Genomic DNA, 57,671 nt, shown 5'->3' with positions numbered 1-57,671 from the left:
GCAAACTAAGCAAGCTGTTGAAAAATATCAAACAGATAATGGGCTAACAGTTAGCGGAACGGCTGATAAAGCAACCGTTGAAAGTATTGAAGCCAAAGTTGCTCAAAAAGTCACCGAATCAGACAATGCCTACCAAAAAGCTGTCGAAAAATTAAGTGAATAAATTTTTTAACGGGACGTCTCAAAACAGACGCCCGTTTTTTATCTTTACAAGAATTATGTTACAATATGGGTGTATTTTTCAGAAAGGGACGTAGAGATCATCATGAAAGTACATGTAGATAAACAAAAACTCAAAAAATGGAGTGGTCCCTTCGTATTGGCGCTCGTAATAGCGCTCTTCATTCGCTTTTTTTTAGTCACCCCTTTGGAGGTCAATGGCAATTCGATGTTACCGGCACTTCATGATCATGATGAAGTCTTGGTGCGACATTACGGTACGATCAAGCGTTTTGATATCGTCACTTTCAAGCTCGCTAATGGTGAAACTTATATCAAACGGGTGATCGGGTTACCTGGTGATGAGATCAAATATGAAAATAATCAGCTTTATGTAAATCAAAAGAAGGTCCCAGAAAAATTTCTAACGGATCCAAATTTGGGTGAAACTTCAGATTTTACATTGGATGATTTTTTTACGACTACTAAAGTCCCAGCGCGTAAATATTTTGTATTGGGAGATAATCGCCGGATCAGTCAAGATTCGCGTACTTTAGGGATGGTCGATGAAACGTGTATCTCAGGACGAGCCTGGATCATTTACTGGCCTATCTGGCATTTTAAAGTACTATAAGGCATGGTATAATAGCAAAAGCTGATTTAATTTTATGAAAGGATGCAAAAACATGGCAATTATTCAATGGTTCCCTGGTCACATGGCCAAAGCCTTACGTCAAGTCAAAGAAAACCTCAAACTGGTGGATGTCGTTTTGGAATTAGTCGATGCTAGACTACCTGAATCATCACGTAATCCCCAGTTAAAGGATCTATTACAAGACAAGCCAAGTATTATCGTGCTGACGAAAATGGACTTAGCTGATCCTAAGGAAACCCGTAAATGGATCGAGTATTACGAAAAAATGGGACAACCTGCTGTAGCGATCAACAGTGTTCAAGGTTCATTAAAAGTGATCGATAAGAAGATCAAAGAAGTCTTAGCTGAAAAATTAGCAAATAAAAAAGCACGCGGGATCTTATCGCAACGCATCAAAGTCATGTGTATCGGCATCCCTAACGTAGGAAAATCTACGTTATTGAATCATTTGGTCAAAAAAAATGTTGCTCAAGTTGGCAATCGCCCTGGGGTCACCAAGTCGCAGCAATGGTTGAAAGCTGGTAAAGATCTCCAATTATTAGATACACCGGGGATCTTATGGCCGAAGTTCGAAGATCCGATCGTGGGTAAAAAGCTAGCTTTGACGGGTGCGATCAAGGATACTTTATATGCAGAAGATGATGTTGCGTTATATGAGATCGAAGAATTCAGTGCAAAAAATCCACAAGCTTTGATCGAACGCTATAAGATCGACGAAGAACTTTTGGAATTGCCGACAGTTGAAGTTTTACAGGAACTGACGCGTAAATTGGGCTTTAAAGATGACTATGCGCGCGCAAGTGAACGTTTGATCTTTGATTGTCGCAAGGGCAAGTTAGGACGTTATACTTTGGATGACGTTCCTAAAGATCCAGCTAAAGTTTAGATCATATTCGAGAGGGACTTGCAGTAGCATGCCCCTCTTAATTTATTAATTGGGGGAATTATTTTGGCATACACGATCGCACAGATCAAAGCGCTATTAAAGGCTGAGCCTAGCGCTGAAATGTTAGCAGAATTGAAAAACGACCCACGTAAAGGTGTTCAGACTGCCTTAGCAACGTATTATAAACAAAAAGAAAAACAGGCACAAAAGCTAGTCAAATTTAAAGAACGCTTGCGTTTAGAAAAACAACTATGGAATAATGACGTTGAATACGTTGCCGGGATCGACGAAGTCGGTCGCGGCCCTTTGGCTGGTCCAGTCGTTACAGCAGCAGTGATCTTACCGCATGATTTTCAATTAGTTGAAGTCAATGATTCAAAGCAGTTATCTGAAAAAAAACGTGAAGAACTTTATAGTAAAATTTTAGAACAAGCGGTCGCGGTAGCCGTTGGAGTAGCCGAAAATGATCTGATCGATGAAGTCAATATCTATCAGGCAACTCGGATCGCAATGAAAGAAGCTTTGGAAGCTTTAACGATCAAACCGGGGCATATTTTGATCGATGCGATGCAGATTGATACTGACATCCCGCAAACAAAATTGATCAAGGGCGACGCTAAATCAGCTTCGATTTCAGCCGCTAGTATCGTTGCTAAAGTCAATCGTGACCACTTGATGAAATTTTACGATACGGTATATCCAGGCTATGATCTAGGTAATAATGCTGGCTACGGGACGCCTAAACATTTGGCTGGTCTAGCTCAAAAAGGAGTCACTCCGATCCATCGTAAGACATTTGAACCAGTTGTTAAATATTTAAGCAAATAAACTCACACCCTTTGCGTATTTATATAGCGAGAGGTGTTTTTCATGAACGAATTAGAATTTTTCTTGCTGAAGCTACATTTATGTAACCTAGATCTTAAAAATGAATTACGGGTCGTTCGTTATATGCTTTCATTTGAGCGTTGCCCTAGTAAAGATGAACTTTTTCTACTTCTAAAATTAGGTCAAACGCAAAAAAATGATCTATGGGATGCTCTACAAAGTAAGCAATTGGCGCAAAAGGTCCGCCAAAATCTAAAGGTCAGTCATTTTTTGACGATTTTAGATAAGCGTTACCCGTCACAATTACAGGAAATATACTCACCACCGGTCGTTTTGTTTTATCAAGGCGATATCGAACTGTTGGATTCTAAAAAACTCTTAGGTGTAGTCGGAGCACGGCAATGTAGTTCATATGCACTGCAAGCCTTGACTCAATTATTACCTAACGTGATCCAACAACAACTTGTCCTTGTCAGTGGGTTGGCCAAGGGAGTTGATGGTCTTACTCATCAGTTGGCTTTGAAACACCACGGAAAAACGATCGCTGTGATCGGTAATGGCCTAGATATCAGTTACCCAAGCTGTAATCGTGCTTTACAAACACAGATCGCACATGCTGGACTGTTGCTCAGTGAATATCCTTTGGAAAGTCGGCCGTTGAAATACCATTTTCCTTTGCGTAATCGGATCATTGCAGGATTATGCCAAACAGTGTTAGTCGTTGAGGCAAGACATCACAGTGGCAGTTTGATCACCGCTAATCTTGCACTACAAGAAAATCGCAATGTTTTAGCTTTACCTGGGCGCATAAATGATATCAATTCGATGGGATGTAATGAGTTGATCGCAGCTGGAGCCAAACCAGTCCTGAACAGTAATGATATCTTAGAAGAATTTATTTAGGTAAGGTAAACAATAGCTGAGAAATGTTCAAACTGCTTGACAAAGTTAGTTTAAATAGCATAACATGAGTATCGAATTTCGTGACTGGTCGATCGATCGTGTCAGCAGATATTTTTAAATCAAGACTATATTATGAGGGAGTTGTTGGTATGCCGAGGTCTACAACTGGGACTGCTACCAAAAAGAAAACAAAACGCAAAGTAAAAAAAAATTTAGTGATCGTGGAATCACCTTCTAAGGCTAAAACGATCGAAAAATATTTAGGCTCACGCTATAAAGTTATGGCTAGTTTAGGGCATATTCGTGACTTACCTAAGAGTAAGATGGGGGTCGATGTTGAAAATAACTACGAACCACATTACATTTCGATCCGCGGTAAAGGTGATGTGATAAAAGAACTGAGAAAAGAAGCCAAAAAGGCTGCTCACGTTTATCTTGCAGCCGATCCGGACCGTGAAGGAGAAGCGATCGCATGGCATTTATCCTATCTTTTAGGACTTGATCCAAAAGATAAAAACCGGGTCGTGTTCAATGAGATCACTAAAGATGCGGTTAAAAATGCTTTTAAAAACCCACGGGCGATCGATATGAATTTAGTTGATGCTCAACAAGCTAGGCGGGTTCTTGATCGTTTAGTAGGTTACTCGATCTCACCACTATTATGGGCTAAGATCAAAAAAGGGCTATCAGCTGGACGCGTGCAATCGATCGCTTTAAACTTGATCATTCAACGTGAACAAGAGATCAAAGCTTTTAAACCTGAAGAATATTGGACTTTAGATGCTCAATTCAAAAAGGATAAAGCTAAATTCGATGCTAGTTTCTATGGCTTAGACGGCAAGAAAGCTGAGCTAAAGAACAACGAAGCAGTGCAAAATGTTTTAGCTAAGTTAGACACTAAGAAGCCATTTACTGTTTCAAGTGTTACTAAGAAAGAACGTAAACGGATGCCACAGCCACCATTTACGACTTCGACGTTGCAACAGACTGCAAACAACACATTGAAATTCAAGACACAAAAGACGATGATGGTGGCCCAACAACTCTATGAAGGGATCAGTTTAGGCCGTGGCGGTGCTGTTGGGTTGATCACGTATATGCGGACCGACTCAACACGGATCTCTAGTGTAGCAAAGCATGAAGCTTCGACCTTTATTCATGAAGAATATGGTGAAGAGTATGCAGCTTTAAAGCCACGTAAGGCTAAACTATCTGAAGGAGCACAAGACGCCCATGAAGCGATCCGACCTTCTTCAGTTATGCGGACCCCTAAATCGATCGAGAAATATTTGACTAAAGATCAAATGAAACTCTATTCTTTGATCTGGTCACGGTTTGTGGCAAGTCAGATGACACCGGCGATCGTCGATACGATGCGCGTCGATCTAATGCAAAATGGTGTGACTTATCGTGCAAATGGATCAAAACTAAAATTTGATGGTTTTACTAAGGTCTATGCTGAATCCAATCGTAAAGATAATGTCTTACCAGACCTAAAAGAAGCTGATGAAGTTTTAATGGTCAAAAATCAACCTAATCAACACTTCACCTTACCACCAGCTCGTTATACTGAAGCTAGTTTGATCAAGACGCTCGAAGAAAATGGGGTTGGACGTCCTTCAACGTATGCGCCAACGCTAAATGTCATCCAAAAGCGTTACTATGTAAAATTAGCTGCCCGTAAATTCGAACCAACGGAATTAGGTGAGATCGTTGATAAGATGATCCAGGAATGCTTCCCTGATATCTTAAATGTTGATTTTACGGCTAATTTGGAAGGACAGCTAGATGAGATCGAAGAAGGTAAACAAGAATGGGTCTCCATTATCGACGAATTTTATCAACCATTCTCTGATGAGGTCAAAGAAGCTTCTGAAAAATTAGCTAAGGTCACGATCAAAGATGAACCAGCTGGTTTTAATTGTGAGATCTGTGGTGCCCCAATGGTCGTCAAAATGGGACGCTATGGTAAGTTTTACGCTTGTAGCCGGTTCCCAGATTGCCGAAACACCCAAGCGATCATCAAACAGATCGGGGTAAAATGCCCAGTTTGTGGTAAAGGACAAGTTGTTGAACGTAAATCCAAGAAGAATCGCGTTTTCTATGGCTGTTCGCGGTATCCAGACTGCGAGTTTATTTCTTGGGACAAGCCGGTCGGTAGAAATTGCCCTAAATGTGACCACTATCTAGTCTATAAAAAGACGAAAAAGGGACAACAAGTTAAGTGTCCAAATGGTGACTATGAAGAAGCCATTCAAAAATAACTAAGGAGTAAAATAATGACAACTACTAGCATTAATGTTATTGGTGCCGGTTTAGCCGGCAGTGAAGCCGCTTGGCAGATCGCCAAACGTGGCCTCAAGGTTCGACTTTATGAAATGAGGCCTGAGAAAAAGACCCCAGCCCACCATACACAAAATTTTGCTGAATTGGTCTGCACTAACTCGTTGCGTGCAAATCGATTAACAAATGGTGCGGGGTTGTTAAAAGAAGAGATGCGGCGCTTAGATTCGATCATCATGGAGGCAGCCGATACACATAACGTTCCCGCTGGTGGAGCGTTAGCCGTTGACCGCGAAACGTTCTCGAGTGCGATCACAGAAAAATTGACAAATCATCCTAATGTGGAAGTTATCCGAGAAGAATTGACTGAGATCCCAGAAGGATTAACGGTCATTGCGACTGGACCATTGACTTCTGATCCATTGGCGCAAGCGATCAAGCGTTTAACCGACGATGAAGGCCTATATTTCTATGATGCCGCTGCTCCGATCGTTGAAAAATCATCCCTTGATATGGATAAGATCTATTTGAAATCACGTTACGATAAAGGTGAAGCAGCTTATCTCAACTGTCCAATGACAGAAGAAGAATTCTACAATTTTTATCATGAGTTGATCAATGCTGAGATGGCTGAATTACATGACTTTGAAGATCAAAAATTCTTTGAGGGATGTATGCCGATCGAACAAATGGCTTCGCGTGGTGAAAAGACGATGCTTTTTGGTCCTTTAAAACCAGTTGGCCTAGAAGACCCTAAAACAGGTAAAGAACCTTTTGCCGTCGTTCAATTACGGCAAGACAATGCTGCGGGTAACTTATATAACCTTGTTGGGTTCCAGACGCATCTCAAGTGGGGCGAACAAAAACGGGTCTTTTCAATGATCCCAGGGCTAGAAAATGCTCAATTTGTCCGTTATGGTGTGATGCATCGCAATACTTACTTGCGTTCACCAGAATTTTTAAATGCAACATATCAAACTAAAAAGCGTGCTGATCTATTATTTGCAGGTCAAATGACAGGTGTCGAAGGCTATGTTGAAAGTGCAGCTAGCGGACTTTATGCAGGGATCAATGCAGCCTTGATCGCTCAAGGTAAAGAACCAGTCGTTTTCCCAGAAGAAACGATGATGGGGGCAATGGCTCACTATATCACCCATGCTAGTCCTAAGCATTTCCAACCGATCAATGCAAACTTTGGGATCATCCCACGTTTGGAAAAACGTATCCGTGAAAAACGCGAACGCAATTTAGCTTTATCACAGCGTGCGTTAGCTGTTTTAGAAGAATTTAAAACAACAGCTGATATTTAAAGAAAGAATAAAAACTCGTATTTCTCGTGTGAGATGTACGAGTTTTTTAGTGTGCTTATCACTTTACACGAACATACTTTCGTTTTAGAATATACATGTTCATAGACGAAGAGATATCTCAAACGTCTAACCTTAAGAAAGTTTAAAAGTTTTAGACATATACGTATTTAGGAGCTTGACTAACATTGACCAATATTAGAAAATAGCTTTAGATAGGTGAAGGAGCAAGCAAATGGAAAAAAAGTGGATCACAGAATTTAAAGAATATCTTCGCGTCGAACGCCAATATTCGCCTAAGACGATCACTGCTTATTTAGAAGATGTTACTGAATTTGAGCAATTTTTAGCTGACAGTGGTCATCCTAAATCATTTGCAGCGATCACGACTTTTGATGTTCATGTCTTTATGAGTGAGCTTTACGATAAAGATCTCAAAATGAGTAGCATTTCGCGTAAAGTCTCAAGTCTACGGGCGTTTTATCGTTTTTTGTTGCGCAATGGATATGTGACTAAAGATCCTTTTGCATATGTGCAGATCAAACAAAATCCACGGCGCTTGCCACGGTTCTTTTATGAAAAAGAACTCAAGCTTTTATTTGAGGAAACAAGGCGCCCGGATAAGCTTTCGTTACGCGATAACGCCCTGCTTGAAACACTTTATTCGACAGGGATGCGGCTCAGTGAGTGTACTGGGCTCAAGCTTGAAGATATCGACTTTGAACTAAAAACGATGCTTCTTCACGGAAAGGGACGCAAGGATCGGTATGTGCCATTTGGGTCATACTGTTATACTTCACTTAAACGTTATTTGGCGAAGTCACGTAAGCCACTGATGGCTAAATACAAACGTGAACATGATCATGTTTTTGTGAACCATCATGGTGATCCCTTGACAGCTGCTGGTGTCTCTTATGTTTTAGACCAGATCGTTAAGCGCAGTTCGCTTTCGAGCACGATCCATCCCCATGAATTGCGGCATACCTTTGCCACACATTTGTTGAGTAATGGGGCAGATCTACGAGCGGTCCAAGAACTTTTAGGCCATAGTAGTTTATCGACCACACAAATATATACACACATTACGCCGGAACACTTACAACGAGATTATCGGAAGTTCTTTCCACGAGCGTAAATTTAGGAGGAATTTACATGTCTGTTTCATTTCACGCAACTACGATCTGTGCTGTGCGCCACAATGGGCATACTGCGATGGCCGGGGATGGTCAAGTTACCATGGGCGAAAAAGTCATCATGAAAGGTTCTGCTCGTAAGGTTAGGCGGATCTACGATAATAAAGTCGTAGTTGGTTTTGCTGGGAGTGTTGCTGATGCTTTTAATTTGGAAGATAGATTTGAAAAAAAGCTCAATCAATATAGCGGAAACTTACAACGGGCAGCTGTTGAATTGGCCCAAGAATGGCGTAGCGATCAAGCTTTGCAAAAACTTGAAGCCTTATTGATAGTGATGGATAAAGAAAACTTACTATTGGTCTCAGGATCAGGTGAAGTCATCGAACCTGATGATAATGTTTTAGCGATCGGTTCTGGTGGAAATTACGCCTTTGCAGCAGCTAAAGCGATGACAGCTTATGCTAAAGATCTAAGTGCAGCTCAGATCGCTCAAAATGCGATCTCGATCGCTGGTGATATTGATATTTTCACCAATCACAATATCATCGTAGAAGAACTTTAATCAAGGAGTGACAGATTTCTATGGAACATAGTGAAAAAACACCTAAACAAATCGTAGCTGAATTAGATAATTATGTTATTGGCCAAGATCAGGCTAAAAAAGCGATCTCGATCGCTTTACGTAACCGTTACCGTCGAATGCAATTGCCCGAAGACATGCAAGAAGAGATCACCCCTAAAAACCTCATGATGATCGGGCCTACTGGGGTGGGTAAGACTGAGATCGCACGTCGTTTGGCTAAAATCGTTGATGCACCATTCATCAAAGTCGAAGCAACAAAATTTACTGAAGTTGGTTACGTTGGTCGCGATGTTGAATCAATGGTGCGTGATCTAGTCGAAGTTGCTTACAAGATGGAACAAGATGAACTCTTTAAAAAGGTCAGAAGTCAAGCTGTCCAAAAAGCAGATAAACGCTTAGTAAAATTATTAGTTCCAGCTCAAAAACAACAAACCCGTCAAAATGAACAAGAAAACTTCATGCAGTTCATGCGTGACCTCCAAAGTGGTAAAATGCCAAACATGCCAGGGATGCAAGGTGCTGAAGAAAACGAAACCGTAACCGAGGGCGTTAAACGTGAACGCTCCAGTGTGGCTGAAAAACTCCAACGTGGCTTACTTGAAAATGAAGAAGTTACGATCCAAATGGAAGATCCTGCCCAAAAATTCCAAGGTGCTGATGGAATGTTAGGCCAAATGGGATTAGATCTATCGGATACATTAGGTTCACTAGCACCTAAACGGATGGTGACCCGCACGATGCCAGTCAAAGAAGCTCGTGAAGTATTTGTGCGTGAAGAATCAGAAAAACTGATGAATACTGCTGATGCAGCTAATGCAGCGATCAAACGTGCAGAAAATACTGGGATCATCTTTATCGACGAGATCGATAAGATAACTTCAAAATCGCAACAAAATGCAGGTGAAGTCTCACGTGAAGGGGTCCAACGTGATATCTTACCGATCGTTGAAGGTTCGCAGATCAAAACTAAGTACGGGATCATTAAGACCGATCACATCTTGTTTATCGCTTCAGGTGCATTTGCTCAAAGTAAACCAAGCGATCTGATCGCTGAATTACAAGGACGTTTCCCGATCCGAGTTGAATTAGAAGACTTGAGTAAAGACGATTTCGTTAAGATCTTGACTGAACCTAATAACGCATTGATCAAGCAATATATTGCGATCATTGGGACTGATAACATTAAGGTCACATTTACGATCGAAGCGATCGAAAAAATCGCCGAGATCGCCTATCGTGTAAACCATGAGACCGATAATATCGGAGCACGCCGCTTACACACGATCTTAGAAAAATTACTCGAAGATTTACTCTTTGAAGGACCAGACATGCAAATGGGTGAGATCACGATCACAGAAGCGTATGTTGAAGAAAAAGTAGGTAAGATCGTGGCTGATAAGGATCTTAGTCAATATATCCTATAGTCCGAACGTTTCGGTGATACTTAAAAGTGTTTCCTCGGGAATTTTCGAGAGTTTGCCGAATTATATTTTGAAATGTACCTTATATAGTTCGATAATAACACAAAAACAGCACTTCCAATTTATATGGAAGTGCTGTTTTTTTTATTATCTAGTTAGAAAGTATCGATCGTGTAGTTAGCTTCAAAAACTTGTTGTCCATTTAACTTATTGATCGCATATTTTGTTTTAAAATCGCCATCAGTATCCAAAGTATCAGATAAAGCCCACCAAGATTCGAGGCAAACAAAATCACCTTCAGCTGGGTAACTTGACCAGATACCCATTGCTTTAGCATCAGTCGTTGTGATTGTTACGCCATGGCCATGGTGTTTACTTACTAAGCTGATCTCATTTGGTTCTTGGGCGAGATCATAGATAAGAGCATCATTTTTAAATAGATCATGGCTAACGGGCAAGGTTGCTGCGCCAGTCGTGATGTGTTCTAGATCGATAAAACCATCGACCAGCGGGATGCGCGGATAACTCTCTTTAGGACTTAGGCGAACTTCGTAATCTTGATAAGTATCGGTTGCTTTTAGTTTAGTTGAAAAAGCAGGGTGTGCACCTAAGCCAAAATACATTTCTTTAGTACTTGGATTGATCACGCGGTAGCTTACTTCAAGCTTAGTTTGTGTCAAATTATATTGAACTTGCAAAACAAACTCGAAAGGATATTTTTCAAGGGTCTGTTCATTAGAGCGTAATTCAAAACAAACTTCAGTTGGAGCTTGATGTAAGATCTCAAAATCCATATCACGGGCAAAACCGTGTTGTGTCAAGTGATAGCTTGTTCCATCAACTTGATATGTATCATCTTTTAAACGTCCTTCGATCGGGAAAAGAACCGCTGAGTGCCGTTTCCAGTACTTACTATCGCCACTCCACATATATTCAAACCCATTTTCCTTAGAGATCAAACTAGCTAATTCAGCCCCGTGTTCATTGATCACGACGCGTAATTTTTCATTTTCAAGCATAACTGCCATTATAATATCACCTCAACTTCATTATAGCACACAAAAAAAGCGTATCTGGGTAACTGTAGCCCCAAAGATACGCTTTTATTTATTTTGTTTTTGTTGTCGACGCTTATAACCTAGGCCAAATGGTACCATGTTTTCAGTCCCATTTTTGATCCGTTCAATGTTACCGTAGTGGCGAACAAAGACAAAAATCGTTAAAGTGATCGCAACGACTGAAAGTAGGGCATCTTTAAAGAAAAATGATACGATCGTGATCAGTAAAAAGCCTAGCATGCTAGCGACACTGACCATACTGGAGATGTAAAGTGTTACTAAAAAGATCAGCCAAGCAATAACAAAGAATAATGGATTATAAACTAATAAGACACCCACACTCGTAGCAACAGCCTTACCACCCTTAAAACCGGCAAAAATCGGAAAGACATGCCCAACGATCGCTGCCAGACCGATCAATAGTGGGTTAGCAGTGGAATGAAATAGGAAAGGTAATAGGGCAGCTAAAGTTCCTTTAAATATATCCATCAATAAAACGATCGTCCCAGCTTTTTTTCCTAGGACCCGAAATGTATTGGTCGTTCCCATATTACCACTACCGTAATCGCGAACATCTTTACCATACATCAGCTTCCCGATCCAAACACCTGATGGGATGGAGCCTAAAAGATAGCCAATGATCAACATCAAAATGATCTTTAATGTCTCTGACAAAAAAATTCCTCCTCTAAAAAGCAATACGTTCTATTGTACTGGCTTTTGAACATAAATTCAATAATGATCAGAAGATATAATTGAAAATAACAAAGACTCCAGCCGCTAAAAAGCCTAGACCAATCACCATAGTCATTGCCTTTAATTCACCAGGTGCTTCATCCCAAGCGACATTTTTTTCATTAGCAGTCAAAGCACCAGTATGGCGCAAAATAGCCATTGTAAAACCGGCGATCAAAAACATTAAGCTCATTAGGCCATAACCGATCAAAGAAATTAGCGGTAATGTGGCTAAATTCCCGATCACCAGTAAGATAACACTTAGTAACAAGCCAAGTGCAAAGAGCAAACGTCCATTCATATGATAAATTCTCCTTAAAATTAGTCTTATAGATATTATTACACTTTTTTAACGGCTTAACAAATGTTTGAGTAATTTACATAAAAAACTTGTGTTGTATTCAAATAAATAAATCGTTAAAATACATCTTGTACACAAGTTTTACCTCGCAATAAATTGGAGGAGAAATTTTGAAGATCAAAAAGATCATTTTAAGTTTCGTGGCTTTTATGCTACTAGGGATGTCAACGGCGCAGGCTAAGACGAATTTGGGCGACCAAAACACGATGGCAGTTGCATGGTATCAAACTTCAGCTGAAGTAAAGGCGTTGTATTTGCAGGGGTATAATGTTGCTCGCAATAATCTGGCAACTAAGCTTGCAACTCCGTCAGAAAAGCCGAAAGCTATCATTTTAGATATTGATGAAACGGTCCTAGACAATTCACCATATCAGGCGTATAACGCTTTAAATAATAGATCCTATCCCCATGGTTGGGATCAGTGGGTCAAAGCGGCTAAGGCTAAGGCTGTACCAGGAGCAAAAGACTTTTTGAATTATGCTAATGAGCAAGGAGTTCAAATTTATTATGTCAGCGATCGGGAACAGAGCCAATTAAAGGCAACGATCAAGAATTTAACGGCCGAAGGGTTGCCACAAGCCGATCGTGAGCATATCTTGCTCAAACAAAAGCAAGATAAGACTAAAGAACAACGGCGCCAACAAGTGGCACAAAAGGCTGATGTTATCATGCTGTTTGGCGATAATCTTTCTGATTTTAACGATCCAGCCGAAAACACTGTCGCAAAACGAACAAATGATGTTATGCAAAATGCGGCGCAATTTGGGGATAAATACATCATTTTACCTAATCCGATGTATGGTAATTGGGAAGCTGCACTATATAACAATAATTACCAACAGAGTGATTCTAAAAAGAGTAAGTTACGTAAATCACATTTAACTTACTTCGATCCAAAAACTAATAAGGTAAAACAAACGACTGTAACTACTAAATAATGAGCTAAAACTTGTGTACTTGAAAATTTGAATCTATCTCGGTCAGCCTGCAAGCTAGTAGGCTGACCTTTTGTAGTTTACTGGTAATTGTCCCTTAAATATATTAATATATTTAGATATAGTGTTGTTGGGATATAAAAGTGAAGGGGTAACGTAATAGACTGGAATCAAAGGAGGCGATATTTTTTGCGATTCTTTTATGGGATCATAGAGTCATTCACGAATTTCATGGGCTGTCTGTTCAGCTTGTTTTGGATCGGATTTTTGATAATGCTGACCTATGTATATCTCAAGGTAGCATTTAATATCTAAATTGTTTTGACTTAATTAAGGAAGGTGGGATTTAATGCGCTTCTTTTTTGGTGCCATGGAATCATTTGCAAGCGTAGTTGGTTGCATTTTTAGTTTGCTTTGGTACGGTATACTATTTTTTATAGCGATAGCACTTTTGCGCCGGGCGTTAGGTATCTAACGAAGGTGGTTACATATTTAAATTAGATATTGGCTGACCAGGAGAGTAGGTCGGCTTTTTTGTTGCAGTTAATATTGATATTCACCCAATATATTCTAGTCCTGGATAGCAAAATTAATTGCAACATATTGTAAATATACCTTATTATATTAATATTTTAAATTACTAAAACTGTAAGTAACTTTGATATAATAAAATTTTGGAGATTAGTAGTTTATTCATAATATGTATGTTTATTAGTTTTAAGGAGTATGGTATGGTCTATACACATTTAACTTTAGAAGAGAGAGCTAAGATCGAGTTGTTATGGAATCAAGGAAAGCGGATGGCTGATATAGCTAGGGTATTAGGGAGACACAGGAGCACTATATCTAGGGAGATACGAAGAACGCAGGACTTTGATGATTATAAGGAGTTTATGCCTAAAAAAAGAATGAAGATCCTGCGATATAATGCTAGAAGCGCAGAACTGAAGTCTAGGAGAAGAAAGCAAAATGTGGGTAGAAGGAGTTTATACAGTAGCTACAATAGCCGAAAGATAAACAAATATCTACTGAAGAAGTATTCTCCTGAGCAAATTGCTTGCGGTACAAAAGACGTGACTGTATCCACGAACACAATTTATAACTGGATATATCTAGGAAAACTTAAGCTAAAACGTTCTGATTTGCGCAGAAAACGTAGAAGAAAAGGAAAAAGGGTGCGTGCATCAGAGAACGAATTGAATCGTGAATTGATAAAGAACAGATCTATTGAATTACGCCCTAAAGAAGCCAATGATCGTTCAGAATTTGGGCATTGGGAGTTAGATACAATTCTTCCAAAACGTGGCAGTAAAGATGTTATAGCTACGTTTAGCGAACGGAAAACACGTCTTTTATTTGCGGTAAAAATTAAATCAAGATCTGGCATAGCTCTTATCCCAGCAATCGACACGTTCATGTCATTATACGGGGAATACGCTAAATCTATAACATGCGATCACGGTACAGAATTTGCGAATAGTACATTGGTAAGGCAGATTGAGAATTACGGTGTACATGTGTATTTTGCGCATCCATATGCGCCACATGAGCGAGGATCAAATGAAAATTTAAATGGGCTTCTGAGAGAGTATATTCCAAAGAAAACGTCTTTTTCAAAATTATCTCAAGCAGAACTTAAAACTTACGTAAATGAACTAAATGACCGTCCTAAGAAATTGCATGGATTTAAAACTTGTCGAGAAGCGTTCAAAAGAGAATTGGGGAGACTTAAAGATGCCGAAAAATGGTAGGGTAGATAAATATATATTCAAAAACAATGTTTAAGATTTGTTTAAATTGTTGCACTTTTTATTGACATTCGCCCAATATATTCTAGTTTACATAATATACATTATAAAAAGTAGTTTTGGTAGCTAAAATAAACAGTTAGTATTATATACATAACTGTTTATTTTAGCTAGACCTTGATCACTAGCTCATCAGTATCGAGCCAGACTTCTTGACCTAGCGGGATCGTAAATATTGGCTGTGTATGTCCAAAATCTAGATCATACATTACAGGTATCCCTTTTAGGATCGGAAATTTGTCCAAGACGTATAACAAGCGTTGCTCTGTCATCTGTGATATTTTGGGAAAACGCCCTAATAAAAGCGCGCGTGGCCGTTTAGCTAGTTGTAACACTTGAGCTAACAACCTAGAAAAATCGAGCCAAGTTTCACCATCATCTGCAAATTCAAGCAAAATTATCTTATCCTCAAAATCTGGTTGGTATTGCGTTCCGGCTAATAAAAACAACGTGTTGACATTGCCCCCAACTGTTACACCACGGACACGTCCTGGTGTATAAATCTTCCAATCAGTTGGATAAAATGTCCGCTTGCTGTCGGATAAAAACCATTCATCGCTTGACCAGGTCTGTGATGGTCGGAGCTCGTAATGCTTTTTGGTCAGTGCTTGTAGGAAATTGTTATCTTGATAAGCCCCTGCTTTATCCAGCATTTTCAGCGTTATGTAAGCGGGTCCATAGTAGGTAACTAGCCCTGTTTTAGCTGTGATCGCATTAGCCAGCGCCGTGAAATCAGAAAAACCACAGATGATCTTGGGATTATTGGCTATCAGATCAAAATCTAGGTATGGTAATAACTCGTTTGAGGTAAACCCACCGATCACTGTTTGGATCGCTTTGACATTAGGATCGCTAAATGCCGCATGAATATCCTCTATCCGCTCAGGAATGCTGTTAGTGCCATCTAAATTCATCCCTGAGACGTGATCACCAAAAGTGACCTTAAATCCCATCTGGGTCAATTTTTCCTGTGCTATTTGATTAGCAGCAAACCCACCGACACAATCAAGTGTCCGACTAGGAGTAATGATCCTGATCTCATCATTTTGTTTCAAACGTGCGGGTATCAGCATAAACATTCCTACTTTCTAAAAGATATTGAACAAATTTTAGCATATAAATCGTCTAAAATAAAAAATATCGACCCTAAGCCACTTGACTTGAGGTCGATATTAGTTAATCACCATATGAATTGATATATTCGTGGGCATCATTCCAAAATGGAACTTTGACAACGCCTAAGATCTTAGAACGCGGGACAAAGCCATAGGAGCGGCTGTCATTGGAGACTTCACGATTATCACCTAAAACAAAGTACTCATCTTTAGGGACCGTGAATGAACGTCCAGTACCAAGTGTCACACCTTTATCTTCAGCACTTGCAATCGATAAAGTTCCTTCTTTTTGTTGCTCAGTAGTGATATACCCTTGAGATTGGAATTTTCCGTTAACATAGAGTTTACCATCATTTTTGTATTCGATCTTGTCACCAGGCAAACCGATGACCCGCTTGACGTATTTTGTAACGTCGGTCACACCAGGACGGTCATCGACGCCTTTAGCACTGAAAACAACGACAGTATCACGTTTTATCTTAGCATGTTTTAACATGATCACACGTTCGTTATTTTGTAGATTGGGATACATCGATAAGCCATCGACTTTGACCAATGATAATAGGAATGTATTGATCAAAAGTGCGATAAGTAGTCCGATAACAACGGGCCAGACCCATCCCATGATATTTTTAAATGTTGACATCTAGTTTTTCCTCCAACGTTTTTAAGTATTTAAAGCTGTTAACTTGTTCCAAAGCATTGGTCTGATCTTTTAAGACGATCTCAAAGATATTGGTCGCATCTTCATTCAGTAGAGGTAAGATATTTTCCCAAGCGATCTTTCCCTTACCAAGTTCTAAGCTATCATGTGTTTGCCCTAATGAGTCAACTAAATGATAATGAACGATATTTTGCTTCAAACGAGCTAAGGCGGTCATTAATTTAGCGTTATCCCCCTGCCACTTGATAAAGCAATGCGATGTATCAAAGGCTAAGCGATAATCATGAGCTAAGATCTTGGCATCTAACGCTTCATCCCCATAATAAAATACCGGTGAGATCGAATTTTCAAACATCACATGCTCTTTACCGAGATCTTTAAAATGGTCTAAGCGCTTAAAAACGTATTCTTCAGCATGCGCTAAATCAGGATATAAACTGAGAAATTCAGCCGTTTGGCGCGAATAAGACCCATGGATCAACACTTGAACATTTTTGTCATAAGCTAATTGTAACAAATCTAAGGAACTTTGCTCAATAAATCGATACAATTCTGGCAATTTAGCTTCGGGTGTCAAAAGTTCAGTAAAATACTCCCGGTAACGCATGGGGTGATGTAATACGATATGATTTATTCCCGCATCTTTGACTTGATCGATACCATAGGCCAGACGCTTTAGTCCATCCCTAGTAAAGTCGTTTTCAGCGGTGTAGAATTCAAAGACATTGGGCTGATATTGTAGACGATCCTTGATCTGTTCAGGGTCAGAACTAGCTTTCAAGCCTAAATCGATTTTTTTCATAAAATCAGCTCCTCCTCAAAAAACTGGATAGGTCATACTACCGATCCAGTTTAAAACATATATTATTATTTATCGATATCTTCCATCCAACCAAGTGCGAGTGCATTTTCACCTAAATGCGTCCCGATAACAGGCCCAAAATAGCTGATCTCGATCGAATTGTTTGGATATTTTTTAGCAAGTTTAGCTTGCCATTCTTTAGCTGCTTCTTCGTTGTTAGCGTGGATCACGAGCATCTTGATCGGATAAGTTAGATCTTTTGTATCTTCTTCAAATAGATCTTCTACGCGTTTTAAAGCACGTTTAGATGAACGAACTTTATCAAAAGCTACGATCTTGTCGGTCTCATCATCAAAAGTCAAGATCGGTTTGATCTTAAGGACACTACCGACAAAAGCTGCAGCATTAGATAAGCGACCACCACGCACTAAGTTTTGTAGGTCGTCAACGACAAAATATTCATTGGTCGTTTTCTTTAAATGATCTAAACGAGCTAAGATCTCATCTAGGTCTTTACCTTGTTTAGCCATTCGAGCTGCTTCGATCGCTAAGTAACCCATCAACATAACGGTGATCTCAGAATCCACAGGTACAACTTGGATATTATCGACTGTGTCTTTGACCGTTTCCAAAGTTTGAACTAGCCCTGAGATCGTACCTGCTAAATGAATGCTGATCACGGCATCATAGTCTTGGTCACCTAAGGACTCGTAAAGTTCGATCAATTTGCCGATCGGTGGTTGTGAGGTACTAGGGAAAGTTTCCGAAGTCCGTAGCTTTTCATAAAATTCTTCAGTAGTAATATCAATACCTTCATCATAGCTTTTACCATCGAGAATAAACGGGATAGGAACGATATGGATATCATTTTCTTTGATCTGTTCCGCGCTGAGATAGGCTGTACTGTCGGTAACAACAGCTATTTTCATAAAATTACACCTACTTTAATTATTATTGCAAATCCTATCATAACACACAAATAAGCTAGTTACTAGCACAGTTCTTACTTGTGCGCGTTCAATAAGCCACTTCAAACGGGCTTTAAAAATAAATTATATCATTTAGATAGCCAACTTTACACAGATAACTTTGCTCTTTTCTGAAATAAAGGCTACAATATTAAGTGAAACTTTTTTAAAGGAGGCTTTTAACATGGCATTTGATGGTATTTTTACCCGTGCAATGGCTAACGAATTAAATGAGCTTCTCTTAGATGGACGCGTGATGAAGATCTCGCAACCCTACGCCAATGAAGTCATCCTAACGATTCGCCAAAATCGCCATAATTATCCTGTTTTATTATCGGCACATCCCAATTATGCGCGTGTTCAGGTCACTGAGATCCCCTATACTAATCCCCCAGTCCCGACTAATTTTACGATGGTCTTACGTAAGTATTTAGAAGGTGCTAAACTCGTTAAACTGGAGCAATTGAACTGTGATCGAGTTCTCAATTTCTACTTTATGACTCGAAATGAACTCGGGGATCGGTTGCCGTTGGTCTTAAGTATTGAGATCATGGGACGTTATAGCAATATCATTTTAGTCGAACAAGAGACCAATAAGATCTTAGACACGGTAAAGCATGTCGGGATGGATCAAAACCGTTATCGGACCCTTTTACCAGGGGCTACCTATAAAACGCCCCCGGCTCAAACTAAAATTGATCCTTTTTCAGATCCAGATAAACTTTATTTAGCGCTAGTCAAAGAGTATCCGAATCGTGAAGTCTTAGCTACGCAACTTATCAAGACTTATCAAGGTCTATCGCGGCAAAGTGCCCTCCAATTAGCTAAGATGCTACACGAAGATCAAGATATAAGCGCTAGTTTTAACGCTTTTTTGGAACAAACTAAGCATCCCCAAGCTAATATCTTTACCGAAAAAAATAAGCTAGCCTTTGATATCTTTACGCACCATACGACCCAACAAGAGTTTGCGACTTTAAGTGAGATGCTCGATAGTTACTACCAAGAAAAAGCAGTACGCGATCGTGTCGCTCACCAAGGTGCAAAATTGATCCATGTCGTTAAAAAGGAACTGTCTAAAAATCAGACTAAGCTCAAAAAATTGACTAAAGAGCTCAAAAATACGGATAAAGCTGATGGTTTTCGGGTCAAAGGCGAATTGCTGACGACTTATCTTTACCAGGTAAAGCCAAATTCAACGAGTGTGACCCTACCTAATTATTATGATGATGAAAAGCCAGTTGAGATCATTCTCTCACCGCAACTTTCCCCAGCTCAAAACTCACAAAAGTATTTCAAAAAATACCAAAAGCTTAAAAATGCAGTTGCGCATATAGAGCAACAATTAGCTTTAACTAAAGCTGAGATCGCTTATTTAGAAAGTGTACAGATGCAATTAGAGTTAGCACAGCCAAGTGATCTAAATGACATCGAACTCGAATTACAAACAGCGGGTTATCTGACCCAAACTAAACAACAAAAAAAGCGTAAACCTAAATTGAGCAAACCAGAAAGCTTTGTTGCTACTGACGGGACCGAGATCTCAGTCGGTAAAAATAATTTGCAAAATGATCGTTTATCGTTAAAAACAGCCCAAAAAAATCACTATTGGCTCCACGTAAAAGACATCCCTGGCTCACATGTGATCGTGCATAGTGCTCAGCCGTCCGAGGAAACTTTACTACAAGCCGCTGGTCTAGCTGCTTACTATTCTAAGGCTCGAGGCTCAGCCAATGTTCCAGTCGACTATGTGCAAGTTCGGCACCTTAGAAAGCCTAATGGGGCTAAACCAGGCTTTGTGATCTATGAAGGCCAAAAGACCCTTTATGTTACGCCAGACGAAGCATTAGTCGCTAAACTAAAAAAATAGATATATCAAAAAGAGTATGCTATCACTTTGGATAACATACTCTTTTTGATCATTCAGTTTCAGTCTCTTCTATTGTATAGAGTCTGATATTTTGTGGCTCACCCTCGGTCTTAGCATCAAACACGTAAGAACCATTGGAATAGCGTTCATTAAAGTTATGAGCATTTGGCTCCACGATGATCACTTTTTCAGTCGCAGTCATGACTTCTAAACGTTGGTCAGGTGCGATCAAAAACGCAGTGAACACGCGATGGGGTTTGCTCTTTAGTTCTCGTAAGATCTGGACTCCGCGGCGCGCTCGTGATGTCAGTGGGATCTCAGTGACTTTCATCTTTTTAAATGATCCGCGTGTCGTCAATAGTCCAAGCGCACTTTGCTCATCGGCCAATAAGACAGCCACCAAAGTATCATCCCGTAGATCCATACATTTGACCCCCGCTGCGCGTGCCCCAGTCGTTGGGACTTCAGCTAGATCATAACGTAGACCGTAACCGTTATAAGATACACAGACTAATTGTTTATTTTCAGTGGTGTAATACAACGAAATAACTTCATCGGTCGGCGTTTTGAGCGTGATATAACGACTAGCCCGTGATTTATACGTCCGTCCAGGTTTTAGATCAACAAGTGCAGTCTGCTTGATAAAGCCTTCTTTAGTTGCAAAGACAAAGTTTCCGGGTTCGTCTAAACTCTTGAAAACTTTAGCAAAAATGACCCGTTCATCTGCATCTAGACCTACAGTTTGCGAGAGATGTTCGCCCGTATCTTTAAAGCGGGCTTCAGTGATCTCGTGAACTGGACGATAGATCACATTTCCCTTATTGGTAAAGATAAAGAGATGATCTAACGTATTGACAGTCGTTTGTAGGACTGGTTCGTCATCTTCGCGTAAGCCATTATCATTAGCATCCGATGCGTTGAAAGAACGCAATGAGGAGCGCTTGACATAACCTTCCCGCGAGATCTGAACGATCACATCTTCTTGGGCAACTAAGACTTCAGTTTCGATCTTAAGTGAGGCGATCTTAGCTTGGATCTCAGTTTTACGCGGGGATGCGTACTTTTTAGCGATCATTTGTAATTCTTGGCGAATGACCTTATCTAATTCCTTAGGATCACTCAAGATCTTTTCGTATTTAGCGATCGCTTTTTTCAGCGCAGCCGCTTCTTTTTCAAGTTCAGTCACGTCAGTATTCGTTAAACGATACAATTGTAAGGCAACGATCGCATCGGCTTGTTTATCAGTGAAATCAAACTGTTGTACTAAATTCTTAGTAGCATCTTTACGGTTTTTAGAAGCGCGGATGACCTTAATGACTTGATCTAAGATCGATAAAGCTTTGATCAGACCAACAACGATATGCTCTCTTTGCTTGGCTTTATCTAGATCAAATTCAGTCCGTTTAGTCGTAACTGTTCGTTGATGTTCTAAATATGAAGTCAAGATCTGTTTTAAGCCAACATGTTTAGGACGCATATGATCGATCGCGACCATGTTGAAGTTATATGAGATCTGAAGATCAGTATTTTTGAAGAGATAATTCAAGATCCCTTCAGCATTGGAATTTTTCTTCAGCTCGATCACGATCCGTAACCCGTCGCGGTCACTTTCATCCCGAACTTCGGCGATCCCTTCAACTTTTTTGAGTAAACGGATCTCATCTATTTTTTTGACTAAAACGGCTTTGTTGACTTCATAAGGGATCTCAGTGACTACGATCGCAGATTTCCCCCCACGGAGGGCTTCGATCTCGGTCTTAGCGCGTAACATCGCCCGGCCACGCCCAGTTTCATAGGCTTTCTTGATCCCATCTAATCCTTGTAAGATCCCACCAGTTGGAAAATCTGGTCCTTTGATAAATTGCATCAACTCTTCTAAGCTCGCTTCGGGATGTTTCATCAAGTAAATCGTTGCTTGGATCGTTTCGTCTAAGTTATGAGTCGGTATCTCAGTCGCATATCCCGCTGAGATACCCGTAGCACCGTTTACCAATAAGTTAGGGAAACGGGCCGGTAAAACAGTTGGTTCGTATTCCGTATCATCGAAGTTTAGGACCATATCAACTGTCTTTTTATCGATATCTTTAAGCATTTCAGCAGCGATCTCGGATAGACGTGCCTCAGTATAACGCATTGCAGCAGGCGGATCGCCATCCATTGAACCGTTGTTACCGTGCATTTCGATCAACGGTTCACGTAACTTCCAATCTTGACTCAAACGGACCATCGCTTCGTAGATCGAACTATCGCCGTGGGGATGGAAATTACCCATTACGTTCCCTACAGATTTAGCCGATTTTCTAAATGGCTTATCGAAAGTATTTTTATCTTCGTGCATTGCAAATAAGATCCGACGTTGCACGGGTTTTAAACCATCCCGAATATCAGGTAAGGCGCGTTCTTGGATGATGTATTTAGAGTAACGTCCAAAACGTTCACCCATAACGGCTTCCAAGGATAGTTCTTGGATATTTTGTTCAGACATTTATGAATTGCTCCTAACTATGCTTTATCTTCTGTTTCATGGGCTTTATTAGCTAAAGTCGTATCTAATAAGCTTCCATCTTCTTCCAGGGTGAACTGGACATTTTTCTCGATCCATTTGCGACGTGGTTCGACTTTATCACCCATCAAGGTCGTGACCCGCTTTTCAGCTAAGGCATCATCCTCGATCTTAACTCTGACCAAAGTTCTTGTTTCGGGATTCATGGTTGTTTCCCAAAGTTGATCAGCGTTCATTTCACCAAGACCTTTGAAACGTTGTAAGGTATAACCCTTACCGATCGCTTTAGCTTGTTTTTCCAATTCCTCGTCAGTCCACGCGTAACGTACTTGAAGTTTTTTGTTAACACTTTTTTGGAGCTTATATAATGGAGGTAAAGCGATATATACTCGCCCGGCATTGATCATTGGGCGCATGTATTTATAGAAGAAAGTCAACAATAGCGTTTGGATATGTGCACCGTCAGTATCAGCATCGGTCATGATGATGATCTTGTCATAGTTGGCATCTTCAAGCTCAAATTCAGCCCCGACACCAGCCCCGATCGTATAGATCATCGTATTGATTTCTTCATTTTTCAAGATATCTTGTAACTTAGCCTTTTGGGTATTCAAAACTTTCCCCCGTAACGGTAGGATAGCTTGGAATTTACGGTCGCGTCCTTGTTTAGCCGAGCCACCAGCTGAATCACCTTCGACAAGGAACAATTCATTGCGTTTAGCATTCCGTGATTGCGCTGGTGTCAATTTACCTGAGAGCAAACGATCTTTTTTATGCCGTTTTTTGCCATTGCGACTTTCATCACGCGCTTTCCGAGCAGCTTCCCGGGCCTCTCTAGCTTTGATGGATTTTTTGACCAGATCTTTAGCAAAATCTCCATTTTCCATCAAATAGTAGTTTAATTGCTCATTGACGATATTATCAACGATCGTCCGGGCTTCAGGGGTTCCCAGCTTACCCTTTGTTTGGCCTTCAAATTGTAATAATTCTTCCGGGATGCGCACAGAAACGATGGCCGAGAGCCCTTCACGCACGTCACTACCTTCAAGATTTTTATCTTTATCCTTTAAAAGACCAACTTTACGAGCGTATTCATTGAATGCTTTTGTCCAAGCGGCTTTCATCCCGGCTTCGTGTGTACCACCATCTTTGGTGCGGACGTTATTGACAAATGACATGATATTTTCTGAGTAACCGTCATTGTATTGACCAGCCACTTCAACTTCAACACCATCTTTTTGTCCTTCAAAATACATCACATCGCCTAATGTATCTTTATCTTCATTTAAATAGGAAACAAACTCTTTGATCCCTTCTTCAAATAGGAAAACATCTTGCGTATCTGTTCGTTCATCAGTCAAAACGATCTTGACACCTTTTAATAAGAAGGCTGATTCACGAAGACGTTCTGCTAAAGTATCATAGTTGAATTTGGTCGTCGAAAAGATCTCAGGATCAGGCTTAAAAGTGACTGTGGTCCCACTATTTTTCGTTGTTTTGCCTAATTTTCTGAGGGTCCCGACTGGTTGACCACCATCTTTAAAATCTTCTTCGTACTCAATACCATCACGCACTGTATTGACCGTCAAACTAGAAGAGAGTGCGTTTACGACCGAAGCCCCCACACCGTGAAGCCCACCAGAAGTTTTATAGTCACCTTGACCAAATTTACCCCCGGCATGCAACACTGTGAAAATAACTTCGACCGTTGGGATCCCCATCGCATGCATCCCAACTGGCATCCCACGACCATAATCAACGACTGTGATCGAATCATCGGGATGGATCGTGACGTCGATCTCTTTACCATAACCAGATAAAGCTTCGTCAACTGCATTATCGACAATTTCATAAACTAAGTGATGCAATCCACGACCATCAGTGGAACCAATATACATCCCTGGTCGTTTTCTAACTGCTTCTAAGCCCTTTAAGACTTGGATGGAGTCATCACCGTATTTTGCTTTACTCATACATTCATTTCCTTTATCAAATTTAAAAGTTACGTTATCTATCTTACCGTATCAAATGGATAACTATCAATATAAATTAATATTATCTTGAACTTGGTAGATCTCGGATAAAGTGTCATCAGCAAAAACTTTGTACATTTCATCAAAAGTCTTTGCTAGGTCTTGCTTTAGTAGATCACGTTCAGGCAACCAGAAGATCTCGCCTTCACTTGATGATTTAAGTTCACCTGAAAATTTAGTTGCGCGATAAAGCAAAACTATGTAGCGGGTCTCGTTGACAAAAAATTGTTTGATCCCACAAAGTTTAGGGTCTAACAAGGTCAAGCCTGTTTCTTCAAAAAATTCCCGGATCATTGCTTGGTGAAATGATTCACCCGCTTCAACATGTCCGCCTGGAAAAGTGATCCCCGGCCATTCCTTTTTACGGCGGTTTTCAACTAGCACTTGTTCACCGTTGCGCAATAAACACATATTGGTGAGTTCGATCGTCTCGGTTCGTGCCATTAAATTCACTCCTTTATATAACGCTGAGAAACGCATTTAAACGCAGCGTTCATGTTCTACTTAATAGATTATCAATCTTAGTGCAAAATATCAAACGATATCATTTGTCGAACATACATTCTATATTATACACAAATATCGGTAAAATGGGGATGATTTTGGCTAAAAAACTTCCAACTTCCGCTAATGTTAATTTGCGGAAGTTGGATTTTAAGGCATAAAAATAGTGTGATCAGTAATTGATACCGATCACACTAGCTATTGTTAATGTTTATTTTTATAGATCATAATTTTCCCAACTACCATAAAGCTCACCATCATCCCCAATTCGAGTAACCATGAATTTTTTAAACTAAAGAGCTGCAACATTGCAGTGGCAAGTAGTGAGCCACTTGTATTGGCTAACATTAAAACAAATCCCAACAGACTTTCAACTCGGGTCAAATGTTCTTCGCCGATTTTTTGAACCAGATCTGTCGTGAACTTAGGTGAAAGGTATCCACTGATAATAGTTGTGGCTAACATAATGACCAAGACGATCAATAACGGTCCCCGATAAAAACAATTGAGTGTAGCCAAGATAAGGCATAAAAATTGCATCATCATTAATTGTTCATAACTTAATTTTTCAAGCCAATTAAATCTTAAAAAGGAACCGACAAATAAACCTAGGGTCATAACAGCCTGTAGTACGACTAGAGTTTGTGCAAAATTACCAAAACGTAAATTTGCATCTGCAACCATCGCAACTGTCAATATCAAATAGTAGCTAACATAAACTAATTTAAGGGATGTCATGACCCACATTGTTTGAAGGGCATGTTGTTTATGCATATAGTCATAGGCGGCTTTCATCTTCTTTAAAAAATCAGATACTGAGAAATGCTGATTTGTCGGCATGACACTTTTGACCGTATCATCGAATTTGATCTTTTTTAAGAAATAAAGACTTAAAGCAAATGTTACAGCGTTAAATAACGCAAGTCCAAAGAAATCATCAGGAAACCAAACTAACCAACTCGCTCCTAGTAACTGACCAAAGACTAAACTTAGCCCAAATAAGACGATCTCAAGTGAAGTCACGACCCGGCGTTCATCTGGGGCGACCCAAGTCCTGGAAAAAGGGATGAACATATTATTGATATAACTATCAAGATTGTCGGACACAACATTAGCCAAGATGATAAAAACAAATACCGCGAGCAGCATTTTGTATTTGAGCATTACAATGGCAAGAACGATATATATCAAAACTTGGATGACATTTAAAATAGCAGCTTTCTTGAGACGTTTGGTCTCACGGTCAGTCATATAGGCCAAGATCGGATCGATCCAACCCGGAATTCCACCTAACACGTTGACCAGTGAGATCGCCAAGGTACTGTATGTTTGTTTAGAAGCTAAGGTCAACATAGCTACATTATAAAGTGCACTACCGATGCGATTGATGGTGTTAGCACAGATCATATTGCGTAAATGTTTCTTTTCTTTTAAAACGACTAATAACTTAGTATTTGATAATTCCTTTAAGTTCATAATTTTTCCCCTTTTATTTATTTTTTGGAGCGATATATCGCGATTTCCCCACCTATCATAAAGCTCACTAGCATCCCCAGTTCGATCAACCAGCTTAGCCTTAAGCCAAAAAGTTGTAAGCAGATCGTCGCTTGTAAAATACCAACTGGATCAGCGAGCAACAAAATAAAATTATTGAGGCTTTCTACCCGCGTTAACTGTTCTTCGTCGATCTGTTGAATGAGATCGGTATAATACTTAGGTGCCATATAACCACTGAGAAGCGTACCGATCAATTTTAAAATCATAATATTGATCAACGAGAGTCCCAGAAAGCAACTGAGTACAGATAGAATAATAGTCATGTTGCTCAGCATGATAAATTGCTCATAATTTATTTTTTCTAACCAACTGATCCGTAAAAACGCCCCTAAGATCAACCCTACAAATGAAATGGACTGCCAGATAGCCAAAGTTTGCGCGTAACTGCCAAAACGCAAATTACTAGTCGAGACCATTGCTACATTCAGCAATAACAGAAAACTCGCATAAGTTGCTTTGCCAATTGCTAATAACCAGATCATTTGTAGCAGATGTCTTTCTCGCATATGCCCATATGCGAGTTTCATTTTTTGAAAAAAGTCTTTGATCGAGAAACGTGCTTCTGCGGTTAGAGTTTTGACCGTATCATCGAACTTGATCTTTCGAAGAAAAAACAACCCCAGCGCAAAAGTCAAGGCATTCAACAATGAAAGACCAAAAAACTGATCAGGATATAAAGTTAGCCACGCAGCCCCTAAAAGTTGACCGAGAACTATGCTTAAACTAAATAAAACAATGTCCAAAGCAGAGATCACACGACGCTCGCTGTGATCGATCCAAGTCTTTGAAAACGGAATAAACATATTACTGATGTATCCATCGATGCTATCAGATACCACGTTGGCTAAAAGAATCACAATAAATAAAGCTAGAGGCATTTGATATTGCAACATCAAAAAAGCGATCACAAAATAGATCCCAACTTGGATCCAATTAAGTAAAGTAGCTTTTTTTAGTCTTCTTGTTTCACGATCGGTCAAATATGCTAGTACCGGGTCGAAAAAGCCAGGTAAGTTCTCCGATAATTTAACAAGCGTGATCGCTAAAGTACTATATGTTTATTTAGAAGCTAAGGTCAATAAAGCCAAGTTATATAGCGCACTTCCAATACGATTGACTAACTTAGTACAAAGCAAATAACGTACGTGTTTCTTTTTTCGCAAAATAACGATCAATTTAGCATTGGTCACTCTCGTTAAATTCATAACTTTTATCCCCCATTAATAACCTTTGAAAACCAACTAAGTCACTCTACTTACACGCAAACTGTAAATATTTTCCTCATAACAGTGTTCCCCTAACTGCACACTTTGTAATGATTTTAATTATAAGAATTAGAAATTATTTATATGTAATCTGATATATAGATGCTATAAAAATTAATATCTAATAATTTGATAGGCGATATTTACAGTTTATTTCACAGATACTATAGCATAATACTAATAAAATAAATAATATATTTATAATTAAAAATATCTAATTGTAATTTAAAATATGCCCAGGGATGTACTTTCAATGTATTGCTATAAAAAAACGCTGGCCTAAGCCAACGTCTACTTGAAGATCGCATCACTGATCCGATCACTACTCTTGTTATTTAAACTGTTCAAATGATGGGCATAGATCTCAGTTGTCTGAATGTTAGTATGCCGCAAAAGTTGTTGGGTTTCCTCCAAAGTCGCGCCATTCAATAAGTTGAGGGTGGCACTGGTATGGCGTGTGCTATGGGCCGTCAAACGTGGACTATTATAACCGGCTGCAATAAAACATTGCTTGACGATCCCACGAATACTTCGCGTCGAAAGGCGTTTGCCTAAATTGTTATTGGATGTCGAAGCAAATAACGGTGCTTGACTATTGAATTCTTTCCGGACGCGTAAGTACTCACGGATCGCATTTTCAACGTGATCAGGCATTCGGATCGGAGCATCTTTTTCGATATGCCCTTTACCTTGAACATATAAAACAACAACATCACCACTAACACGCATATCTTCGATGTTAGCTCGTCTGACCTCGATCGTCCGCAAAGCCATCGTCAACATCAAAGCCAACATAGCATAATCGCGTTTGCCTTTGAGTGTACTCCGATCGATGTTTTCTAAAACTGCCGCAGCTTGTTTGGAAGTCAGATAATCTTTTTTATGTTCCGTCCCTAGCTTTAAACCTTTGACATTTTTAGCAATATCGCGGTAAAAACCCATTTCTTCGGTCCATTTGAAAAATTGCTTGACTGCCATTAGATAATTTTGGACCGTTGTTGGCCGTAATCCCATTGCTAGTAAAGCTTCACGATAGTTTTTGACATCTTGCGGAGTCGGCTCTGTGATCTGTTGTTGGTCGGTGTAATTAAACCATTGTTTTAATGAGGTTTTATAAGTACGGATCGTATTTGGTGAAGCATCGATAAAATCGATAAAGCGTTCTAAATAATCAATTTCAGCTAATTGTGTAGCTTGACTAGTTTGTAGATCCATAAAATTTCCTCCTGTTAGTTGTTAGATCCCCAGCTTATTTTAAGCTGGGGATCGTTTTTTTCTCACTAAAGTTAAAGTAACTTTTTATTTATCGCATTTTATTTTGATAAGCGATCACTTCTTGCTCATAACCATACTTTTCATTATACTGGGCTAATAATTCTTGATCATGCGTATAGACTTTGCCTGTTGTCAAAAGTTTTTCGTAAAGTTCAAGGTATGGAATGTGGGCTTTTTTAGCTAATTCCAATTCTTTTTGGTAATCGTAGGCAACTTTACAAAAAGATATCCCACCAAGTCCATACTCATCGATCTCTAGCAAAGCATACTGCGCTCTAAGATCAGCTTGGAACTTTTTCCAATCACAAAAAGGCTCGCCGACCGAACCGGGATTCAATACGATCTGTTCAGCGGTCGTATACCGCATCAGTTGGTGGTGAACATGCGCATAGACCGCTAGATCAGCTGTGATCCCCTCTAAAACGGCATCAAAGTCTGCCTGTGGTCGCGTAGGATATAGCTTTTGACCGTAATTTAGATCTGGCAAGTTATGTGAGACACTGATCGTCAAGGGACCACGTGTTAGCGTCTGTTGGATGGGATTTGTAGCTAAAAAATCTAATTCAGCTTGCCCTAGGTCTTGACCGCAAGCCATTGCTAATTTGGAAAAATATACATGGCTAGGTTTGGTCAATTCGATCTTACCAGCTAACCCGTGTAATAACAGATCATCCCAATTGCCCCGGATAAACACTGTTGGCTGTAATGACTGCAGCAATTCCAAGATCTGTTTTCCCCCAGGTCCTGGCATCAAAATATCACCTAAGACCCAGACCTCATCAACTGCTTTAGCTTTGATATCGGAAATAACCGCCTCCAATGCAGTCAAATTACCATGGATATCCGAAATTATCGCTATTTTAGCCATCAAACCATCCCTATCTTTTAATCATTTACCAAATTGTTAGTCTTTGGTTTCAATAATTTCATACATTTGCGCCGTTCTTTGACTACTGCCGTTTGCATCTCTTTATTTGACCACTCGACTACCGGTGCAAATTCATATTTAACATACATATTTTTGCCTTCAAAACGTACATTCAAAATGGCATCGATCTGGACCCAGATCCCGGTACTTTCATCATAGATAAATTCCCCGACTTCAGAGACCTCACGAAATTCGTGCGGTTGATACATGATCTCGGCTTGGGTCGTCGTGTATTCCGCCGACAGATCCGGTGTTTGGAGCTGTTGACATAAACAGTCATAATAGATAAACTCACCCGCAGACCGTGGAGCAACTTTGATACTTAAAATGTTTATTACAACAAATGTTGCTTTACGATAATTGACAATATCGCCAATACTGATCACTTCATTTGAACGACGCCTAACCCGAATTTTTTCTAACATTGACTTTCCCAGCTATATAAAATGTGAAACAACATAATCTTTATTAATTATACTTGCGAAAGAAATATAGTTTTTCCCTTCCTAAACTTGAGGCCTGCATCTAACGAACCGTGAGCAACTCTCCCCGCACATTTTTAACTTTCCGAACAGGTCACTCCAGCTAAATAGCAAATCTCAGTATACGAACTGATTCCATAATAATATACTATCATTTTTCCTAAGTTTTAGCTATAACTTATGGAAACGTTTTAAAAATATAGCTAAAAAATACTCGCCAATATCTCCGGCGAGTATCTCTTACTTAGACATTATTGGTAAATTTCTTTTTTCTTGGGCGCCAATTTAAAGCTAAAACAGCAATAATGACCAAAAATGAGCCTAACAGATCGGCTCCGCTGAGTTGGAGCCCAAAAAAGATGATCGAACCGATCGTTGCTGCGATCGGCTCAAAGGCATCTAGCATACTGGCTGTAGTTGGGCGGATGTATTTCAAAGCATTGGTAAAGAGCTGAAACGGAATGATTGTTCCTAAAACAACTACAGCTAAAACTAATAGTACTAATTCTAATGTCAAAGGAAATGACTCAAATTTTGGATGGATCACGGTCAATCCGATCCCGGCGATCAATAAGCCCCAACCGGTCACAGCCGTTGAAGAATAATGTTGTAATAAACTGCGGGGAATCAAAGTATTAGCTGCTCCACCAACTGCTGAAAGCAATCCCCAGATCAAAACGGCCGGCGTGATCGCTAATTGCGTCAGATCACCATGCGTTGCAAGCAAGGCTACACCTAAAAATGCTACCAGCGCACTGATCAGTTCGATCCGGCGTGGTCGTTGTTTTTGAAAGACCGCTAAATATAAAATAATGAAAAATGGTCCAACGAATTGCAAGATCGTCGCGATCGAAGCATCACCTAATTTGATCGCCATAAAATAACAAAATTGTACTGGAATTATTCCACCTAATCCGTAAGCGATCGCAGTTTTTGCACTTTGCTTATTTTGCCAAAGCGCTAATGGAGCTTCCTTTTTATAACTGGCTAAAGCTAATAAAACTAAGCCCCCACTGAGCATCCGGATCTGACTCAATAAAAGTGGGGTCAATCTAGGTTCGAGCTCGAAGATAAATTTAGCAAATAAGCCCGACACGCCCCAAAGAAAAGTCGACAGGATCGTCAGCAGCGTCCAGAGTTTTTTTTGTTTCGTCATTTGTTGTCCTCACTATCTAAAAAATTCCAAAGAAAAGAGCTGAGAGATCTTCTCAGCTCAAAGTGACTGTATTAATCAGTCAAGTTCATCAGTTTTTGGCTCAGCTCGATTTCAACTGGGGTGGCATTACTATTTTCAAAAGTTATCTCACCGCCTGTTTGGTTAGGTGAAAGTAATTGCTTTTGCGTCAATAAATGCTTCAATTCGCGAGCCGCACCTGCTCCTCCGTCAAAAACAGCAACATCTTTTCCAATAACATCTTGGATCGCCTTTTTAACGAATGGAAAATGCGTGCATCCCAAAACAACTGAATCAACGTTTTCTTTATACGATGCTAATATATCTTCTAAATATGCATATAATTCTGATGAATTTAATTCACCTTTTTCGACAAACTCAACTAACTTAGGGGCTGGTAACTTGATGATCTCACCTTGGTCTGAAAAGCGTTCCATCAAGTGATTGAATTTTTCTTCCTTTAAAGTCAATGGAGTCGCCATTACTAAGACTTTAGAATCCGTTTGATGCAAAACAGCTGGTTTGACAGCTGGTTCCAGTCCTACGATCGGAATTTCGGGATACTTTTGCCGTAAATACGTGGCCGCAGCACTTGTCGCAGTATTACAAGCGATCACGATCGCTTTGACTTTCTTTTGCTGGATAAAGTCCTCTACGATCGCTTCACTCAAAGCTTTGACTTCGGCTACACTTTTGGTACCATAAGGGGCATTTTTCGAATCCCCAAAGAAATAATAGCGCTCATTTGGCATGAGCTTATAGATCTCACGTAAGACACTGATCCCGCCGAGACCTGAATCAAATACTCCGATCGGAGCTAAAGCCTTGTTTTCCGTCATCACTATTCCTCATCTCTACTGCATTATTCACAATTAAATATTCTAACACTTTTTGGCAGTGAGGAGTAGTCTTAATAATTATCAGTAAATTTTTTAATGCGTTCACTTGCTTGGTGTAAGTCATCCATCGAAGCAGCATAACTCAAACGCACATACCCTTCGCCACCTTGACCAAATGAAACACCCGGGATCAAAGCGACTTTAGCTTCTTTGGCCAATTCGCGGACAAACTTCCAAGAGTCATGTCCACATTTAGCGGGGATCTTAGCGAATAAATAGAAGGCACCATCTGGTTGGACTACTTCAAATCCAGCATCTTCTAAAGCTTGGCGCATAAAATCACGTCTAGCTTGATATTCCTTCCGCATGCTCAAAGCATCATCTTTTCCTTTGGTCAACGCTTCTAAAGCAGCAAATTGAACATTTGTCGTTGGTGCTGTCACCATATATTGATGTGCTTTGACAACTTGTTCACTAAAATCCTTTGGCCCTAAAATAAAGCCCAAACGCCAGCCGGTCATCGCATGTGATTTCGAAAGCCCGCCGATCACGATCGTATTTTCAGGTAAGAAACTGGCTAAGGAAACATGTTGTCCTTCATAAGTCAATTCAGCATAGACTTCATCACACAAAGCCCAAATATCATATTCAGCGATCACTTTGGCCAAAGCAGCTAATTGTTCTTTTGTATAGGTTGCTCCAGTTGGGTTACTTGGGTAGACTAAGACAACTGCTTTGATATTTTTATCTTTATTTTCTTCTAAAGTAGCGCGTAATTTTTCAGGCGTTAAGATAAAACCATCTGCGCTCGTATCGACTTGTAAAACATCAGCCCCATTCAACTGGCTGATCGGAGCATAGATCGGAAAAACCGGTGTCGGCATCAAGACTGTATCACCTGGATTTAAAATCGTTTGCAAACTAGCGGCGATCGCTTCTGTTGCCCCCACAGTCGTGATGACCTGTTCTGGCGTGTAATCTAGATCATATTTTTCTTTGTAGTACTTAGCTGCGGCACGGCGTAACTCCATGATCCCCGAATTAGGTGTATAGTGTGATTGATCCGCATTGATCGCCGTGATCGCAGCTCGTTTCACGTGCTCCGGTGTATTAAAATCCGGTTCCCCTAATGTTAACTTAATGATCCCCTCGATCTGACTGACTTCCATATCGAATTGTCGAATGTCTGATACAGCAATGGCTTCGATCTTATGGTTAAATCTAGCTTGCATAAAACATTACCTCACTTTTTTAAATTTACTCTATTATATAGCAGATAGATTAAAATTACCAAAGAATTTTCGATAAATAAAAAATGCAGCCCGTATGACTGCATTTTGGCATAGCGCTTATATCTTAGCACTTCGTTTGGCAAATTCACGATAATAGATCTGTGCGCATATACATACTAAAATGACTTTAACTGCTCCAGGAAGAAGAAAAGGAACTGTTCCCAATAAAAGAGCATTTTCCAAGTTGATATCGCTGATCACAAGTAACCACAAAGAACCACATAATAACTGCATTATGGCCCCAAAACTGTTAGCTACTAATAACCAGCCAAACGTTTGCTTTTTAGCGACTAAGGAACCAACAACTATGACATAAACTAAAAAACCCAGTAAATAGCCCCCAGTATTGCTAAATAAGACACCTAGCCCCCCTTTAAAATTGGCAAAGATCGGTAGACCGATAAAGCCAAGCAATAGATACACTAAAATCGTCTGTAAACTGTATCTTAGCGGTAAGATCGAAGCTAACAAGCCGACCGCCAACGTTTGAAGCGTCAACGGGATCACAGGCAAAGGGATCGTTAACTGTGAACAAACGATCAACAAGGCGAGCATGATGCTAGCTAAAGATATGTAATATAATTTATTTTTCAAATTCAGTCATCCTCTCTACTTCCAATATCATAAGCATACGAGTTCCATACCCCTTTTGTCAACTTTATATAAATAAAAAGTTTACTATATCGCTAAAAAAAGAAGCTAGCAGGCTTCTTTTAGCTAGTCTTCTTGGGTCACGATTATTTTAGTCTCAGGAGCAAACATCGCACGTTGTTCGGGTGTTGGTGCTTGGTCAGTGATAAATAATGAGATCTTATCCAACGGACAAATACGATAGTAGGATTTATTGATAAACTTTTGATGTTCAGCTACCAAAATGACCTTACGCGCCCGTTTGACCGCCATTCCAACGATCTGAGCATCATCTTGATCAAGTAGGTAAGCCCCATTTTCATCGATCCCAGATGCAGCGATAAAAGCTGTATCGAATACAACACTTTGTAACTCTTCGATCGCTAAATTGGAATAGAAATAACGATTCTCATGATTCAAAGTCCCACTCAAGACCTTGACCCGTACTTTATTATGCTCGGCTAAAGCCATGCAATTGTCCAAAGAATGGGTCACGATCGTTAGGGGCATATTAATATTTTGACAAGTCTTCAATAAGATCGTTGACGAATCGACAAAATAAACATGATGCGGTTTAAAATGGGTCGCAGCTGCTAAGGCGATCTGCGTTTTTTGTTTAGTAAAACGCGCTAAACGGCTTTGAAAGTTCGGCACACTACGTCCAAAATCTAACGGTAAGATCCCGCCATGTGTGCGTCTAACTTCACCACGTTTTGCTAATAACACGATATCACGTCGCGCAGTATCTTGCGAGATCCCAAATTCCTGCATGATATCTTTAGTCGATAATTCCTGCCTTTCTTCTAATAATTGTTTGATCAATTCAATTCTCTTTTCTTGACTCATCAAGCGCACCTCTTAACTAATTATCTATAATTATTATACCTTTAGTTATCGGTAATTAAAAGTATTTATAATGATGTCCTTATTTAAAATAGGTAAATTCCCTTAAAAAATAGCTTATTTACCCCCTGTTGAAAAATAAAAAGTGCATACGTCCTTAAATTGAACGCATGCACTTTTACTTAACTAAAACAACTTTTAAGCGTTAAAAGCCGCTTCTAATTGTGGCACGATCTGTTTCTTACGGGAAACAACGCCTGGTAGATCAACTTTGTCAGCTACCAATTCTTTTTCAAAGGCCTTTTCGACCATTTCCTTAGGTTCACCCACAACTAAAAGACGGGTGTTGGAATCCAAGATATTAGTTACCATCAACAAGAACAAGTCATAACCTTCAGCAGCTGATTGTTTTTCGATAGCTTCACGTAAAGCAGCTTCACGTGCGAAAACTTCGTCAAGATCAACAGTGTTTACTTGATCGACACGAACAGTCTTACCACCCATGTCAAATGATTTTGCATCGGCTGTGATCAATTCTTCTTCGGTCTTACTTGCCAAGTTGGTACCAGCTTTAAGCATTTCAAGACCGTATGCTTCAAGATCTACATTAGCGATCTTAGCTAAAGCTTTTGCAGCAGCTTCATCTTTAGCCGTAGTTGTTGGTGATTTGAATAGTAAAGTATCAGAGATAATAGCCGATAGCATCAAACCAGCCAATTTAGCTGGGATCTCAACGTTATTTTGCACGAATTCGCCGTAAATGATCGTACTTGTACAACCAACTGGTTCAGCATGATAATACAAAGGTGCAGCTGTTGCAAAGTTAGCGATCCGGTGGTGATCAACTACGTGTGTAACTGTCACATCAGCGATATCAGCAACACTTTGTTGTTCTTCGTTGTGATCGACCAACATTACAGCTTCAACTTCTGGTGCTGCCTTTTCGATCACACGTGGAGCTGGTTCTTCAAAATGTTCTAACACAAATTTTGTTTCTTCATTTGGTGTACCCAAGGCAACAGCTTCGACTTCGTTACCTAAAGCGTTTTGTAAAAATGCGTAAGCCTTAGCAGCTACGATCGCATCTGTATCTGGATTTTTATGTCCGAAAACTAATTCTTTCATCAAAAATATCTCCCATCTAAAGTATTCCTAACTTTAATAATTCTACCACACAACTAGCCAAACTTAAATAACAATAAAAAAGCTCACCCCGATGCTCAGTTGCATCGTGGCGAGCCCGTAACTTATAAGCTTTCTTTGAGACGTGAAACGTAATCTTTTTTAGCTAGATAGCCGTCAAAAGTTTTCAAAAAACTATTGATGCGCGGGATCTGATCCTTACCCCGTCTAAAGACGAAGGCCAAGTCGAACTTGATCTCTGGTTCAAACAATGCCATCCCCATCTCACCATGGTTTTTAGCCGTCACAAATGACATTGGTAGTGCAGTGTAACTACCAGTTCGTTTAGCAAACTCAAAAAGTTGCTCAGGTGTAGCAAAATGCGCTACGCTATTTGGATGATCGACCATCGCATTCTTGTAAGCTTCTCTGATCGTATCATTTAAGTAATATTGTGGTGGATATGTCACCCATTTATTGTTCAACGTATCCTTGAACCGCACCCGTTTCCGTTTTTCTAAGCGTTCATTATTGTGCAAGAAGATCAAGTCTTCAGTGATGATCTTTTTAGTTTCGTATGGTTTCCAGTTCTTGATACTTTCATCTGGAAGATACATTACCGCTAGATCGATCGTATTGTTTTCTAAGCGCTCCCAAATCTCCTTACGCGTCAACATATGTGTGGAGAGTTTGATGCCATTATTTTTTTCGTAATATTCGATTGCAAAATCTATGAAGACTTGATCCTCGATCGAAGCTAAGATCCCAATGTTGATCGTCCCTTGAGTCGCACTTGTCGACTGTTGGATCTCATCGGCTGCTTTATTTAATGTTTCATAGATCTGGTGAGTTGCATCTAGCATGGTGTAGCCCGCATCAGAAAGGTGCAACTTTTTACCAACTGAATAAAACAGTGGTGCTCCGACCGTTCGCTCTAATTTCTTTATCTGTTGAGTCAAAGCTGGTTGGGTGATCCCCAAGATCTGAGCTGCTTGGGTATAGCTCATCGTTTCAGCTAATTGCAAGAAATAGGTCAACGTCTTTGATGAAAAGATGTTTTCTTGTTGTGTCTTCATATAAGTATATCCTTTCCCGTAGCATTATCCTTCATTAATTCAAATGCCAAATATCTTATCCTTATATAAATAATTATACTATATTATGATAGTAATGTTAAAACTTTTTGAACTCTCTAAGGGTAATAATTCTATTATAAGTGAAAAATTCTATAACTACTAGAAATTTGGATAAATTAATGAATATAGTACACAAAATAAAATAAAAAACGATAATCTATGCTTCCACCCATAAATTACCGTTCTACTAGTAGATAACTTCCACATGATCTACCATTTTAAAATACGCAAGCACAAAACAATAAACAAAAAATTATCTTGCTATGATTTGTACCACAGTATCAGTATAGTATCACTTACTCTAAGTTTCAACGGAAGTATATGAAAAAAAGTTGAGAATTTATTAATTCTCAACTTTAATTTTAATCATTTAAGTTTTAACGTTTGCTTTAATTGAGTTTGAACTTTATCCAAATTTTCCTTTGGTACGACTTCATATGAGACGCCATCGATCATTTGTCCATTACCCTTGAGCTGGATCTGATCGATATTTTTAGCCCCACTATAATTAGTTACGATATCTTTAATATCATCAAATGTTAAGTCAGTTTTCATGTTAGCCGAAATAGCATTCAAAATGCTATGGTATTTAGCTAGACTATCGATCGAAGCTGCTTTTTCCACTAAAGCCGTCAACACTTGACGTTGACGCAATTGACGTCCGTAATCGCCCCGTGGATCCTCATAACGCATCCGAGTATAAGCTAAGATATTATCGGAATCGATCGTGACTTCTCCCTTAGGAAAATGAACATCCAAATTAGTAAATTCTAAGTCATTATCGACTTTGACCGGGCCGATCGCTTCTGACAACTGTTCAAGCCCTTTCATATTGATCTCGATATAATGGTCGATCGGAATATCTAAATAGCTTTGCAACGTATTCAAAGCCCCGGAAACACCATCATATGAATAAGCTGCATTGATCTTATTATTACCTGGATGGCCAGCGATCGTAACTAAAGTATCCCGTGGAATACTCAATAATTCAGTCTTTTTAGGGGTAACAGCGGCTACCATGATAGTATCCGAACGTCCTTGTTCAGTCCGACCATACTCACCAGTATCACTGCCTAATAAGAGGACGGAAAACGGCTGTCCGTTATCTAAATCGACACTGCCGGTGCGCTTATCATCATGTTTGACAGCTTTATATGTAACATCGACAGCTTTTTTGGCATCGAAATAGAGTTTGCCTACGATAACTGCATCGACTAGTAAAAAGAGCCCCAATGCGATCAAGACCCACTTCCACCAACGTTTTTTCTTCTTATGATGTTTATATTTGTGTTGTTCATCAGGCATCAACAATCACCGCCTTAGTATTTATATTAATAAAAATAAACCTTGTATATTATACCAATATTCCTAAATTTTGTATAACAAAAGCTTTTCATATCTGAGTTAAAAATCTAAAATGACCATCCAACGTATCTGGATGGTCATTTTATCATTTAGTCTTTAGCTGACCAGTTTTCAGGATCATGGCGCCATTTTTCTAAGACTGCACGTTCTGCAGTTGAAATATAGTTAGCTTCAACAGCTGCTTCCAATAATTCTGAGTAATTAGTCAGGGTAAAATAACTCAGCTCTGCTTGTTTGAAATTATCAACGATCGCTTGTAATTGATAGCTAAAGATCGCTCCAACGCCTAAAACATCGGCTCCTTCATGTTGCGCAGCTTGAACAGCTTTCAAGACACTGCCCCCCGTCGATAAGAGATCATCGATCACGACGGTTTTAGCCCCAGGTTGCAAAACACCTTCGATCTGTTTGCTACGTCCGTGATCTTTTGGCTTAGAACGGACATAGACTAATGGTAAGTCTAACTCAGCGGCGATCCAAGCAGCATGCGGGATCCCCGCCGTAGCTGTTCCTGCGATCACCTCAACTTCTGGATAATTTTCTCTGATCAATTCTGCAATTCCTTTAGCGATCGCTGTTCTGATCTTAGGATAGCTGATCGTCAAACGGTTATCACAATAGATCGGACTTTTGATCCCACTTGCCCAAGTAAAAGGTTCATTGGGGGATAATTTTACAGCTTGAATTTCGAGTAAGTCTTTTGCGATTTCTTTCATTTACTTTATCCTTTCTTACTGGTTCCAAAGCTCAAAAATTTCTTGATACGCCTTCACGGGTTCTTTGGCTTGCGTGATCGGACGGCCAACAACGATCACACTTGAGCCATTTTGCGCCGCCATATCTGGGGTCATGACCCGTTTCTGATCGCCTAAACTGTCGGTTTTTAGCCGGATCCCAGGCGTGACCCGTAAGAAATCCGGACCCGTAACTTCTCTTAGCTTATTAGCTTCCCAGCCAGAACAAACGACACCATCTAAACCTGCATTTTGCGCCAATTTAGCATAATTTTCCACGCTCTTATCAAGTCCGACCGTGATCAATTGTTCTTCTTTGACCATTCGTTCATCAGTTGAGGTCAATTGAGTGATCGCTAATAATTTGGGCTCTTTTTTGCCAGCTTTTAGTGCCCCTTCAACTAGACCGTATTTAGCTGCCTTGAGCATTTCACTGCCCCCATTAGCATGCGTCGTGGTAAGACTAACACCTAATTGACCTAAAACATACATTGCTCGTTCGACCGTATGCGGGATATCATGGCATTTTAGATCTAAAAAGACATCGTGTCCTTGTGCTAAGACCGCTTTAACTAGATCTTGTCCAGCACTGTAATACAGTTCCATCCCGATCTTCACAAAAAGCTTCTCAGTTTGCGGAAAATTTTGTAAAAAATCAAGGGCACGCTGGGCATCATTAAAATCAAGGGCAATGATCGGGCGTTTAAGCTTCATTATCTCTAGCCTCCCGTACTTCTTGGATCAACTTTTCAATACTTTCGATCCCCAATTCATCCATTACTTTTGGTAATTCCGCAACTAAATGTGGGCAGATCAAAGGATCGTAGAAGTGTGCCGTTCCGACTTGAACAGCTGATGCTCCAGCTAAATACATCTCGATGATATCTTTAGCGCTCTTGATCCCACCGACCCCAATGATCGGGATCTCTACTGCATGAGAGACTTGATAGATCATTCTGATCGCGATCGGTTTGATCGAATGTCCCGAAAAGCCACCAGTCAAATTGCCTAAGACCGATTTACGCGTTTTTAAATTCAAACTCATCCCCATCAAAGTATTGATCATTGTCAAACCATCAGCTCCAGCCGCTTCAACTGCCTTAGCGATCGCCACTACATCAGTCACATTGGGAGAAAGTTTAACATAGACTGGTACCTTAGAAACAGCTTTGACTTGTTTAGTCAATTCAGCTGCGGTCTGCGGATCAGTCCCAAAGGCCATCCCACCTTCATGTACATTCGGACAAGAAATGTTCAATTCTAAAGCGGTCACTAAATTAGAATCAGAGAGTTTTTTAGCGACCTCCACATAATCTTCGACCGTTGAACCACCTACACTGCCTAACACCGGCAAGTCGGGATAATCTTGTTTCAATGCGGGTAATTTCTCATTAACGACCGCTGCGATCCCCGGATTTTGTAATCCGACCGCATTGATGACCCCATTGTCCAGTACGGCGATCTTAGGATTAGGATTACCATCACGGGGCTCAGGTGTCGTCGTTTTGATAACTAATGCCCCTAAAGTATTCAAATTAAACTTTTGCGCTGCACCAACATCCCCAAAGCCAAAAGTTCCACTTGCTGGCATGATAGGATTTTTTAGATCTAAACCTGGTAAATTGACTGCTAACCTTGACATAATTGGCCTCCCTTTATAATGCTGTCGTCGAGAATGAACGATTTTCTAAAGCTTTCAGTAAAGCATCCACAGTATCAAATGATGTCAACAAAGCAATATTGTGCTCGATCGCAGTTTGTCTGATCACGAAACCATCAGACACTTTTTCTTGGTCATGATCCATCGTGTTGATCACGATATCAACTTCATTATTTTGTAAAACATCTAAGATCCCTGGTTTAGCTTGTCCGATCTTGGCAACAGTCATGGTATGCAAACCATTTTCATTTAAAAATTCGGCTGTGCCCGCAGTCGCAAAGATCCGATAGCCGATCTTGGCAAAACGTTTCGCTAAAGCTAAGGCTTGTTGTTTATCTTTGTCTTTGACCGTAAATAGGACGCTCCCGTTAGCTGGCAACTTCATGTTAGCTCCAATAAAGGCTTTGTAAAGTGCTTTTTCAAAGCTATGATCACTACCCATGACTTCACCCGTTGATTTCATTTCTGGTCCTAACAAACTATCAACATCGGCCAGTTTATTAAAGGAGAAGACTGGGGCTTTGACATGAATCATTTCAGATTCAGGATAGATCCCCGAATCATAACCGAGTTCTTTCAAAGTCTTGCCTAAGATGACTTGAGTAGCCACTTGAGTCATCTTGATATCAGTGATCTTACTCAAGAATGGTACCGTCCGACTAGCCCGTGGATTTACTTCAAGAACATAAACTTCACCTTTATGCACGATGAATTGGATATTCATGATCCCGATACACTTCAAAGCAACAGCTAATTTCTTAGTTGCATCTTCAATTTGATCTTTGACACTTTGATCAAAGCTTTGCGCTGGATATACCGCCATGGAATCACCTGAGTGGACCCCGGCTTGTTCGATATGCTCCATGATACCTGGGATCAAGACATCCTTACCGTCACAGATCGCATCGACTTCACATTCATAGCCTTCAAGGTACGCATCGACCAAGATCGGATGTTCTTTGGCTAAATATGCATTTTCAGCTAAGTATTGGGTCAATTCTTCATCGTTATTAACGATCTCCATTGCCCGCCCGCCAAGCACGTAACTTGGACGAACTAAAACGGGATAACCGATCTCATGGGCGCACGCTAGGACTTCTGCTTCTGACATTGCCGTCTTACCCACAGGTTGTTTTAAGCCAAGTTGTTTGATAACTTGATCAAATAACTCACGATCTTCAGCGCGGTCAAGATCAGCAACTGCAGTCCCTAAAACATTGACGCCATTTGCTTCTAAACCAGCTGCTAAATTGATCGCCGTTTGGCCCCCAAACTGCACGATCACACCTTTAGGCTGTTCAAGGTCGATCACGTTCAAGACATCTTCTAGATCAAGCGGTTCAAAATATAATTTATCAGAGACTGAAAAATCGGTAGAGACCGTTTCAGGATTAGAATTCATCACGATTGCTTCATAGCCTAGCTTTTGGATCGCTTTAACACTATGGACCGTAGCGTAATCAAATTCAACCCCTTGTCCGATCCGGATCGGGCCCGAACCGATAACTAGGATCGATTCTTTAGCTGAAGGGTGACTTTCATTTTCAAGATCGTATGAACTGTAAAAGTATGGCGTGTGTGATTCAAATTCAGCTGCACAAGTGTCGACCATCTTATAGACAGGCAGGATCTGATTTTCTTTTCTTAAAGCACGGATCTTTTCTGTAGTCGTATCCCAGAGCTTAGCGATCGTATAGTCACTAAAGCCATAATACTTAGCCTCTTTTAAGCAAGCTAGCTCATTAGGATGCTCCTTTAATTCAGCTTCAAGTTCGATGATATGTTTTACAATATCTAAATAATAGAGGTTGATCTTAGTAAATTCATGAACTTCTTGTAATGTATAACCGCGACGAAAGGCCTCAGCCAAATAAAAGAGGCGGTCATCTTGGGCATGAACTAATTTCTTCTCCAATTCTTCATCTGAAGCTTTAGCCACTCGTGGTGATAAAAGATCTTTTTCATCGATCTCAAGTGAGCGAACGGCTTTTTGCAACGCTTCTTCTAGGTTACGACCGATCGCCATAACTTCCCCAGTTGCTTTCATTTGCGTTCCTAAGGTCCGATCTGCCTGTGCGAATTTATCAAAGGGCCAGCGTGGGATCTTAGCAACTACATAGTCTAAAGCCGGTTCAAATTCCGCATAAGTCGTTTGGGTAACAGGATTTTTGATCTCATCTAATGTTAGACCAACTGCGATCTTAGCTGCCATTTTAGCGATCGGATACCCAGTTGCTTTAGAAGCTAAAGCCGAAGAACGTGAGACCCGTGGATTTACTTCGATCACGTTATACTTGAAACTGTTAGGATCAAGTGCTAACTGAACATTACAGCCCCCTTCGATCTTGAGCGCACGGATCAACTTTAAGGAACAATCCCGCAACATTTGGTATTCACGGTCGGTCAACGTTTGCGTTGGGGCGACCACGATCGAATCACCCGTATGGATCCCAACTGGATCAAAGTTTTCCATCGAACAAACTACCATTGCATTGTTAGCTGAATCGCGCATCACTTCAAATTCGATCTCTTTATAACCCATGATCGATTTTTCGATCAAACATTGGGTCGCAGGTGAAAGATCCAAACCATTAGCCGCGATCTCTTCTAACTCAGCAGGGGTATCACACAAGCCCCCACCGGTACCCCCCATCGTAAAAGCAGGCCGCACGATCACAGGATAGCCGATCATTTCAGCAAATTCTAAGGCTTCGGCTACTGTATTGACCGTCTTTGAAGCTGGGATCGGTTCGTTTAACTGTAACATCAACTCTTTGAATTTTTCGCGGTCCTCGGCTTGGTCGATCGCAGATAATTTGGTACCTAAAAGTTCGATCCCGAGTTCATCCAAGATCCCACTTTCATGCAAGGCAATCGCTAAGTTCAACCCGATCTGACCACCTAATGTTGGCAATAAGGCATCGGGATATTCTTGGCGCATGATGCGTGAAACTGATTCGACCGTTAATGGCTCTAAATAGACCCGATCAGCAATATCAGTGTCGGTCATGATAGTTGCTGGATTGGAATTGACCAAAACTACTTCATAGCCTTCTTCCCGTAACGCCATACAAGCTTGAGTTCCGGAATAGTCAAATTCAGCAGCTTGGCCGATGATGATCGGTCCTGATCCCAGAACCATGATTTTTTTAATATCTGTTCGTTTAGGCATTTTCTTCTTCCTTTCGTTGATCGATCATATGCATAAAGTCATCAAAAAGATCGACTGCATCATGTGGTCCTGGTGCAGCATCGGGATGGAATTGCACGCTAAAAGCTTTATAGCGCTTATGGCGTAACCCTTCGACCGTGCCATCGTTAATCTCACGGTGGGTAATGATCAATTCATCTTTATCGACGGTTGCAGGATCGACTGCGTAACCATGGTTTTGTGAAGTAAAATTGATCCTTCCCGTTGCGATCTCACGAACCGGGTGATTGAAACCGCGGTGTCCAAATTTCATCTTGTACGTATCAGCTCCGTTAGCTAAAGCAAAGATCTGGTGACCCAAACAGATCCCAAAGAGCGGCAGATGTTTTTGGACTTCTTTGACCATTTCGACCGCATGTAAGACGTCTTTAGGATCCCCAGGTCCGTTAGATAACATGACGCCATCGGGTTTTAAATTCAAGATATCTTGAGCCGTTGCACTTGATGGTAGAACGATCGTATTGCAATCACGTTTAGAAAGTTCGCGTAAGATACTGTGCTTGAGTCCATAATCAACTAGAACAACATTGCGCTTTTCACCTGGATTTGGATAAGGTTTAGTCGTTGAAACTTGTTCCACGACCCGATCATTTAGCACAGTTGCCCGCAACTGATCCAGTGTATGAGCCATATCGTGGACTGAATCGACTAAACATCCCTTCATCGTTCCATGTTCACGTAATTTCTTAGTCAATGCCCGGGTATCGATATGACAGATACCTGGGATCTGCATTTGCTTTAAGAAATCATCAAAGGTCCCTTGCTTGCGCCAACTGTCAGAAACGCGCGCCACCTCACGACAAACGACCCCACAACAATTTGGCATGAGCGATTCGTAATCATCCAGGTTGACCCCGTAATTTCCGATTAACGGATTGGTGAAAACTAAGATCTGGTTGGCAAATGATTGATCGGTCACAGCTTCTTGGTAACCTGTCATCCCCGTTGTAAAAACAACTTCTCCGGTCGTTTGCCCTTCAAAACCAAAAGCTTTTCCGGCAAATACTGTCCCATCTTCTAAAACTAAATAGCGCTCCATGCTAATCCTCCTTTTGATAAACTACATTACCATCGACCATCGTCAAGTAAGTTTGTCCAAAAACTCTTTCACCCGTAAATGGAGTATTTTTCCCCATCGAGAAATAATCAGCTTCCGTGATCGTGGTTTCATGTTGCAGGTCAATAACAGCAAGATCTGCTTTCGCTCCGGCAAAAATACTTCCGGCATCAAACTTGAATGCTTCAGCCGGATTTTTAGACATGAGATCTAACAGCTGCTCCAAAGTCAAAACTTGCTGTTGCTTTACCAGTTGGGTATACAGTAAGGAAAAAGCTGTCTCACTCCCAGTGATCCCAAAAGCAGCGGTCCGCATATCGCCAGTTTTTTCGTCGATACTGTGAGGGGCATGATCAGTCGCAATCATATCGATCGTGCCATCCAAGACGCCTGCGATCAAAGCCTGTTGATCTGTATTAGCCCGCAACGGTGGGTTCATTTTATAAAAGCCATCATTTTTGACGATATCATCTTCACTCAACAATAGATGATGTGGCGAGACCTCACAGGTCACATTGATCCCATGCTTTTTAGCGATGCGAATCAATTCAACACTTTCTTTGGTCGATACATGGCAGACATGGTAATGGACCCCAGTTTCCTTGGCTAATAAGAGATCACGTGCGATCTGAGAAGACTCACTGATCCCCAAAATACCTGGTAGACCTAATTTGTTAGCCTTCTTGCCCGCATTCATCACTCCACCGAACAACAATGAATTATCTTCGACATGAGCTACCAAAGCGACATTGAGTTTTTTAGCTGCTAACATGGCTTGATACATCGTGCCAGCTGTTTGGACTCCACAACCATCATTGCTAAAAGCAAAGGCACCGGCTGCCTTCATCCCCGCATAATCGAGTAGCTCATCACTTTTTAAGCCCGCTGTGATCGCACCATATTGCTTGATCTTAACGACCCCATCAGCCTTATTCAACGCAACTTGAGCGGTAACTTTAGCTGGCGTGTCTGGGACAGGATCTAGGTTTGGCATCGCACAGACAGTTGTATAACCACCATGGGCTGCCGCTAAACTCCCGGTTTTGATCGTTTCTTTGTGAGTAAAACCTGGTTCGCGGTAGTGTACATGAACATCGACTAAACCAGGAGCAACTAATTTATCGGTCACATCGATCACTTGATCGACATCGGCTTTTAGGTCAGTACCTAAGGCTGTGATCACACCATTTTCGATCAACAGATCATTTTTTAATAGTTTACCAGCTTGATAAACTGTCCCATTTTTAAGTAATAACTTCATTTTGTTTTTCCTCCTAGCTCGCGGCCCTCGATCACTTTTTCTAACATTGCCATCCGCATGAACACACCATTTTGCATCTGTGCCTTAAAGCTTGATTTTTCCGCCTCAACTAAGCTACTGTCAAACTCAACATCACGGTTGATCGGTCCGGGATGCATGACGATCGCATCAGCTTTTAATTTAGCATAGCGGTCAGTCGTTAAACCGTATTTTTGATGATAACTCTCTTTTGAAAAAGTTTGCTCTTCAGTAGCACCATGGCGTTCGTGTTGCACTCTCAAAAGCATCAAGACATCAACTTGGGCGACTAATTCATCTAATGGGCGATAAGTACCGTATTCTTCAAAGGCTTCATCATACCAATAACTTGGGCCTGAGAAATATACGGTCGCTCCCAATTTGTGCAATAACTCCATATTGCTTTTGGCGACCCGAGAGTTCGTCAGATCACCCACGATCGCCACCTTTAAGCCCGCAAATTTTCCGAATTGCTCGTAGATCGTCAACATATCCAATAGACATTGTGAAGGGTGCTGACCACTTCCATCCCCGCCATTGATGATCCCGATATCTAGCGTTTGGTCAGGAGCTAGCGCGATCAATGGCGCATAATATTCATTTTGAGAATGCCTGATCACAGCTAGATCAACACCTAAAGCATCCATCGTCAACAACGTATCATATAATGTCTCCCCCTTGTTGACTGAGCTTTGCTTAGGGTCGAATTGCAAAACATTCAACCCCAATTTACGTTCAGCCATTTCAAAACTCGTATGCGTCCGAGTCGAATCTTCAAAGAACATATTGACACAATAGACCTCGCTTAGATCACGCGTTGGACGCCCCCCTTGTTTGAAATATTGCGCGCGCTTGATCAACGCTAAAACTTGTTTTTCATCTAAATTATCGACTGTTACAAAATGTTGCATGGCTCTTTTTGGCTATAGATCATGTGGTTATTAGAAAGTGCTATAGTTTTCCTTTCTTAGATTGCTGGCAAATATCAGTTCCACATTTTACTTTCCACTGATTATTTTTATCGTTCACTAAAAGCATATTTTGGTAAGATCAAGTTCAAACCGATCCCAAAGATCGTTGCTAAAGCAATACTTGTCAATTGGAAATTCCCTAATTGAAGGTATGTTCCGCCGACACCCACGACTAAGATGACTGAAGTGATCACTAAGTTGCGTTTCAATGCATAATTTACTTTATTATCAACTAAGATCTGTAGACCATTGGAGGCGATCATCCCAAAGAGTAGAAATGAGATCCCACCGATAACTGGACTTGGGATCGATTGGATCAAGGCTGAGATCTTACCACAAAAACTAAAGACGATCGCAAAGAAGGCTGCACCTCCGATTACCCAAACCGAATGGACCTTTGACATGGCTAAAACACCAATATTTTCACCATAAGAAGTGGTTGGCGGCCCACCAGCAAAACCAGCGATAATACTTGAAAAACCATCACCCAGTAACGTTCGATTCAAACCTGGATCTTTGAAGAAATTGCGCTTAGTCAATTTATTCAAGACCATGATATGTCCCATATGTTCAGTCATCGTCACAAAAGCGATCGGTGCCATCCCCAAGATCGCTGCAGGATACCATTTAAAGTCATAATTGATAAACATTACATCGAATGCTGGTAACGTGAACCATTTGGCCTTAGCAACAGCTGTAAAATCTACGATCCCCATCATAACAGCAAAGATATACCCGCCGATGATCCCAAGCAAAACGGGGATCATGCTTGGAAAGCCACGTAAGAAGATGTTAAAGCCGATCGTCAATAGCAAGGTAAAGATCGCAACGCTGAAAAATTTCAGATCGTAATTCGAATTGTTCAACATCGCATCATTAGCCGCCGTCGTAGCAAGTGAGAGCCCGATAACGATGATGATCGGCCCCACAACGACCGGTGGTAATAATTTATCGACCCAACTTGAACCAAATTTACCAACGATCAAAGAAACGATCACGTAAACCAATCCGGCTGCGATAGCCCCCTGACCGACAGCCGGGTAGCCGTAGTTTTTCATCAAAGCTTGCATCGTCATGATAAAAGCAAAACTCGAGCCTAGATAAGCTGGGATCTTAGCTTTGGTACACAGCAAGTATACGATCGTCCCGACACCGGAACAAAAGAGCGCGATACTTGGATTCAGACCGATCAGCAACGGTACGAGCACAGTGGCTCCAAACATCGTAAAGAGATGCTGGATCGATAAGACTAACCAATGCGGAAAACTCGGCTTATCGTTGATATCTAATAGTGCATCTTTATTTCTAAAAACTTCTTTTTCTGACATAAAATAATCTCCGTTCTATTTTTCTAAGAAAAAAAGCCCGAAACATTACATTTCGGGCTCTAAAAGGTAGACTTAATCCATGATGTCTTAAGCCTAGCAACCTTTTTTGCCCTCTCTGGAGTCAATTAAAATGGTCGTTTTATTTGATTGTCTTCAATTCGATCCCGTCTTTACCATCGATCTCTTCGACATAGACGGAAACTTCTTCATTTAATGAGGTCGGAATATTTTTACCAACGAAATCGGCGCGGATCGGCAATTCGCGGTGGCCCCGATCGACCAAGATCGCTAAGTTGATCGTCTTTGGTCGACCTTGATCCATCAAAGCATCTAAAGCCGCGCGGATCGTTCTTCCAGTAAATAACACATCATCAACTAAAATAACATGCTTGTCATTGATATCAAAGCCGATCTGACTATTTTTTACGATCGGTTCATGCTTGGCTTCAGAATCATGATGGACATCATCACGATATAAGGAAATATCTAATTCGCCTACCGGGATCGTAACATCCTCTAATTGTTGCAAGCGCGCTGCGATCCGTTTGGCTAAATAAATGCCGCGGGTCTTGATCCCGACTAAAACGATCCCGTCTACCCCTTTATTCTTTTCAATGATCTCATAAGTCATCCGTGTTAATGCTCGTTTCATCGTAATTGCATCGCTCACTTCTTTTACCAAAGTAAAAACCTCCCTAGGATATTAAAAAAACGCTAGCCTCAAAGAATACACTTCAAGACTAGCGCTAAACAGACCCACTGATAGCGTGGGCATATCGAACCGTACCTTGCTAGCCTCTCTGGACTATTCTTAAAGGACTCACTTATTTATTTATAATCTACTTGATTTCGTTTGTTTTGTCAAGATATGCTAGTTGTTTTTCGAAAATTTCTGGCAGTGGAGCTTCAAAAGTCAAAAATTCACCCGTTTTAGGATGGGCAAAGCCTAATTTAGCGGCATGTAAAAACTGCCCCTTGCCTTTTAACGTCTTCTTTGGACCATACAGCGGGTCACCAACTAGCGGATGACCGGTATATTTCATATGCACACGTATCTGGTGGGTCCGACCAGTCTCTAAGCGACAACTTACCAAGGTGTAGTCTTGATAGCGTTTCAAGACTTTAAAATGCGTCACGGCATCTCTACCACCAGAAACAACAGCTTGTTTTTTACGATCCTTAGGGCTACGTGCGAGCGGAGCTTTGATCGTTCCCGAATCTTCTTTGATCCGTCCATGAACAAGAGCGATGTATTCACGTAAATTAGTCTTATCTTTTAATTGCTTAGCCAAACTGCGATGTGCTTGATCATTTTTAGCGACCATCAAGAGCCCTGAAGTATCTTTGTCGATCCGGTGCACGATCCCTGGGCGGTAAGTTCCATTGATCGTTGAAAGCGGGCAATGATATAGCAAAGCATTGACTAACGTATGGTCTTCATGCCCAGGTGCCGGATGCACGACCATTCCTTGTGGCTTATCGACCACGATCACATCATCATCTTCATAAACGATGTCTAAAGCGATATTTTCGGGTTCGACTACGAGCTCTTTGATCTCCGGTTCAGTCAAACTGATCTTATCGCCCGCTTTGACCTTATATTTACCCTTTTGTTGCGTCTCATTGACTAAAATATTGCCCTGCTCCAATAGTTGTTGGATCTGAGACCGCGAATACTGCGGAAAGACGGTCGTTAAAACTTTATCTAACCTTCCTGTCTGTGTAGTGATCGTTGCTTCTATCAATTCATTATCATCCTTCTTTATAGATTTAAACTATCCCTTCATCATCTTTTAGCATCGTGATCAAAATTACGATCACACCTAAAGTCAAGGCGCAATCAGCAATGTTGAAGATTGGAAAATTGATAAAATCCAATTCAAACATATCGACCACGTATCCAGAGAAAAGACGATCAAATAAATTTCCGAGCGTTCCACCGATCAACAGTGAAAAGCCGAGGCCATAGCCCCAGTTATAGTGTAATTTCTTAAAATAATAGCCAAAGATCACTAAAGCTACCAGTGAAATAATACTTAGTAACCATCTTTGACCTAACCACATGCTCCAAGCCGCTCCGAAATTTTGCACATACCCGATCGATAGGACACCTGGAATAACTTCATAGCTAACATTAAGTGGAACATTTTGCTGAATATAAAATTTCAACAACTGGTCGGATAAAACTACCGCGACCATCAAACAAATATATAACGTCATCCGATCCATAACCCTTCTAAACTAATGACTAAAAAATCTTTCATTTCAATCTTAACGTAAAAATCGTTGTTAGACAATTATTCAAACAAAAAAGCACCACTGCTGATGCCTTTTAAAGCTGATCTGACCTATCAGCCTCCATTTTTCAGAAAATTGCAAACTATTTTAGTATAAGCCCGTGACCGTACCATCATCTGCTAGGTCCATCCCCATCGCAGCCGGAACTCTTGGCAGACCAGGCATCGTTAAAACATTACCGGTCAAGGCTACGATAAAGCCTGCCCCTAATTTAGGCACAAATTCACGCACATGGATCGTAAAATCAGTTGGGGCCCCAAGTAATTTAGGATCGTCAGAAAGTGAATACTGTGTTTTAGCCATACATATAGGTAATTTATCCCAACTAAGAGTTTTGAACTCGCTTAATTGGCGTAAGGCTTTCGGGCTGAATTCAACGTCCTTACCACCATAGATCTTAGTTACGATCTGCTTGATCTTGTCTTCAACACTATCGTCAGCCGCATACAAACGTTTAGGTTCAGTAACTTGATCACAGCTAGCGATCACAGCTTGAGCTAATTCTTTGGCACCAGCCCCACCTTTAGCCCACACATCGACAACAACGGCGGTAGTGTCTTCTTTAGCGCAAAGCTCAACTAACAAGTCTAATTCGGCTGAAGTGTCTGCTGTAAACTTATTGATCGCAACAACTACAGGAATATCATATTGTTTCATACTTTGAATATGACGCTTCAAATTAGCAAAGCCTTTTTCTAAAGCCACTAGATCTTCATGATCGAGATGGTCTTTGGCCACGCCACCGTTCATCTTCAAAGCGCGTACTGTAGCCACGATCACGATCGTATTTGGCGCCTTGCCTAACTGAGGTACTTTGATATCTAGGAATTTTTCAGCCCCAAGATCAGCTCCAAAACCAGCTTCAGTGATCGTATAGTCAGCTAACTGCAAAGCTGTCTTAGTTGCCAACACACTGTTACAGCCATGTGCGATATTAGCAAAAGGTCCACCATGGATGATCGCTGGGGTATGCGCTAAGGTTTGAACTAGATTTGGCTTCAAGGCATCCTTTAATAACAAGGCGATCGCACCCGTTACGCCTAAGTCGTCAACCGTCACCGGTTCCTTGGTAAAAGTATAACCGATCACGATCTGCCCTAAGCGTTTCTTGAGATCAGCGATATCTTTGGCTAAACATAAGATCGCCATCATTTCTGAAGCTACCGTGATATCAAAACCGTCTTCACGCGGGATCCCTTGGACGACCCCACCAAGGCCGATGACCACATGACGCAAGGCGCGATCATTGATGTCCAATACGCGTTTCCAGATGACCCGGCGCTGGTCGATACCTAGCTTGTTACCTTGATAGATATGATTATCGATCAAGGCTGCTAAAGTATTATTGGCCGTCGTCAAGGCATGCATGTCACCGGTGAAATGCAAGTTGATATCTTCCATTGGAACTACTTGAGAATAGCCCCCACCAGTTGCACCACCTTTCATCCCCATCACAGGTCCTAAAGATGGTTCGCGCAAGGCGATCATTGTTTTCTTGCCTGCTAAACTCAAGGCATCGCCTAAACCAACAGTCACCGTCGATTTTCCTTCACCAGCCGGCGTTGGATTGACAGCCGTCACTAAGATCAACTTTTCTTTAGTCTTTGGACGGTCAGCTAATGGTAATTTGATCTTTGCTTTATATTGACCATATTGTTCGATCTCTTGTTCACTTAGACCCGCTTTTTTAGCGACCTCAACGATCGGTAACATCTCACTTTGTTGTGCAATTTCAATATCTTTCACGTTTACGCTTACGACTATATCATCAAAATGATAAATATAGCTTTTCCTTTCTTTTTTACCTGTATCTTATAGCTAATTCCTGATGAATTTAAGACCAGTATAAAACATATTTCGTGTTTTGTCATTAGTTTTTATAAAAAAGCTAATAAACATAATTTAAACAAACTAAAAGCGAACTATTTTAACAATTCTAGACACTTTTCTTTGCTTTTAGGTAACATCAAAACTGAATAAGTCCGATATTGATCAGTGATCTTCAATTGGCATTTCGTAGCCACGACTGCTTTGATATCGTTACGAGCAATGATCTTATCATTTAAAGATAAAACGCACTTGAATCTCACTTCGCGGTCTGTAATAACTAATTGGCGTCGCCACAATTGGATCGCAGTGACTAGCACAAAGATCACAAAAGCAATTGCGGTCCAGATCTGAAAAACTGTGATCTCTAACCATAAGAACAAACTCAATAAAAAGATCATAAAAGTATAGGACCAACATGTGATCGAACTAGGAATATCAGGTTGACAATAAAATTTTTGTTCCACAGAAAAAACACCTTTCCGTTGCACTAAGTTTCTTTTAATTTTACAATTTGAAGAGGACCACTTGTTTATTGAAGTGGTAATTTAACAATTAATTAAGAAAAGAGCACAGCCCATGGTAAAATTATACACCGATGCCGCAACAAACAAAACACATAGTGCGGCTGGGATCTTAGTTATCGCTGAGCAAAAACAACACCAAATCAAACAAAAGACAACAGCCTCAAATAATCATCAAGCTGAATTTGAAGCTGCTATCTTAGGTTTTGAATATTTGCTTCGACACTTTCCGAATGCGCAAAATGTCTTCTTTTACTCCGATAGTAAGATCGTGATCGATAGCTTAGACAAACGCTATAGTAAGTCATTTGCCCCTGAGTTGACAAAGCTACTCGCACTCCAAGAAAAATTCCCGCTTGTTATCGCTCAGTGGATCCCTGACAAGCAAAACACCGGCGCGCATAACCTCGCTTTACAAGCTTTAAAAGCCTAATTGCGAGGCTTTTTTTGGCCCCAGTATTGGAATAGATCAGTTCTTAAAGTACCATTATAAAGCTTGCGTCGCTTAGTCGCTTTTTGCCCATAATATTGTTCAAAAGCTAAGTCACTAGTCAAGATATATTTGCTCCAAGTCGTTAATGGACGGTAAAGATCCCCCATTTCTTGATAGAGCTTATGCACGCCAGCCTCATCGCTCAAACGTTCACCGTAGGGCGGATTAGCCACGATCACACCGTATTCTTTATCAGTCTTAAAATCTTTGACAGCCAATTGTTTGAACTTGATACTATGGGATAATCCAGCTTCCATCGCATTTTGCTTAGCGATCTCGATCATCTTACCATCAATATCGTAGCCACAGATATCAAGTTCGATATCATAATTAGCTTCTTGTTCGGCTTTAGCCCGTAATTCTTCGCTCAAGCCAGCCGGCATCCAATCCCATGTTTCACAAACAAAATCACGATTGAAGCCTGGTGCGATATTGTGCCCGATCATGGCCGCTTCGATCGGTAAAGTCCCTGAACCACATACCGGATCGACAAAAGGCTTTTCTGGATACCAATGCGCTAATAAAACGAGCGCTGCTGCCATATTTTCTTTCAAAGGAGCGCCCCCTTTACCAACACGATAACCCCGTTTGAACAAACTGCTTCCAGTCGTATCTAACGTCAATAAGACCTTATCTTTATTCAATGCAACTTCTAAAGGATATTTAGCCCCTGTTTCCGGTAAAAATGACCGGCGATGATATACCGATGAAAGCTTTTCAACGATCGCTTTTTTTACGATCGCTTGTACACTGGGAACGTTGTGCAATTTAGATTTTTGTGATTTTCCAGCAACTGGGAAATTCGCATCTAATGGTAAATATTCATCCCAAGGCAATGCCTTTGTCTTTTCAAAAAGTTCATCAAAAGTCGTGGCTTTGAATTCACCAATGATGATCTTGACCCGGTCAGCTGTACGTAACCAGAGATTGGTATTGATGATATCTTCTACCGTTCCTTGATAGCGAACGCGCCCGTTTTCAACGGCCACTTGATAGCCGAGGTGCTTTAATTCGTTTCCTGTGATCGCTTCGATCCCAGCAGCACAAGTTGCTAGTAAGTTGTATTTCTTCATAATGCTTCCTTTCTGTCTGAGCATAGATTTAATAAATTGATTTTTACATTAAAAAAACTAGGACAAAAGTTTCCTTCCGCCCTAGTCATTTCCTGAATATGTAGTCCTCTATAAGCCACGTTCTGTACGTCATTTAGCCCAGGAGCTAAAATCGGTGGTAATCATCTATCTCCGAGTTAGATAACTCGCCCCCATGATTAGTTCATTTCCGTCATGAAGCGCCCCTACCAAAGTTTGGGTTACCTGCTCGTGGGGTTTACCGCGTTCCACCAATAATGTTTCCACTATTGCTTCGTCACTGTGGCACTTTTCAAGACTACTCGGACATGGTCAAATGACTTTAGCCCTTTTATCTGCCGTTACCATCAAAATGGTACCTTGCCTTATTTTTTCAGCAAGCACGATCACTACAGGCATCGCAGCCTGTGCAAGCTTGGACTTTCCTCAGCCTATATAAAATAGACCGCGATTACCAGAAGACTACACATTATTTACTTATTTAAAAACGATTACTACGATCGTCATCATCATTAAGTTGAGCACCAAAAACATGTCGCTCTAAGTTAGACAACCGCTTTAAAACATCCATATTAGTCATATTCGTCGTTGGACGAGCTGTTTGACCCGAAGAACCGACCGCAACTTGCTTCGTCAATTCATCGACTTTGCTTACTAAACGATCATTTTCCATTTGAAGACGTTGATTTTCTTTAGCGTATGCTTCATAATCTTGGATAACTTGATCCAAAAATTCATCGACTTCATTCGAGTCATAACCGCGTAGACCGCGTGAAAAATTCTTATTTACGATGTCCTTAGGCGTAAGATTTACATTTTCCATCGAAACTGCACCTCATTTACATATTAGGAACTTAACTCATAACGTTCCTTATTATAGCATAATCGTTTGGTACTTGTAAATATAAATTTTTGTATATTTTTTAACGGTCATTCTTTTGTTCCAAATACTGTTCTGCCTCATCTTGAAGCTGATACATATCGATCACTTCAAGCTCATAAGCATGTGCTTGCTGATAACGTTTGATCGCTTCGTAGTCAAATTTTGGCTTCCCGGGAAGCTCTTGGTCATAGATCAAGACTGCTTTATCCGTATGTTCTAACATAAATTGCTGATAATTTTTCAACTGCACTGGCGAACTATATGGCCGTTTACTGACACTTGCACAAAAATCAACTTGTTGTTCTAACTGTGCTAGATGTATCTGTTTATCTTCCTGCCAATTTTTGGAAAATTCTGTATAAGGATACATCAGTGCTGTCTTGATCCCGACATATTCTTGTGTAAAAGAAACTGCTTCTTCTAATGCCCACTGTTCGATCCCCAACTGTCCCCCAGAAATGATCCATTCAAGCCCTAGATCAGCATTTTGCATAAAAATTTTACGTAAACAATACTTTAATACTTCGATCTTAGGGTCATCTAGTTTAAAGACCCCCAATTCATAACTTCGATAGCCACTTACCCATAAACGCACGTGTTTCACCTCGCCAAAATATTTTCTTTATCTTATAATACCACAAATTATTTGCTTTAAATTTTACCCAACTTTTTGCCAATAACTGTTTAAATTTGTTATAATTAACCGGATAGGAGCGTGATATTTATCTATGGTAATCCACTATCCAAACGGCGGCTTGTTCACTACTAAAAATAGTGCGAGTAAAAAAAGCCGCGCCAACAATACTATTTATGGAAAGCGCGGAATGTCGTTAGAAGATGAAATAAACGAAAGCAATAAATACTATCTTTCAGCTGGGATCGCGGTCATTCAC

The 57,671-nt window shown here is 40.5% G+C and carries 55 protein-coding genes and 1 other RNA gene (2 of these 56 cut by a window edge); 15 read left to right on the top strand and 41 right to left on the bottom strand.

What is annotated here, in order from left to right; translation table 11 throughout:
* The 10 genes from FC30_RS08670 to hslU all read left to right on the top strand — a co-directional run.
* Window positions 1-163 carry the end of a S41 family peptidase gene (locus FC30_RS08670; protein WP_010689020.1) on the top strand. 1,295 nt of this gene lie to the left of the window's left edge, so 163 of the gene's 1,458 nt are visible here — the last part of the coding sequence; the start codon falls outside the window, past its left edge; it ends in the stop codon at window positions 161-163.
* A gap of 102 nt (window positions 164-265) precedes the next feature.
* Entirely contained in the window at window positions 266-793 is a 528-nt protein-coding gene (lepB, locus tag FC30_RS08665) for a signal peptidase I (protein ID WP_010689021.1), read from the top strand.
* Window positions 794-845: 52 nt separating this feature from the next.
* Entirely contained in the window at window positions 846-1,700 is an 855-nt protein-coding gene (gene ylqF, locus FC30_RS08660) for a ribosome biogenesis GTPase YlqF (protein WP_010689023.1), read from the top strand.
* Window positions 1,701-1,763: 63 nt separating this feature from the next.
* The gene (locus tag FC30_RS08655; protein WP_010689025.1) at window positions 1,764-2,528 is read left to right on the top strand and encodes a ribonuclease HII; all 765 of its coding nucleotides are present in this window, start codon (window positions 1,764-1,766) and stop codon (window positions 2,526-2,528) included.
* Between the two features lie 42 nt (window positions 2,529-2,570).
* Window positions 2,571-3,431 (top strand): DNA-processing protein DprA, encoded by an 861-nt coding sequence (dprA, locus tag FC30_RS08650; protein WP_010689026.1) that lies wholly within the window; start codon window positions 2,571-2,573, stop codon window positions 3,429-3,431.
* Between the two features lie 149 nt (window positions 3,432-3,580).
* Window positions 3,581-5,695 (top strand): type I DNA topoisomerase, encoded by a 2,115-nt coding sequence (topA, locus tag FC30_RS08645; protein WP_056938506.1) that lies wholly within the window; start codon window positions 3,581-3,583, stop codon window positions 5,693-5,695.
* A gap of 15 nt (window positions 5,696-5,710) precedes the next feature.
* Window positions 5,711-7,024, top strand: coding sequence for an FADH(2)-oxidizing methylenetetrahydrofolate--tRNA-(uracil(54)-C(5))-methyltransferase TrmFO (gene trmFO, locus FC30_RS08640; RefSeq protein ID WP_010689029.1), 1,314 nt, complete (start codon window positions 5,711-5,713; stop codon window positions 7,022-7,024).
* Window positions 7,025-7,256: 232 nt separating this feature from the next.
* On the top strand, window positions 7,257-8,156 hold the full coding sequence (gene xerC / locus FC30_RS08635; RefSeq protein WP_010689030.1) for a tyrosine recombinase XerC: 900 nt from the start codon (window positions 7,257-7,259) through the stop codon (window positions 8,154-8,156).
* A gap of 17 nt (window positions 8,157-8,173) precedes the next feature.
* Window positions 8,174-8,716 carry an ATP-dependent protease subunit HslV gene (gene hslV / locus FC30_RS08630; protein ID WP_010689035.1) on the top strand — a complete coding sequence of 181 codons (543 nt, stop codon included), beginning with the start codon at window positions 8,174-8,176 and terminating at the stop codon, window positions 8,714-8,716.
* A 20-nt stretch (window positions 8,717-8,736) separates the two neighbouring features.
* Window positions 8,737-10,161: an ATP-dependent protease ATPase subunit HslU gene (gene hslU, locus FC30_RS08625; protein WP_010689036.1), complete on the top strand. Its 1,425-nt coding sequence runs from the start codon at window positions 8,737-8,739 to the stop codon at window positions 10,159-10,161.
* A gap of 152 nt (window positions 10,162-10,313) precedes the next feature.
* Here hslU and FC30_RS08620 read toward each other — a convergent pair whose 3' ends face one another.
* The 3 genes from FC30_RS08620 to FC30_RS08610 all read right to left on the bottom strand — a co-directional run bounded on the left by FC30_RS08620 (window position 10,314) and on the right by FC30_RS08610 (window position 12,252).
* Complete coding sequence (locus FC30_RS08620) at window positions 10,314-11,186, bottom strand: aldose 1-epimerase family protein (RefSeq protein WP_010689038.1); 873 nt, start codon at window positions 11,184-11,186, stop codon at window positions 10,314-10,316.
* Window positions 11,187-11,261: 75 nt separating this feature from the next.
* Window positions 11,262-11,864, bottom strand: a complete 603-nt coding sequence (gene plsY / locus FC30_RS08615) for a glycerol-3-phosphate 1-O-acyltransferase PlsY (RefSeq protein ID WP_033193018.1) — start codon at window positions 11,862-11,864, stop codon at window positions 11,262-11,264.
* 94 nt (window positions 11,865-11,958) lie between these two features.
* The gene (locus FC30_RS08610; RefSeq protein WP_010689041.1) at window positions 11,959-12,252 is read right to left on the bottom strand and encodes a hypothetical protein; all 294 of its coding nucleotides are present in this window, start codon (window positions 12,250-12,252) and stop codon (window positions 11,959-11,961) included.
* Between the two features lie 170 nt (window positions 12,253-12,422).
* Between FC30_RS08610 and FC30_RS08605 the strand changes: the two genes are divergently transcribed.
* Both FC30_RS08605 and FC30_RS08600 read left to right on the top strand, forming a co-directional pair.
* Complete coding sequence (locus FC30_RS08605) at window positions 12,423-13,250, top strand: 5'-nucleotidase, lipoprotein e(P4) family (RefSeq protein ID WP_010689042.1); 828 nt, start codon at window positions 12,423-12,425, stop codon at window positions 13,248-13,250.
* Between the two features lie 728 nt (window positions 13,251-13,978).
* Entirely contained in the window at window positions 13,979-14,998 is a 1,020-nt protein-coding gene (locus FC30_RS08600; RefSeq protein WP_010689043.1) for an IS30 family transposase, read from the top strand.
* 167 nt (window positions 14,999-15,165) lie between these two features.
* Here the strand turns inward: FC30_RS08600 and FC30_RS08595 are convergent, their stop codons facing one another.
* From FC30_RS08595 to FC30_RS08580, 4 genes are all read right to left on the bottom strand, one after another.
* A complete protein-coding gene (locus FC30_RS08595) occupies window positions 15,166-16,128 on the bottom strand; it encodes a S66 family peptidase (RefSeq protein WP_010689044.1) in 963 nt (320 codons plus the stop codon).
* A 103-nt stretch (window positions 16,129-16,231) separates the two neighbouring features.
* Window positions 16,232-16,816 (bottom strand): signal peptidase I, encoded by a 585-nt coding sequence (gene lepB / locus FC30_RS08590; RefSeq protein WP_010689047.1) that lies wholly within the window; start codon window positions 16,814-16,816, stop codon window positions 16,232-16,234.
* Window positions 16,803-17,636 carry a TIM barrel protein gene (locus FC30_RS08585; protein WP_010689048.1) on the bottom strand — a complete coding sequence of 278 codons (834 nt, stop codon included), beginning with the start codon at window positions 17,634-17,636 and terminating at the stop codon, window positions 16,803-16,805. Before FC30_RS08585 ends, lepB (FC30_RS08590) begins: the two co-directional genes overlap by 14 nt.
* 65 nt (window positions 17,637-17,701) lie before the next feature.
* Entirely contained in the window at window positions 17,702-18,565 is an 864-nt protein-coding gene (locus FC30_RS08580) for a DegV family protein (RefSeq protein WP_010689049.1), read from the bottom strand.
* A 223-nt stretch (window positions 18,566-18,788) separates the two neighbouring features.
* Here FC30_RS08580 and FC30_RS08575 point away from each other — a divergent pair, with 223 nt between their 5' ends.
* Window positions 18,789-20,474, top strand: coding sequence for an NFACT RNA binding domain-containing protein (locus FC30_RS08575; protein ID WP_010689050.1), 1,686 nt, complete (start codon window positions 18,789-18,791; stop codon window positions 20,472-20,474).
* 49 nt (window positions 20,475-20,523) lie between these two features.
* Here FC30_RS08575 and parC read toward each other — a convergent pair whose 3' ends face one another.
* From parC to FC30_RS08430, 30 genes are all read right to left on the bottom strand, one after another.
* A complete protein-coding gene (parC, locus tag FC30_RS08570) occupies window positions 20,524-22,959 on the bottom strand; it encodes a DNA topoisomerase IV subunit A (RefSeq protein WP_010689051.1) in 2,436 nt (811 codons plus the stop codon).
* A gap of 17 nt (window positions 22,960-22,976) precedes the next feature.
* Window positions 22,977-24,950: a DNA topoisomerase IV subunit B gene (gene parE, locus FC30_RS08565; RefSeq protein ID WP_010689052.1), complete on the bottom strand. Its 1,974-nt coding sequence runs from the start codon at window positions 24,948-24,950 to the stop codon at window positions 22,977-22,979.
* Between the two features lie 66 nt (window positions 24,951-25,016).
* The gene (locus tag FC30_RS08560) at window positions 25,017-25,454 is read right to left on the bottom strand and encodes an 8-oxo-dGTP diphosphatase (RefSeq protein ID WP_010689053.1); all 438 of its coding nucleotides are present in this window, start codon (window positions 25,452-25,454) and stop codon (window positions 25,017-25,019) included.
* 264 nt (window positions 25,455-25,718) lie between these two features.
* Entirely contained in the window at window positions 25,719-26,990 is a 1,272-nt protein-coding gene (locus tag FC30_RS08555; RefSeq protein ID WP_010689054.1) for an MFS transporter, read from the bottom strand.
* A gap of 17 nt (window positions 26,991-27,007) precedes the next feature.
* The gene (locus FC30_RS08550; RefSeq protein ID WP_010689055.1) at window positions 27,008-28,051 is read right to left on the bottom strand and encodes an MFS transporter; all 1,044 of its coding nucleotides are present in this window, start codon (window positions 28,049-28,051) and stop codon (window positions 27,008-27,010) included.
* Between the two features lie 78 nt (window positions 28,052-28,129).
* Window positions 28,130-28,276 (bottom strand): hypothetical protein, encoded by a 147-nt coding sequence (locus tag FC30_RS09790; RefSeq protein WP_010689056.1) that lies wholly within the window; start codon window positions 28,274-28,276, stop codon window positions 28,130-28,132.
* Between the two features lie 351 nt (window positions 28,277-28,627).
* On the bottom strand, window positions 28,628-29,551 hold the full coding sequence (locus FC30_RS08545; protein ID WP_010689057.1) for a tyrosine-type recombinase/integrase: 924 nt from the start codon (window positions 29,549-29,551) through the stop codon (window positions 28,628-28,630).
* 88 nt (window positions 29,552-29,639) lie between these two features.
* Complete coding sequence (locus FC30_RS08540; protein ID WP_010689058.1) at window positions 29,640-30,479, bottom strand: metallophosphoesterase family protein; 840 nt, start codon at window positions 30,477-30,479, stop codon at window positions 29,640-29,642.
* Between the two features lie 17 nt (window positions 30,480-30,496).
* Window positions 30,497-30,964: a hypothetical protein gene (locus tag FC30_RS08535; protein WP_010689059.1), complete on the bottom strand. Its 468-nt coding sequence runs from the start codon at window positions 30,962-30,964 to the stop codon at window positions 30,497-30,499.
* Window positions 30,965-31,265: 301 nt separating this feature from the next.
* The gene (locus FC30_RS08530) at window positions 31,266-32,177 is read right to left on the bottom strand and encodes a DMT family transporter (RefSeq protein ID WP_010689060.1); all 912 of its coding nucleotides are present in this window, start codon (window positions 32,175-32,177) and stop codon (window positions 31,266-31,268) included.
* A 71-nt stretch (window positions 32,178-32,248) separates the two neighbouring features.
* Window positions 32,249-33,034 carry a glutamate racemase gene (gene murI, locus FC30_RS08525; protein WP_010689061.1) on the bottom strand — a complete coding sequence of 262 codons (786 nt, stop codon included), beginning with the start codon at window positions 33,032-33,034 and terminating at the stop codon, window positions 32,249-32,251.
* 71 nt (window positions 33,035-33,105) lie between these two features.
* Entirely contained in the window at window positions 33,106-34,266 is a 1,161-nt protein-coding gene (locus FC30_RS08520) for a pyridoxal phosphate-dependent aminotransferase (RefSeq protein WP_010689062.1), read from the bottom strand.
* Window positions 34,267-34,383: 117 nt separating this feature from the next.
* On the bottom strand, window positions 34,384-34,920 hold the full coding sequence (locus FC30_RS08515) for a biotin transporter BioY (protein WP_010689063.1): 537 nt from the start codon (window positions 34,918-34,920) through the stop codon (window positions 34,384-34,386).
* 123 nt (window positions 34,921-35,043) lie between these two features.
* Window positions 35,044-35,802, bottom strand: a complete 759-nt coding sequence (locus tag FC30_RS08510; protein ID WP_010689064.1) for a DeoR/GlpR family DNA-binding transcription regulator — start codon at window positions 35,800-35,802, stop codon at window positions 35,044-35,046.
* 195 nt (window positions 35,803-35,997) lie between these two features.
* Entirely contained in the window at window positions 35,998-36,924 is a 927-nt protein-coding gene (locus FC30_RS08505) for a manganese-dependent inorganic pyrophosphatase (RefSeq protein ID WP_010689065.1), read from the bottom strand.
* Window positions 36,925-37,046: 122 nt separating this feature from the next.
* Window positions 37,047-37,997 (bottom strand): LysR family transcriptional regulator, encoded by a 951-nt coding sequence (locus FC30_RS08500; protein WP_010689066.1) that lies wholly within the window; start codon window positions 37,995-37,997, stop codon window positions 37,047-37,049.
* 426 nt (window positions 37,998-38,423) lie between these two features.
* Window positions 38,424-39,362 (bottom strand): LCP family glycopolymer transferase, encoded by a 939-nt coding sequence (locus FC30_RS08495; protein WP_010689067.1) that lies wholly within the window; start codon window positions 39,360-39,362, stop codon window positions 38,424-38,426.
* A 149-nt stretch (window positions 39,363-39,511) separates the two neighbouring features.
* Entirely contained in the window at window positions 39,512-40,138 is a 627-nt protein-coding gene (gene pyrE, locus FC30_RS08490) for an orotate phosphoribosyltransferase (RefSeq protein ID WP_010689068.1), read from the bottom strand.
* A 15-nt stretch (window positions 40,139-40,153) separates the two neighbouring features.
* On the bottom strand, window positions 40,154-40,870 hold the full coding sequence (gene pyrF, locus FC30_RS08485; protein WP_010689069.1) for an orotidine-5'-phosphate decarboxylase: 717 nt from the start codon (window positions 40,868-40,870) through the stop codon (window positions 40,154-40,156).
* Window positions 40,860-41,798, bottom strand: coding sequence for a dihydroorotate dehydrogenase (locus FC30_RS08480; RefSeq protein ID WP_056938505.1), 939 nt, complete (start codon window positions 41,796-41,798; stop codon window positions 40,860-40,862). Before FC30_RS08480 ends, pyrF begins: the two co-directional genes overlap by 11 nt.
* Window positions 41,799-41,811: 13 nt before the next feature.
* Window positions 41,812-44,988 (bottom strand): carbamoyl-phosphate synthase large subunit, encoded by a 3,177-nt coding sequence (gene carB, locus FC30_RS08475; protein WP_010689072.1) that lies wholly within the window; start codon window positions 44,986-44,988, stop codon window positions 41,812-41,814.
* Entirely contained in the window at window positions 44,981-46,066 is a 1,086-nt protein-coding gene (locus tag FC30_RS08470) for a carbamoyl phosphate synthase small subunit (protein ID WP_010689073.1), read from the bottom strand. Before FC30_RS08470 ends, carB begins: the two co-directional genes overlap by 8 nt.
* A gap of 1 nt (window position 46,067) precedes the next feature.
* Window positions 46,068-47,345, bottom strand: coding sequence for a dihydroorotase (locus tag FC30_RS08465; protein ID WP_010689074.1), 1,278 nt, complete (start codon window positions 47,343-47,345; stop codon window positions 46,068-46,070).
* Window positions 47,342-48,274, bottom strand: coding sequence for an aspartate carbamoyltransferase catalytic subunit (locus tag FC30_RS08460; RefSeq protein ID WP_010689075.1), 933 nt, complete (start codon window positions 48,272-48,274; stop codon window positions 47,342-47,344). The genes FC30_RS08465 and FC30_RS08460 overlap by 4 nt, the downstream gene beginning before the upstream one ends.
* A gap of 107 nt (window positions 48,275-48,381) precedes the next feature.
* The gene (locus tag FC30_RS08455) at window positions 48,382-49,662 is read right to left on the bottom strand and encodes a solute carrier family 23 protein (RefSeq protein ID WP_010689076.1); all 1,281 of its coding nucleotides are present in this window, start codon (window positions 49,660-49,662) and stop codon (window positions 48,382-48,384) included.
* 139 nt (window positions 49,663-49,801) lie between these two features.
* Entirely contained in the window at window positions 49,802-50,344 is a 543-nt protein-coding gene (pyrR, locus tag FC30_RS08450; protein ID WP_010689077.1) for a bifunctional pyr operon transcriptional regulator/uracil phosphoribosyltransferase PyrR, read from the bottom strand.
* Window positions 50,345-50,501: 157 nt separating this feature from the next.
* Window positions 50,502-51,407 (bottom strand): RluA family pseudouridine synthase, encoded by a 906-nt coding sequence (locus FC30_RS08445; RefSeq protein WP_010689078.1) that lies wholly within the window; start codon window positions 51,405-51,407, stop codon window positions 50,502-50,504.
* Between the two features lie 25 nt (window positions 51,408-51,432).
* Window positions 51,433-51,882, bottom strand: coding sequence for a signal peptidase II (lspA, locus tag FC30_RS08440; protein ID WP_029507320.1), 450 nt, complete (start codon window positions 51,880-51,882; stop codon window positions 51,433-51,435).
* A gap of 165 nt (window positions 51,883-52,047) precedes the next feature.
* Window positions 52,048-53,706 (bottom strand): formate--tetrahydrofolate ligase, encoded by a 1,659-nt coding sequence (locus tag FC30_RS08435; protein ID WP_010689080.1) that lies wholly within the window; start codon window positions 53,704-53,706, stop codon window positions 52,048-52,050.
* A 176-nt stretch (window positions 53,707-53,882) separates the two neighbouring features.
* Window positions 53,883-54,254: an EbsA family protein gene (locus FC30_RS08430; protein WP_010689081.1), complete on the bottom strand. Its 372-nt coding sequence runs from the start codon at window positions 54,252-54,254 to the stop codon at window positions 53,883-53,885.
* Window positions 54,255-54,366: 112 nt separating this feature from the next.
* On the opposite strand from FC30_RS08430, the gene FC30_RS08425 reads away from it, so the two are divergent.
* Window positions 54,367-54,744 carry a ribonuclease HI family protein gene (locus tag FC30_RS08425; protein ID WP_010689082.1) on the top strand — a complete coding sequence of 126 codons (378 nt, stop codon included), beginning with the start codon at window positions 54,367-54,369 and terminating at the stop codon, window positions 54,742-54,744.
* Here FC30_RS08425 and FC30_RS08420 read toward each other — a convergent pair.
* From FC30_RS08420 to FC30_RS08410, 4 genes are all read right to left on the bottom strand, one after another.
* Entirely contained in the window at window positions 54,741-55,877 is a 1,137-nt protein-coding gene (locus tag FC30_RS08420) for a THUMP domain-containing class I SAM-dependent RNA methyltransferase (protein WP_010689083.1), read from the bottom strand. The two genes, FC30_RS08425 and FC30_RS08420, sit on opposite strands and share 4 nt — an antisense overlap.
* Window positions 55,878-55,983: 106 nt before the next feature.
* An RNA gene (rnpB, locus tag FC30_RS09385) (RNase P RNA component class B) lies at window positions 55,984-56,358 on the bottom strand.
* Window positions 56,359-56,376: 18 nt separating this feature from the next.
* Entirely contained in the window at window positions 56,377-56,718 is a 342-nt protein-coding gene (gene gpsB / locus FC30_RS08415; protein ID WP_004047746.1) for a cell division regulator GpsB, read from the bottom strand.
* A 100-nt stretch (window positions 56,719-56,818) separates the two neighbouring features.
* The gene (locus tag FC30_RS08410) at window positions 56,819-57,373 is read right to left on the bottom strand and encodes an SLOG family protein (RefSeq protein ID WP_010689084.1); all 555 of its coding nucleotides are present in this window, start codon (window positions 57,371-57,373) and stop codon (window positions 56,819-56,821) included.
* A gap of 133 nt (window positions 57,374-57,506) precedes the next feature.
* Between FC30_RS08410 and recU the strand changes: the two genes are divergently transcribed.
* A protein-coding gene (gene recU, locus FC30_RS08405) for a Holliday junction resolvase RecU (RefSeq protein WP_010689085.1) crosses the window boundary here: on the top strand, window positions 57,507-57,671 show its beginning. Its footprint extends 438 nt past the window's final position; 165 of the gene's 603 nt are visible here — the first part of the coding sequence; its start codon is at window positions 57,507-57,509; its stop codon lies off the right edge, out of view.

The organism is Ligilactobacillus animalis KCTC 3501 = DSM 20602, from assembly GCF_001434535.1.
GTDB classification, from domain to species: domain Bacteria; phylum Bacillota; class Bacilli; order Lactobacillales; family Lactobacillaceae; genus Ligilactobacillus; species Ligilactobacillus animalis.
The sequence above is the reverse complement of the archived record's forward strand: the minus strand, read 5'-3'. Positions and strand labels throughout refer to the sequence as shown.

What these genes read in the sequence shown, in the direction of transcription:
- murI (WP_010689061.1), bottom strand. Translation starts at nt 33,034, where the DNA reads ATGACGGAAAACAAGGCTTTAGCTCCGATCGGAGTATTTGATTCAGGT.
- FC30_RS08560 (WP_010689053.1), bottom strand. Translation starts at nt 25,454, where the DNA reads ATGGCACGAACCGAGACGATCGAACTCACCAATATGTGTTTATTGCGC.
- FC30_RS08520 (WP_010689062.1), bottom strand. Translation starts at nt 34,266, where the DNA reads ATGCAAGCTAGATTTAACCATAAGATCGAAGCCATTGCTGTATCAGAC.
- FC30_RS08455 (WP_010689076.1), bottom strand. Translation starts at nt 49,662, where the DNA reads ATGTCAGAAAAAGAAGTTTTTAGAAATAAAGATGCACTATTAGATATC.
- hslV (WP_010689035.1), top strand. Translation starts at nt 8,174, where the DNA reads ATGTCTGTTTCATTTCACGCAACTACGATCTGTGCTGTGCGCCACAAT.
- xerC (WP_010689030.1), top strand. Translation starts at nt 7,257, where the DNA reads ATGGAAAAAAAGTGGATCACAGAATTTAAAGAATATCTTCGCGTCGAA.
- FC30_RS08585 (WP_010689048.1), bottom strand. Translation starts at nt 17,636, where the DNA reads ATGAAAAAAATCGATTTAGGCTTGAAAGCTAGTTCTGACCCTGAACAG.
- FC30_RS08460 (WP_010689075.1), bottom strand. Translation starts at nt 48,274, where the DNA reads ATGCAACATTTTGTAACAGTCGATAATTTAGATGAAAAACAAGTTTTA.
- FC30_RS08535 (WP_010689059.1), bottom strand. Translation starts at nt 30,964, where the DNA reads ATGTTAGAAAAAATTCGGGTTAGGCGTCGTTCAAATGAAGTGATCAGT.
- ylqF (WP_010689023.1), top strand. Translation starts at nt 846, where the DNA reads ATGGCAATTATTCAATGGTTCCCTGGTCACATGGCCAAAGCCTTACGT.
- FC30_RS08600 (WP_010689043.1), top strand. Translation starts at nt 13,979, where the DNA reads ATGGTCTATACACATTTAACTTTAGAAGAGAGAGCTAAGATCGAGTTG.
- FC30_RS08595 (WP_010689044.1), bottom strand. Translation starts at nt 16,128, where the DNA reads ATGCTGATACCCGCACGTTTGAAACAAAATGATGAGATCAGGATCATT.
- FC30_RS08575 (WP_010689050.1), top strand. Translation starts at nt 18,789, where the DNA reads ATGGCATTTGATGGTATTTTTACCCGTGCAATGGCTAACGAATTAAAT.
- carB (WP_010689072.1), bottom strand. Translation starts at nt 44,988, where the DNA reads ATGCCTAAACGAACAGATATTAAAAAAATCATGGTTCTGGGATCAGGA.
- parE (WP_010689052.1), bottom strand. Translation starts at nt 24,950, where the DNA reads ATGAGTAAAGCAAAATACGGTGATGACTCCATCCAAGTCTTAAAGGGC.
- FC30_RS08495 (WP_010689067.1), bottom strand. Translation starts at nt 39,362, where the DNA reads ATGCCTGATGAACAACACAAATATAAACATCATAAGAAGAAAAAACGT.
- lepB (WP_010689021.1), top strand. Translation starts at nt 266, where the DNA reads ATGAAAGTACATGTAGATAAACAAAAACTCAAAAAATGGAGTGGTCCC.
- trmFO (WP_010689029.1), top strand. Translation starts at nt 5,711, where the DNA reads ATGACAACTACTAGCATTAATGTTATTGGTGCCGGTTTAGCCGGCAGT.
- FC30_RS08470 (WP_010689073.1), bottom strand. Translation starts at nt 46,066, where the DNA reads ATGGAGCGCTATTTAGTTTTAGAAGATGGGACAGTATTTGCCGGAAAA.
- FC30_RS08620 (WP_010689038.1), bottom strand. Translation starts at nt 11,186, where the DNA reads ATGGCAGTTATGCTTGAAAATGAAAAATTACGCGTCGTGATCAATGAA.
- FC30_RS08425 (WP_010689082.1), top strand. Translation starts at nt 54,367, where the DNA reads ATGGTAAAATTATACACCGATGCCGCAACAAACAAAACACATAGTGCG.
- FC30_RS08555 (WP_010689054.1), bottom strand. Translation starts at nt 26,990, where the DNA reads ATGAACTTAAAGGAATTATCAAATACTAAGTTATTAGTCGTTTTAAAA.
- hslU (WP_010689036.1), top strand. Translation starts at nt 8,737, where the DNA reads ATGGAACATAGTGAAAAAACACCTAAACAAATCGTAGCTGAATTAGAT.
- FC30_RS08420 (WP_010689083.1), bottom strand. Translation starts at nt 55,877, where the DNA reads ATGAAGAAATACAACTTACTAGCAACTTGTGCTGCTGGGATCGAAGCG.
- FC30_RS08505 (WP_010689065.1), bottom strand. Translation starts at nt 36,924, where the DNA reads ATGAAAGAATTAGTTTTCGGACATAAAAATCCAGATACAGATGCGATC.
- pyrF (WP_010689069.1), bottom strand. Translation starts at nt 40,870, where the DNA reads ATGAAGCTTAAACGCCCGATCATTGCCCTTGATTTTAATGATGCCCAG.
- FC30_RS08465 (WP_010689074.1), bottom strand. Translation starts at nt 47,345, where the DNA reads ATGAAGTTATTACTTAAAAATGGGACAGTTTATCAAGCTGGTAAACTA.
- FC30_RS08530 (WP_010689060.1), bottom strand. Translation starts at nt 32,177, where the DNA reads ATGACGAAACAAAAAAAACTCTGGACGCTGCTGACGATCCTGTCGACT.
- topA (WP_056938506.1), top strand. Translation starts at nt 3,581, where the DNA reads ATGCCGAGGTCTACAACTGGGACTGCTACCAAAAAGAAAACAAAACGC.
- dprA (WP_010689026.1), top strand. Translation starts at nt 2,571, where the DNA reads ATGAACGAATTAGAATTTTTCTTGCTGAAGCTACATTTATGTAACCTA.
- FC30_RS08580 (WP_010689049.1), bottom strand. Translation starts at nt 18,565, where the DNA reads ATGAAAATAGCTGTTGTTACCGACAGTACAGCCTATCTCAGCGCGGAA.
- pyrE (WP_010689068.1), bottom strand. Translation starts at nt 40,138, where the DNA reads ATGAAAGAAATCGCAAAAGACTTACTCGAAATTCAAGCTGTAAAATTA.
- FC30_RS08500 (WP_010689066.1), bottom strand. Translation starts at nt 37,997, where the DNA reads ATGAAGACACAACAAGAAAACATCTTTTCATCAAAGACGTTGACCTAT.
- gpsB (WP_004047746.1), bottom strand. Translation starts at nt 56,718, where the DNA reads ATGGAAAATGTAAATCTTACGCCTAAGGACATCGTAAATAAGAATTTT.
- FC30_RS08540 (WP_010689058.1), bottom strand. Translation starts at nt 30,479, where the DNA reads ATGGCTAAAATAGCGATAATTTCGGATATCCATGGTAATTTGACTGCA.
- plsY (WP_033193018.1), bottom strand. Translation starts at nt 11,864, where the DNA reads ATGTTGATCATTGGCTATCTTTTAGGCTCCATCCCATCAGGTGTTTGG.
- parC (WP_010689051.1), bottom strand. Translation starts at nt 22,959, where the DNA reads ATGTCTGAACAAAATATCCAAGAACTATCCTTGGAAGCCGTTATGGGT.
- lspA (WP_029507320.1), bottom strand. Translation starts at nt 51,882, where the DNA reads ATGACGTTATATATTTGTTTGATGGTCGCGGTAGTTTTATCCGACCAG.
- FC30_RS08610 (WP_010689041.1), bottom strand. Translation starts at nt 12,252, where the DNA reads ATGAATGGACGTTTGCTCTTTGCACTTGGCTTGTTACTAAGTGTTATC.
- FC30_RS09790 (WP_010689056.1), bottom strand. Translation starts at nt 28,276, where the DNA reads ATGAATTTAACGAGAGTGACCAATGCTAAATTGATCGTTATTTTGCGA.
- FC30_RS08545 (WP_010689057.1), bottom strand. Translation starts at nt 29,551, where the DNA reads ATGGATCTACAAACTAGTCAAGCTACACAATTAGCTGAAATTGATTAT.
- FC30_RS08480 (WP_056938505.1), bottom strand. Translation starts at nt 41,798, where the DNA reads ATGTCAAGGTTAGCAGTCAATTTACCAGGTTTAGATCTAAAAAATCCT.
- lepB (WP_010689047.1), bottom strand. Translation starts at nt 16,816, where the DNA reads ATGTCAACATTTAAAAATATCATGGGATGGGTCTGGCCCGTTGTTATC.
- FC30_RS08510 (WP_010689064.1), bottom strand. Translation starts at nt 35,802, where the DNA reads ATGAGTCAAGAAAAGAGAATTGAATTGATCAAACAATTATTAGAAGAA.